This window comes from Methanoregula sp. (genome assembly GCF_041645475.1).
In the GTDB taxonomy this organism is placed as follows: Archaea; Halobacteriota; Methanomicrobia; order Methanomicrobiales; family Methanospirillaceae; genus Methanoregula.
The window spans coordinates 55703-100024 of the sequence record NZ_JBAZQA010000012.1; the positions used below are offsets into that span (position 1 = coordinate 55703).

Below are 44322 nucleotides of genomic sequence, written 5' to 3' on the forward strand. Positions count from 1 at the left end.
AAAGTAAATTCGTTTTGGAGCGGAAATACTGACGCTCCAGGGGCTTCGCCCCGCCGCTATGGCGCCCCGGCTGCGATAGTGCTGTATTACCTGAATCGGGATTTTTGGTAATACCGAGGAATCGCATGCGCCCCCGCCCCCAATGGGGGCAGGGCTGGCGCAAAGGGGGGGGCGGACTATTGTAAAGGATAGATGTCAGGGGCTGGATTGGCACTTTACCCAAAAACTATACCGGTTTTACCTGCCGAAATGTCTCACGCGGTGCATGGATGACAAACCGTGCACCTTTTCCGCAGGTTCCCGTTTCGGTGATGGTGAGGTTGGTTATAGCCAGGATCTCGCGGGTGAGAAAGAGGCCGAATCCGGTATTCTTGAAATATTCCCGGCGGAAAATTTTTTCTTTCTGGGGGTCAGGAATACCTGCTCCGTTATCCTCGAAGATGATATCCGCCCCGTCGGCTTCCTCTTCCGACCAGATGGTGATCTCCGTTACATGTTCGCCATGCCGGAGCGAATTATCGATCAGGTTGTAGAACACTTTTTCGAGAAGCGGATCAGCATAGACCTCAATGGGTGTGAGGTTTACCTGGATGAATACCTTTCTTGGGTCGATGGTTGCCGAGGCAAGGGAGATTATTTCTGCAATATTCTGCCACTGCGGTGAATGCACCCCGATATTCTGGTAATCGCGGGTGAATAGGATCTGGCTGCGGATGGCGCTTGCTGCCGCTTCTTCTTTTTCTATGTACCTGAGCATATTCGGGTCGGTCGTGTCCTGGCGGGAGAGCTCAAGGTAGCCTATCAGTGCCGTGAGCTGGTTGAGTATGTCGTGGCGGGTAACATTGTTGAGCAGGTTGAGTTTCTTGTTGGCCTGGGTTATTGCGTCCTGCCAGAGCTTGTTGTCGGTAATGTCGACTGCGGTGCAGATGACCGATGGTTCCCCGCTTTCTGCCGCAGAGACCAGCGCCCATCGCAGGCTCTTGTCCCATGCCTGGAAACGGACTTCGATATCCCCGACCCGGTGAAGATCCCGGACTTTAGCTATGAATGCGTCGCGCTCAGCAGCATCCGGTATCAGATCGGGTAAGGATTTTTTCAGGAGGTCTTCGCTATCATACCGTATGATCTGGGCAAATTTCTTGTTGGCTTCCCGGATCCTGAGGGTTTTCCGGTCATAACTGAAGACGCCAGCCTGAGAATTATAATACGTTCCGCAGGTCCGTTCCCCCTCTTTCCGGTACACCTGGGCATAGGTAGAGATGAGGACCCCGAGAGAGACAAAGATATAGAACCAGACGGTTGCAAGGGTGTACGTCCGCATGTCCGGAAGGCCGATGAGGAAGACAATCGCGAAGTATATCCACCCGATTGCAACCGTTCCGTAAATTGCCAGTCTTGGTTGGGAGAATGCGAGCAGAACAATAGGGATAAGGTAAAAATAGGGAAAGACCTCGTAGATACCCCGGTGGAGGCTGACCCAGGTGATGACCCCGGCTGCGATGACACTTACTATGATGCAGATATCGTAGATCGTCTGTTTTTTTGGGGAAAGCGGTCGCATAAGTTGATTTCACCATCAATCCGGGTGTACGGGAATCCGGTGTCCTGTAATCAAAAGAAGCGATCCACGGTAATAAATGTATAGACCGGAATTCCAGTTTTTTTTATACTCGGTGCCCTGTTGCTGCAATTGCATTAGAGAATATATGATATAAGGAGGTCAAGGGCGGCAATTTCCGCTTTTCCCCCGCACTTTCTGACAATTCCTGCGTGGTAGTCAATGAGCTTCTTAAGCTCGGGATCGCGGTTTTTGGCATATCGTGTAGCAGAGACCGTTGCATCAATGATGCTGTTGAACCCCCGGTTGACCGGGTGGATTGCCAGGTTCTCTATTATCTCTTTTTCGAGCGTGAGCGTAACGGCTACCGACTCCTTTGACCGGTGACCGATGGAAACAGAAAACGCAGCCCATGCATCGGCAGTCGCAAGCCGGAGCATAGTTTTGCCGGCAACCGGTTCCCGGATGAAAGCATCAGCAGGAAGATCCCCGAATGCTGTTTTTACGTACAGCCGGGGATCGTACACAAAATTGGCCACAATCCAGAGATCGCGTTCAATGTTTTCTGCAGTGTGACTGCCGGAAAAGAGCACCATCGTGGCTTTCCCGTCCCGGTAATGGATCCCCATGGGTGCGGCATTCGTTGCGGTCGTGGCAATCACTTCATTGATGCCGCCTTTCAAGAGTCCCATTTCCACCCCTCGCCAAGTGCAATGAAGATAGCCGCAATGGTGATGTCGGCAATGGACCCCGGGTTGATATCGTTCCTGATGCACTCCTCGTCAAAATCCTGTATGGACCTGCGGCCTTCAAGGACTTCCCGGGCAGATTCCATTGTCCGCATTGCCGTTTCCCGGCCATGCTTTTTGAGGATAAAGGTGTCCGGCTCGGTAGAGAGCAGCGTCATGAACATGTTGACAATCGACGCCCGGCCGGGTCCGAACTGTGCGAGCAGGTCAGCGCCCCGTCTCGTGAGGGGAAACCCTGCAACCCATTCTCGGGCAACCATGTCCTGTGGCGCTGAGTGCTGCATGACATCGAGAAGGTTCATGTCCCGGTCCCGGATCAGGGTTAAGGTATGAGGATCATTGACATCTAGTTCATCCGTTGCGTTCATCTTCACCGAGGTCATGGCAAACGCTTTGTAAAATGCTATTGCATCGGACGTATCGGTCTTGGAGATAGCCGCCATTGCACCCGGGATATCTTTCCCGTACACGAGCGGGATTAAGAGAATAAACGCCCCGAAATGAGTATTTCCGCCCGAGTGGCAGTTGGTATCCCGGACGGCGTGCTTGATGATCTCGCCGATCCGCCCCTTTCCGGTCTCGGCTTCTTCAAGAGCCGGGCGGGCGTAGATGACCGAGGCCAGAAAATGTTCAAGGCAGGTCTCGGGATAATCGTGACACCGGTCAACGTTACCCGGCTTGGGGTAGGCGCAGACCTCCAGCATCATCGCCAGTTGCGCCCGTTCAGCGGCTTTCGTCAGAAGGAACGTCATGGAAAACACGACCCATTATCGTATCTGAAAGATCGCGTTTCAGGCGCATATATTCTTTCTTGGAGATACCTGTCTGCTTAAGGGTCATATCCCGGAACATGCAGGGCGATGATGTCTTGCAGCACCAGGCAAGGCTCCCGAAACAGGTCTGTTGTCCCCCGTCAAGGAGTGTTCCTTTTACAGAATTCAGTTTCAGCGCTATGTAATCATCCTTGGGTATGCCCATGCGGTTAAGTGCCGGGATAAGGGGGCACTCTTTTACCGGCATGCAGCAGAAGGTCAGGGACCGGATATCCCCGCCCCGGCAGAGCTGCTTGGGTGAGTTGTACCAGCCGTCCTCATCGGCATAGCGGGTAATCGCAGCATCGAGACCGGAGAGTGTCCGCTCGTCCGCATTGCGGGCAAGCGAGACCATGTCAGCACCGTGGGAGAGCATCTCCCGCATCCGGTCAAAGGTATTGATGGCGTTGTTGGCGATAATGAGGAGCGGGACACTGTTCCGGATCTGACGGAGTTTTGCCGAGCCGGAATCCATAAGATCGATATGCAGAATATCTGCCCCGGCCGCCCAGAGGTTACGGGCGAGAACCCGGTCGTCCTCTGCAACGCCGACCCGGATTTTTACAGAAACGGTCACGCCTTTTGCCTTGAGGGCCCGGACAATTGCAGTGAGTTTTTGCTGGTTTTTAAGGTAATATTCCCCGCAGCCCGCATCAACCATTGCCGGCTGCCGGCAGTGGGCGTCGATCTCGTACACAACGCTGTCACCGAGTGCATCTGCAACGGACGCGAAGGCTTCGGGCGTTGTTCCCCGGAGGTTGATTGCGGGAATTAGCGTGCTTCCGTCAAGGATGGCGATCTGCTTTTTGAGTTCCCCGACCGGATCCTCGCAGAGGAATTCCTTCCGGTCCCCCCCGGCCGCTACTGCCTTTGCCGCCTTCATGGCTGGTTCATCGATGGAATAGCCCCCGATGAACGCGATACCTGCGTGAGGTGCGCGTTCACGTGCGAAGGCACCGTCAACGATACCGGCCATTGATGCAATCGCTATGGGTGTCCTGACAACCCGGTCATTGATGAGCAGGCCGAAGCGCTCGAAAGCATCCATCATGAGTTCATATCTGTTGAAAGTGCCGGAACAAATTTCTTTGCATATCGTATGCCGAAAAAATGTCGTTTTATTTCTCTTGTGAGGAGCCGGCATGAGAACCATTTGGTAAGAATTTTTAACGTTCCCGGTAATACTCTTTGTTATATGAGTAAGAAGGGAATGTTACTCGTAGGACACGGAAGCACGATGCCCTACAACCAGGAACTCGTCGAGAAAACCGCCGCATTCATCAAGGAAAAAAATGCGGGTTTCATTGTAAAATGCGGTTTCATGAATATGAATAAACCCTCGATCAAGGACTCGCTCGAAGCCTTCCGGCACGAGCAGATCGATTCTCTTGTCGTGGTTCCCCTGTTCCTGGCAAAAGGCGTTCATATTGAAAAAGACATTCCCGGTGAGATTGGCCTTCCGGAAGGGGTTAAGAAAGGCAGCTTTTCCCTTAATGGCAAATCCATTCCCCTGGTCTACGCCGAGCCCATTGGCAGCGACCCCCTGCTTGCAGACCTGATGGTGAAGAACGCGACAAAAGCGCTTTCCCTCATCTGAACTTTTTTATGCACATCCTGGTTCTGGACTCTATCCATGGCGGGGATGCAATCGGGCGAGCACTGTCTGCCCGTGGCGATGACGTTGATATTGTCGATGTTTACCGGGGAGCGGGTGCTGTCAGCGTAGAAACGGCCGAATCGCGTTCCTATGACCTGATCATAGCCCCGGTTCATCTCGACCCGGATCATGTCCTCCTGAAAAATGCAAAAGCCCCGGTCATCTCCCACCATGAAGCGGTACGGCAGCTGCTGGGCAAATCCACACCCCGTCCCATGATCGAGATCACCGGATCCCGGGGAAAAACTACTACTGCCCATGCCCTGGCCTCACTCATTCCCGGCCGGGGCATTCTCCATACCTCTTCCGGGACCTACCGGTTCCCGGAAAAAGCATTGATCTCGCGTACCAGTATTACGCCGGCCTCGGTCCTTCACGCGGCCCGTCTCGCCCGCGGGATTGATGGCTGGCTCATAGCCGAAGAGTCGCTCGGGGTCACCGGGGCTGGAACGCTTGCGATCATAACTTCGGATGAGGATTACTCTTTTGCAGCCGGGAAAAAACAGGCAGTGGCTGCCAAGGTGGCCTCGGCAGAGTTTTCAAACACGGTTCTTATTACCGGCAATCTCCCGCGAAGAGACCGGCCCGGCATTGTTCATACCGATGATATCGCTGCATGCAATGGCATGGAATGCCGATTATCCCATAATGGCAGGATATACCGGTTCAGCAATTCCCTCCTTCTTCTCTCCTCATACAAAACCCCGCTCGTTCTTGCCGCTGCCGCTGCCGTGCTTATGGGGTTTAACCCCTCCCCTCTTTCCTCCTTTGCCGCGGTTCCCGGCCGGATGTCATCGGTATATGAAAACGGCCGGCTTGTTGTCGATAACTCGAACAGCGGGACCAATGCAGAGACCACCCGGGATGCGGTCCGGTATGCCCGGACTCTTGCCGGAAACCCGGATGTCACCCTTGTTATCGGCAAGGCCGGGGGGGACGGGGCGGTCTGCGAAGGATTCCCTCCCGCACAGATCCTTTCGGCAATCGAATCCGTGCAGCCGGCCCGGGTGATCTGGGTTGGGGATCTTCCCGCCCGGGATAGTCCGGAATACAACCGGCTGGCGCCGTTCCTCACGGCCTGTGCCCGGAATCTTGAAGAAGGCTATTCCCTTGCAAAGGACAAACCTGATCAGGGTTCCATAGTCCTTGCAGTAAAAACCTGGAGATGAAAAAACCATGAAATCCATGCACCCCCGGCCCAGTTCGATCGTTGCTGCCCTGTACACGGCCCGCGATCTCAAGGTAGATGTATCCATCCTGCACGGCCCGTCCGGCTGTTCGTTCAAGCACGCCCGGCTTCTCGAAGAGGACGGGATGCGGGTCCTGACCACGTCCCTTGCCGACAACGAGTTCATCTTCGGCGGCCAGAACCCGCTCGAAGAAGTGCTCCGGTATGCCGAGGATCATTTCTCGCCAAAGCGTATCGCGGTCATCGGTACCTGCGTCTCCATGATCATTGGCGAGGATCTCCAGTCCGCCATTGATGGGGCAGGCATCACGACGCCGACCATTGCCGTTGATATCCATGCGGGCTACCCGGAGAATATCGCCGGCGTGCTGCGGACGCTGGAAGCCGCAGCGGAAGCCGGGTGGATCACTCCTGAAGAGATGATCCGGCAGCGGTTCATGATGGAGAAGGCAAACGAGGTGGAGCGGCTCCGGGGGGCTGCCTGCAAGGCCTACATCGAACCGTCCCGCGGCGATCTGAAACATGTTGCTGCCACGCGCCTCCTCGGACTTGCCCGCAGCGGAAAAAAAGGTGTTGCGATCCTCAACGCGAAGAAAGAGACCGCGTACATGTTCTCCGATGCGCTCATCGCGCTCCACGAGGTCTGTCCCGGGGCGGATATTGTGTACATTGCAAATCTCGACCAGCGGGGACTTCCCAAAGTGCGGGCGGATGCACAGCGGATCCTTGACGAGATGACCTCCCGGGGTGTAACTCCCCGGCTTTTTGGGGCGCTGGACGAATACGGGGCAAACGGGGAAGGCTTAGGAAAGCTGCTCGCGGAGATCAAGCCGGATTTTGCGCTCATAACCGGCGTCCCCCATTCCATTCCTTCGGAATATACTGATGGCATTGAATGCTTCTCGATCACGAACGGGCCCCGGCAGGTGGAACCGCTCCGCGATCTCGGCCATACGCACGTGATGGTGGAAGTGGATCTGCACCCGAAGACCCTTGGGGTGAGGGCCATCGTGGAGAGTGAGTTCGGCGCCGTACTGCGGAGCCTGGTATGAAACAGATCCTCATCTCGGGTGATCGTTCCGGCAGCGGCAAGACAAGCATCACGCTTGCGCTTGCGGCCCTTCTCTCAAAAACCGACCGGGTCCAGACCTTCAAGGTGGGGATGGATTACATCGACCCCTCGTACCTTTCGGCAGTTTCCGGCCGGCCCTGCCGGAACCTGGACAGTTTTGCTCTCTCTGCGTCGCAGGTCAAGGATATTTTTGCGTTCGGGTGCCGGGACGCGGATATCGCCATCATCGAAGGAGTCCGGGGTCTGTACGAAGGGGCCGAGGCGCTTGACGATACGGGCAGCACCGCAGCAGTTGCAAAATCCCTTGATGTCCCGGTGGTTCTCGTTGTTTCTGCGCAGAGCATCACCCGCAGTGCGGCAGCGGTCGTGAAAGGGTTCCAGGCTTTCGATCCCGGTGTGAGAATCGCCGGGGTTATCCTCAACAACATCAAGGGGGAGCAGCACCGGAGAAAGGCGCAGACCGCGATCGAGCATTACTGCGATGTCCCGGTAATCGGGGCAATCCCCCGGATGGAAGAGATGCAGCTTGCCATGCGCCATCTCGGCCTTGTCCCGTACCGCGAAGGTTCCCGGAGCGGGGAGTTCGAGGGCCGGATAAAGACCATCACGGACCTTATTGCCAACTATGTGGATCTCGATGCATTCCGCTCGCTCATGAAAGATGCGCCGGTATCATCCCCCCCTGCATCCGTTTTTGACCAGAAGCGCGAACAGGATGTCACCATCGGCATTGCCCTCGATGAAGCGTTCAACTTCTATTACGCGGATCTTTTCGATCTTCTTCATTCTCTTGGGGCATCATATGTTCCGTTCAGTCCGGTTCACGACCTGCTGCCGGAAGCCGATGGGTACATTTTCGGTGGGGGCTACCCGGAGCTGTTCACGGCTGAGCTGGAGAAGAACGACCGGATGCGGGAGGCCGTCCGGGAAACCTCGCGGAACGGGACACCGGTGTACGCTGAATGCGGGGGCCTGATGTACTTAACCGACCGGATCCGGTTGAAAAAAGGCTGGCACGATCTGCCGGAGGATACGGGTTATTCTATGTGCGGCGTCTTTGCGGGCGAGACCCGGATGCCGGCCCGGAGGGTTGTGAGCTATGTCGAGGGACGTTCTTCTCCGGATTCACCCTTTGGTCCTGCAACGTTCCGCGGGCACGAGTTCCACTATTCGGACGTAGTGCTTGATCCGGAAACGAAATTTGCCTACACGCTCTCGCGGGGTATCGGCATCCGGGACAATCTCGATGGGGCGGTCATAAAAAATACGCTCGGGAGTTACACGCACCTCCACCCGGTGGCAAGTGCCGGCATGTTTGCGTATTTTGTCGAATTGTGCCGCAGGACACAATCGTAAAAAATAATCAGAACATCACTGGCAGTGCGTTTTAAAAATTTCGGTTATCTCTCTTTTTGCCAACAGCGCGAATAATTCTGAATGTGCTCCCGGTCTTCCTGACCCCCGGTACGTTCATTCCCGCAGTAATTTGCCCCCCTCTTCAAAATCCACGACCCTGTCAACAAACGCCGACATCTGGGCAAGGATGAGCGGGTCCAAGCCTTTCTCCACGCAGAGGAAGATGCCGGATATGTCGGAGAGCTTGAGCTTGTTCACGACAAAATGGAGAAACCTGGACGCGGTGGCTGTCGGGATATGGATGAGCAGCATGCTGACGGAATCGAAGATGATGCATTTTTTCGTATCCGGCATCTGTTTCAAAAATTCCGTTATTGCAATGCCGAGGTCCGTGAGGTTCGACGGATTGGTCACGTACCTGACCCGTGGCCCGGGAGCCGGGGTTCCCCCGGAGTACTGGGTTACCGCATCCACGACATAGAATTTCTCCTGTCCGATCCCTTCCCGGGCATAGGTCTTTACCATCACTTTGTACGGCTGGTTGACGGTGATTATCAAGGGAGTGCACCCGGATGAGATGGTCTTTTTCAAAACCGCCAGGGTCATATCGTGGACCCTGTCCGGTTCTGCCAGCATCAGATAGAGCTGGCTTTCATTGTCATTGAGGATGAGAGAATCCGCTCGCAACTGCACTCACGTCCCCACAAAAAAATCCCGTAAATGATCCGGGATCTCTATCCCCCGCTCTTTGATGGCCTGCTCGCTCAGTTCCTCAAGGGTTTTTACCATCCGGGCAATGTTGTTGGCATGCATCTGGAGCTGCATCCGGATATCTTCAGCATCGTAGTCACCGCTCTTTGCCCGGTCTGCGAGCACCTGGAGATTCTGGCGTGTCAGTTCGAGTGGTTTATGGACCCGCATGACCGACTCGTTCATGAACGCGATTAAGGCAACTTTCCGGTCCTCGGATTTTTTCCGGTCAATGATATCGACAAAACTCTCGATTAAGTATTCCTTGCCATTGATTTTTGCTTTGGCAACCGTTTTGAGGATCGGGATTCGTTCTCCTCTGGCATTGATCAGCACCCGCTCCATATTGTGCACATCCTTGTGAAGATCGGTTATCGGGCACTCCCCGCATTTGGCCGGGCAGACAAATTCATGGCAGGTATTTCCGAGCAACTCTTCCTTTGTATGGCCGAGCAGCGCGATCGCAATCGGGTTGGCATCGATAATCTTGTGCTCTGCGGGATCAACAATGAGAATCCCGGTCTGGATCTTTTGAAAAACCGTCCTGAAAATATCATCCCCTTGGGATATCTTCGATTCCGCACTATCAGAAATAAGACCTTTTACGGGAGATGACATATCGTATACCTCTTGTGAACCCTGTCTGATTGCTGCGTTCCGTTACGATATCAATTTTTGTACGCTTCCGTGAATAAAAGAATAAACTACAAAACCCCGGGCGCCCCACACACCTCTATGATCATTTACAAGGATGGGAACTACCTTCCGGAAGAGCAGGCACGGATCTCAGTTTTCGATCACGGATTCCTGTACGGTGACGGCGTGTTTGAGGGCATCCGCTGTTACAATGGCAGGGTGTTCCGGTTAAAGGAGCATATTGACCGGCTCTATGATTCCGCAAAGACCATCGATCTCCAGTGCCCGATAACAAAAGAGGAGATGACGGAAGCCATCTGCGAGACACTAAGGAGAAACAATCTGACCGATGCCTATATCCGGCCGATCGTTACCAGGGGTGTCGGCGATCTCGGTCTCGATCCCCGTAAATGCAAAGTTGCATCGGTGATAATCGTCGCGGTCACCTGGGGCGCAATGTACGGCGACCTGTACGAGAAGGGGCTCAGGGGAGTCACGGTCTCTATCCGGCGCAACCCGGCAGAATGCCTCCCGCCCAATGTGAAGAGTCTCAATTACCTCAACAACATTCTTGCCAAGATCGAAGCGAACTACAAGGGCGGGGACGAGGCAATCTTCTTTGACACGAACGGGTACCTTTCCGAAGGATCGGGCGACAACCTGTATATTGTCAAGAACGGCGAGATCCTCACGCCGCCGACCCTCAACAACCTGCGCGGGATCTCCCGGATGGTCCTTTTAGAGATTGCGCGGGCCCATGGTATCCCGGTCAAGGAACAGAACCTCGGGTACTTCGATATCTATACTGCCGATGAACTCATCTGCACGGGCACTGCGGCAGAAGTGGCGCCGATCACCTGGGTGGACGGTCGCACTATCGGTTCGGGAAAGCCAGGACCTGTCACCATCCAGCTGATGGCCGCGTTCAAGACCGTTACTGCGAATGAAGGATATCCCATCAACAAGAAATAATTTTTTTAAAATTTGCCGGCGGGCAGACTGGAGGGAATTCCTTATCTGTAGTATCCCTGCTCATGGTTATCTCTCAAGACAATGTGGATCAGGACTGCGCAACGCAAAACCCGGTATGATGTTGTCCGGAAGGGATCCGGCCCGGAGAACTCCCAACGATCCCGGCCGGTTGCTCAACATTCAGATATGAAAGAAAGGTGAAAATCTGCCAGCGGTTATTCGAAAACCCCGGAAACGTATCGGGGACATTATCCGGTAACCCCATTTTCAGGGTTCTTTTTATTCTCCCCCGGATATATGACCTCGTTATCCGCGTCCGGCGGGCATTTACGGCTCACAGATGGGGTAACGATGGTGGCGAAAATCACCCCGATTGGAACACCATTACGGTGCCTTCTGCGAGGTCGTTTCCAGGCAGATTTTGGCAAACGGGGCGATATTTGGGCACATTTTCCACAGGAACCGGATCCGGGCCCAATCTGCTGTCCACCACAACGGCCCGAACGGGCTGGAACTCTAACAGAGCCCTGTGCGGGCTTATTTGGGCATGGGGGCGGTGCGGGGTTTCGGGGTGTTGTCGTGAGGGATAGAGCATGGGGATATTCTCTATCAGAGATATCCCACGTTCGGGAGTACCCCCCCAATCTCTGCGTATAGGGCTCCGATTGTCCGGTTTTTCGGATCCAGAGGTCATAATTCGCGAAAATGGGGGAGAGTTTCGATTATTTTTGATTGTTTTTACGTCGGAGAGTGGGAGGTCATATGTAGCCATATTACAGCGGGCGATCTCATCTCCGGACGGGCTCTTGTCCGTGAAGAATATTTCCCGTCTCCTGCCCGGAAAAATCCCCCCCATCGCGATCCCCTCCGTTTCAACGCCATTACCAGCCTTTCCGTCGGAGAGCATACCTGTCAGGCCAGATCATGGGCTGTGACCCGTAAAACCCCGTAAAATGCCCGGTTCTCCAATCCGGGCATTTCCGGAAAACGGCGTAAAACACCCGGATTCAATTGGGGTAAGAATGGGGTTCGGAATGACCCGGCGGGGTCATTCCTGGGTTTTCAGGATCTGGGTGAATTTTCGCGTTAAAAAAACCGCCACGCTTAAGGTCGAGGGTCCGGAAAAGATGCCCGCCAAAACGCAATACGGTGCCCCGGAACGTATTATATGGTCAAAAATTCTGGCGTATTCTGGCAATCGGGGCAATATCCAATGAGATTCTCGGTTAATAATCGTGGGTTGGCGCAGGATCTTCCTGCCGGGGGATTTATCGTGCAACGATCGTCCCTGCATGCGCGAGTGGGCCCGCCCCTGTTTTCCGTCACCCGCCGGGCCCTTCCTCTTCCATAACTTATTTATGACGGTACGTGAAACTAGATAGAGCAACGCGCTGCTATAGTGTAGTCCGGCCAATCATGCGGGCCTTTCACGCCCGCGACTGGGGTTCGAATCCCCATAGCAGCATCCTGTTCTCGTGGATCGATTCTCTCACTGTTTTCAGAAGAGCGAGAGCCAGTACTTACCCCAACGCACCATTTTTTCTGAATGTGCTTTTCATCAGTAAAATTTTTTCATCGATAAAAAAAAGAAAATTACGGTTTTGCCATATTCCGGCACAGCGATTGTATCTCTCCAAGTGATGCGATCACATCCGAAAAACCTGTTGCGGATTTACCGAATGCAACTGCCTGGGCAGTCCGGTCGTTTTCCAGCACGCCACGGTTATGCCACCAGACTGCTTCCCAGTAACGATCCTCGGCCGCAGCATACCTCCTGGCTATATCGGGATCCGGATTGTTTCCCAGCACTTGTAAGGTCTTCCAGAAACCGGCGTCAGCATCCGTCCGGAGTCGATATACCATAGTTTCAGGTTTTTTACTGATCGTGTAATTGATGTACGTCCCAGTCTGGCCGGCTGCTCTCGCACCCCAGTAAGGCATGCCGGGATTTCCGGTACAGACTGATACAATATTCTCCTCCGGCAGGGCAATGAGGGAATAGGTGGATGCAACATTGTCGGACCGGAAGCGGTTGATGGTATTGGTGCTCCAGGGATCATTCATGTGCCATTGCTTTCCATCCCACCAGTTCCTCAGCGAAAGAATATTCCTGGCATTCCCGAAATTGAAATTCCCGGTATTGTTCCGGATCTCTTTTTCAACGGTAATGTAGCGATAATAGGTTGACGGGTAGTAAACTTCAGCGTCCCAGATCTTCTGGGAGGGTTTCATGACCGGGTTCCGGTAATGGTTGGTTGCAATGAGGTAACTGCCATTGTCCGGGGACCGGATTGCCGACCGGACCCGGGTAGCTTCAAGCACTTCAGCGTTCCCGGACGTATCGGCCAGGAGCCGGTTTAAGGAAAATCCCCGGGTCATGGAGAGAAGCTCCTGTTCTGCTTCCGGAACCGTTGCGGCGGTCATGCCAACATACGGGATCTCGAGAAAACCGGAGATTCCCGGACCGAGATCTCCTTTGCCGTCAGAGGGGGCGGTGGAAAGGAAATAGACCAGCCCTTTTTCATTGACTACGGCGTTGGAGCCGAGTCGCCCGGCTCCGGCTGGGATCAGGGCCGGGTACCCGTTTTCCGGATACATGGCGAGCAGGACTTCATAGCTGTTTGCAGGTACCTGGAAATAATCAAAATTGACCCCGGCAATCATGCCGCGGTTCGTGACATTGCCATAGGCAGCAAATGCCGTGCAGTGCTCCTCCGGAACAGGTCCTCCCCGTCCCCCGTAATAGGACATCACGATGGGATCTACCGGGCTGAAAGATATGCCCTGGTCGTTCATGGCATCCGACATTCCCAAAAAAAATGCCGGGAAATCAAAAGCCGTGAGTTCGGAAGAGATATAGGATTGCGAGATGCTGCAGTTGTCCCGGATCTCGGCATACGAATTCTTCGAAAGAGCAGTTGCCCATGCCGCATCCCTTGTGATTGCAATATATTCAGGGGCCGCAAGGCCGTACTGGTATCCCATCTCGTACGGGCTTCCCTGCAGGACAATGACGGGCATGATACCCGGTGGCGGGACATAGGTCTTTGAGACCGGACCCTGTACCGGTGTTGTTTTTACACCCGTCCCAAGAGGGAGGCCAAGGCACGACGTGATACTGCACGTTCCGGCAGATTTGCTGACAGATCCGGTTTCTGTAACCGCTGATACGGGAGAGAGCAAAACGAGCAGGGCGATTATGATGAGGCAGGTAAAAAGAAAAAACCGGTTGCGTGATCGAACCATGATTAAACTCCATTGTAGTGGCTGATAAAATTTGTTTTTCATGGCGGAGGAAAAGTACCGTTTAAAAAAAAAGAAAAACAGAAAATCGCCGGTTTTTTGCGGGCCTGTATCCGCAATCTTAATACGCGGTTCCGGTAATATCCATGGCAGGAGAAACGTCATGAAACGGAATATCATCAGCATAGATGAAAAAAAATGCACGGGATGCGGCCAGTGTATTCCGGATTGCCCGGAAGGGGCGCTTCAGCTAATTGATGAGAAGGCCCGGCTGGTGAGTGATCTCTTCTGTGACGGACTTGGTGCCTGCATTGGAACCTGCCCGGTCGGGGCTATCTCTGTTATCGAGCGCGAGGCCGCACCCTATGATGAAAAAGCGGTTATGGAGACGATTGTAAAGCAGGGGCCGGCTGTTATCAAAGCACATCTCAGTCATCTTGCATGTCATGGTCAGATCGTTTTTTACGACCAGGCTGTCGAATACCTGACCGGAAAGAAAATTCCCATTCCCGATCATATAGCGCCGGTTCGTACTATCAAACCGATTTTATCTGCAAAGGATCATCCCGTGGATGGCAGCAGGGCCGGTGAAGGGGTATGCCATGCAAGCCCTTATGAGCCTCACCCGTTTGCCACCTGCCCGGGATCTGCTGCCCGGAGCATTCCCCGTCCCCCGGGGCCGGGGATAGGACAACCGGTTGGGAGAACGGGCGCATCAGAACTCCGGCAATGGCCGGTCCAGCTTGCGCTCCTCAATCCCGCAGCGCCGTACTTCGACAACGCAGATCTTCTCATCTCTGCGGACTGTGTTCCGTTTGCCTATGCAAATTTTCATCCGGATTTTCTCAAAGGAAAGATCCTCATCATGTTCTGTCCGAAACTTGATTCGGATATCGACGGGTACGTTGAAAAACTGGCAGCGGTTTTCACGCAGCATACGATTAAGTCGATCACGCTCGCCCACATGGAAGTTCCCTGCTGTGGCGGGGTCGGGTACGTGGTGGATAAAGCACTGACACGATCGGGTGTTACGATCCCGGTTGAAGAGAAGACGATAACGATTGATGGGAATCTGAAGTGAGCAACGGCACAATCTATTCCGTTTTTTTAAGATGTTTCGTGTGAACGGGATCTTTTTTTTGGTTTGCTTTCAATTACAAAAAGCACGGGTACGTTTTTATATGAAGCCATAGATGGACTATCTGACTATGGGGGAGCTCGCGGCCTGGAAAAACAGCGACATGCCGTATGTCACCGTATTTTTACTCCTATCTGATAGGAACGCCCCCCTTTTTCAACCTGTACAAATCCGGAGTGGGATCGTTTCATGAACAAACTCCGGGATGACGCCTTATCCGATTTACTGGGCGCCATTGTTCTTGTAGCCGTTATCTGTATGGGGATTTCCCTTATTGGAACCCACATCCTTTCCCAGCCGAACCCCCAGCAGATTCCTGTATTATCTGCTGAAATTATCCAGTCCGGAAACTCAATCCAGATCCGGCACAACGGGGGTGACCCGGTTGCAAAAAGCGATTTGAAGATCCTGGTTGACGGTGCTGATCTCACGAATATGTTCCGGATGGATGGGGGCGTCACCTGGTCGGTCTGGTCTATCGGGCATTCCCTGCAGTTTACAGGAAGTGGAATCCCAAGGAGCATCCAGATTGTCTATACAGGAGCATCAGCAAATCAGCTTATTGTGTCATGGGGTGAATCATTCTCTTCCCTATCAGGATCGGTCACGACGACTATCACTCCGACACCGACAGCTACTCTTACTCCCGTTCCGGTTGCAGATTTTATTGGCACGCCAGTCTTTGGCTCGTCAGCACCCCTGACCGTTACGTTCATGGATCTATCGTCAAACACACCGACATTCTGGGTATGGGACTTTGGGGATGGCAGCACGACAAATAATACTGCCCGGAACCCGGTGCATACCTATGCGGGCGAGGGAAGTTACACGGTTTCCCTTGCGGCAGCGAATGCCTTTGGAAGCAACACCATTATTTTTCCACGGTATATCACGGTGGGCCAGAATCCGCCCGTTGCCGGATTCACCGGAACACCGGCAACCGGTATGATGCCTCTGAATGTTACGTTCACGGATACATCCACAAATATTCCCACATCCTGGTACTGGGACTTTGGGGATGGTGACACGACAAATAATACCGTCCGTAACCCGTTGCACACGTATGCTAATTACGGAACCTATTCAGTAACGCTTACCGCCGCGAATGAATATGGCACCAGTACTCCGTATACCCGGACGAATTATATTGTTGTCAGCCAGTACCCGCCCCCCATAGCCGGCTTCACGGCAAGTCCCCTGACAGGTCAGGTTAGCCAGGTATTCACATTTACGGACACTACTACCAACAACCCAACCTCCTGGGCATGGTCCTTTGGGGATGGCGGTACTTCGACGAATCAGAACCCGACACACCAGTATACCAGTGCAGGAACCTATACGGTCGCGCTGAATGCAACGAACGCCTTTGGCTTCAATATGGTCACCAAGACAAATTACATCACGGTGAGCCTGCCCCCGCCACCGGTAGCGGACTTTACGGCAACCCCTCTTACTGGCCCGGCTACACAAATATTCGCGTTTGCGGACAGGTCGATCAATACTCCAACCTCCTGGGTATGGTCCTTCGGGGATGGTACTACGTTAACTGTACGGAACCCGGGACACCAGTACACAACGGCCGGCACCTATACCATTTCTCTCACTGCAACAAACGATGGCGGAAGCAACACGATCACAAAGACAAATTATATCACCGTCTATCCAACGGTGACGAGCATCAATCCGACCAGCAGCCAGAAAAATAAACCCGTTACTATGACAATATACGGGACCGGGTTTGCCAATACTGCAAGCGCAAAACTCATACTTACCGGCCAGGCGGATATCACCGGAACACTTGTTTCATATATTTCCCCCACCGAGATGTCATTCCGGTTCAACCTGCCAAACGTAAAAAGCTCGGGATGGAGTGTTGTTGTAACTTCCGGGGGTCAGACCGGTTCATTGTCCAGCTCCTTTGACATAACGTGATTTTCACGACAAAAATCATCAGAAGCTTAACTTTCGTAAAAGGCTTACTCCGGATTCCTACCGGGAATTATCCCGGACACAATCACTATTAAATAGACCCTTTTACCACACACTGCATCTGGATGAAGAATTCCTGTTATGATCGAGCTTTATCAGAAGTAATCGGATTTGTCCTGCTCCTTGGGATCATAGTAGCTGCGGTCTCCCTGTACTCAACCTATCTTATTCCGGCTTCAGGCAGGGAATATGAGATCGCTCAGATGGATTCTGTCGGGAACCAGTTTACTGATTATAAACTCACCGTGGACGCACTCTGGAGCTCCCGTCTTATCAATGTCAACAGTCCCAGCCCTGTCTTGAATGTCAACCCCCTTATAGCAACTACTACCTTAAAACTCGGTACCGGCGGCAATTCACCCCTGAGTCGCCTTTACTCACCGTTTTTAAATCCAGCTCCTTCCGTGGGAACTCTGGCGTTCAACACAACCGGAGATACCTTGAATATTGACAGCAGCAGTTATCACAATTCTTCAGGTAACAGAGGTGAGTTTCCTATCAGAATTGCGTCCGTTGAGTATAGTTCGAATAATTATTATTGGATCCAGCAGCGGTATTCCTACCAGCTTGGCGGGGTATTTCTTTCGCAGGACGAGGGTACGATTAACCGCGTCTCCCCACTCATTTCGATAACCAATGCGGCCAACAGATCCATTGTTGTCAATATTGTTCCTGTGCAGGTCTATGGGAACGGGAGTATCAGCAGTAATAATCCGGTCCGGCTGGATATTCTCCAGAAGACCGTTACCCCATACAATATATCCTCGAGTTCCTATTACGCCAACAGCTGGGTCAATCTCTCAGTCACCAGTGCAGATCCTAAAACGTCTGCCATGTGGCAGCAGCTCTTCAGGGAAATCGCTATCCGGGAACAGCTTGATTCCTTAGCCTACACCACTGGCACATTCTATGACCCGGGCACGAGGCGATATACCTCCTTTATCCAGATCACCGGGACAAACCCCGACTCCAATATGAATGACGTGACATTATATGTCCAGCGGGTGGAATTTGATATCCTTATGTATAGTGCCGGAACAGCAACGACATAATTGCAGTGAGCAGTGTCCCCCCGTTTTCAGGACCGGTCATTTCCTGCTATCCAATAGATCTGATTGCGTAATTTCTGCTGCTGTAAACCGGATTCAGCCTCATAATAATCCCAGAAAAAAAGCCGGTATTACCGGCAGCCCAGGTTCTCTTCCAGCCGGAATACAACCCCGTGCGGGATTGACATGGCCGATTCCCGCAAAATATGATTATGGGAGATCCAGTTCCCCGTGGTCTCATCGCCAGTGTTCCGGATATTAATACTCATCTTGTATTCGTTGATCGGAGACAACGTCATTTCTTGATCGGAACCGGTCAATAGTCCCAATAACTATTTATAAAAATTATACGTTACTACCAGCAGTAGGATGTGAATACTATCCCCAACAATGATGCACTATCTGAAGTGATAGGTGTTGTTCTGATCCTTGCAATCGTTGTTGTGGTTCTCTCGTTTTATGTAAATTATGTTGTCCCTGCCACCGGCAGGGAGAGCGAGATCGCACAGATGAATCGTATCAGTATGCAATTTACGGATTATAAATTCACGCTGGACAATATCCGGACCTCGCTTCTTGTCAATAATTTAAGTCCGGTCATGACCTCAACGGCATTCAATCTTGGTACAGGTGGTGGCAATACTCAGGCAGGCGGGTTGTTTGTCCCCATGCTCAAACCCGTCTCTTCCTATGCAACCATTTCTGTCAATAAGACAGGTGATACCTTTGATATCGACAGCAGCAGTTATCACGCGTACAAATCTGCGCTGGTGGATTTTCCGATCAACATAACTTCCCTTGAGTACAGCTCGCATAACAATTACTGGATCCAGCAGCGGTATTCCTACCAGCTCGGGGGTGTTTTTCTCCAGCAGGATGATGGTATCACGAACCGGATATCCCCCCTGATCTCGATCTCCACCGCTGCAGAAAACAGCAACAAAACCTTTGTTGTGAATATCGCCCCGGTCCAGGTTGTTGGGGGAGGAACCCTGAGCGGGAATGGTCCGACCCGCGTAGATACCCGGGAGAGGATCCTTCCCAAGTATAATATCTCGACCGACCCGTACATTTCCAACACCTGGGTCAACCTCTCGGTCACCTGTACCGATCCTGCAACAGCTGCCATGTGGGCGGATGTGTTCAATGATATTGCAGTCCGCAACCAGATTGATCCTCTGGCATATAAAACAGGGACTCTCTATAATACCAGTCAAAAAACAACAACTGCATATCTCTCCATTACCGGAACAAACCCGAACCCTGCCTGGAAAGATGTGTCGCTGTATGTCCAGCGTGCTGAATTTTATGTTGCGCTCGAAAATATCGCATCCGGGGTAGCAGGATGATCAACAGGAAACCGGAGGTTCATGATGCGGAATGAGACGAGAGTGTGCCGGGACCCTGATTCCTGTTCAGGTGTATCAGAAACTATCGGAACGATCCTGCTCATCTCGCTTGTTGTTGCTGGGGTCAGTATTATTGCCGTTGCTGTTTTTTCCCAACCGCTTCCTACACAGGTCCCCAGCCTGAAATTCATAGCCGGGATCAATAATACCGGGACTACATTATACATTTATCACAACGGTGGTGACACCCTGAATGCGGGGGATTTCAGCGTGCTGCTCGATGGAGTGCCTGCGTTGTACAATGTTTCCGGTTGCAGCGGCAGCTCGTGCCCGTGGTCCCTTGGAAAGAACCTGATTATCCCCATAACAACCGCACCCCATACGGTCAACATTGTCTACGGCAATACAAGCATGGGAGGTGGTGTCCTGATCAACCAGGCTGCTCCTGATGTTGTGAGTTCCGGCAGTGTGCTTCCGGACCTTCTCCCATATCTTGACTGTTCAGCGGTAAGGAACTGGGCCTGTGCAAACCAGATCCCGCCGGAGATTGTTGTTGCACAATACCAAAAGAACGTGACCGTGCAGCGGATCAATTTTATGAAACAGAATGCTGTGCTGAACGGCCTTCTTAAGGGAGATAGTTCCGGAGCACCCACGTATCATTTCAATTTCACGGTAAACCAACCCAATTCGTCTATTGTCTGGGGAAACAACAATTGTGATGTTGTAACCACAATTTCCCTGACAACGGGCGATAAAGTTGCCATCTGGTTTCCTACCGACCACGGTCCGAGCGATTTTATTTTCTATGGCATGGCCCCCGCGGTATGGGAAATGGCAGGAGCCCAGCCGTCTGAAATTTCCATGAGAGTTGTTTTTGCAAACGGTACTACCTATCAAAGCATCAAAACGAACCGGCTCTGCCATACCTGGATTTCCCAGTACAAAGATCTCGATTCGTCACTCGGTGTACATGCAGTCCAGAACGGGCCCAAAGCGACCGTCACATCCTTTATTGTCAATGATACAACCATTTTATCCGGACTCGATTCTGCATCGTTTGATTTTGAAAATTTCCGCCCTATCAATAATGGTATGTTCCTGATCAGTGCACCGGGAAGTTCCCAGTCACCCGTCTTCATTGTCGGCTGGTCAGGAACAATAAAAATCAATGGTGTCACTCAAACCGGTCTTGGACTCTGATTTTTTCTCATGAGGTATATTATCGTTCCACGGGTAGTTGGATCTCCTGCTTGAAAGAGAGGTACGTGTATGAGATCTTTTTTGCTCTTCGAATACCGGTATGCGTGGCTGATTGAATGGGATATCGTCCAAAACACGTTACATACGTGTCCCGTATCTTCCTTTGCCTGTCAATCCCTTCCTGAAAAAACCCATACCCCCTCTTTCCATTTTCCGTAAAAAAACCGTTTTTTTGCTCTGCAGAAATAACATTGACCAAATCCCCAACATGCATGCCGCTGAAATCGGTATACGTGTACCATTTGTCAGTCAAACCGCCAGATACCCCCGCCGGAACGGAGCCGCTCTGATCCGGGTAAAACGGTTCTTTTTCTGTATGCTGTCCCTGCCCGAAAATGCAGATATTTGACCTTGCCTGTATTGGCTCTGTCTGTCTCAAAAAAGAATAACCCACAAATAACCTGATTTGTGGGTCAAAACGTTCTGCTGAACACCTCTTTCCCACAACAACTGAATCATCCAGACTCCCATCCTGCACGCAAATAAGGATCTTTTCACCTTCGCCTATATATCCACGAACCCCCCATACACCCTGCATGAAATATACGGCACGGCATATCCAGCGATTCCTGGAATCAGGAAAGATCGATGCAATACTCTGGAACAACCATTTCCCCACGCTGCTGCCAAGCCAGGTTCCAGCCTGCGGGGATTGCGGGGAGTTTAAGGACCGGACCTGTGAAGGCGGGCAGGACCCGGTTGAGTGTTTCCTTAAAAAAACCCGGCACGCGGAACCTTCCGATAAACCCCGGCAGAAGAAGCGTGACCCGATGCTCGGCCTTGGTTCAAGCAGATCAACCGGCCACGGCTCTGTCAAGGAGTTCGATTATTCCAAAGTATAACCCGATCTCTCTCCCGTCCCTCGACACGATATTGATTATTCCGCCGCCCCGGAATGAATACCAGAGGTCCTGACCGTTCCGGCCCGGTCGCGGATCCGTAAAATTCTCGAAAAGACCCTCAACGTGGGGTCTCATCCTCCGGCCCGGATCCCGGGCACGCGAAGATACATGCGGGGATTCTGATTTCGCGATCATCCGGGAAATGACCGGAGGACCGGGTTGTATGACCGTATCTGATTTTCCGGCCAGGCTGCCGCAATTACCGTTACAACACTATTTTGAGATCTTTGGAAGTTTGTCAAGAACTCTGCTGATAACCTTCTCAAACGGATCGCTGGAACAATCGATTGTTATATCGGCATACCTCTCGTACAGCGGGATCCTCTCGTTATACATTTCAGGAAGGCTCTCGCCATCAGGAAGGACAATTCCCCGTGTTGTGATGTTGCCAAGCCGCCTTATCATCTCATCACAGGAGATCCTGAGGTACAGGACAATGCCCTCGGATTTCAGGTGCTCCATTGCCCGTTCGCTGAAGACAACACTGCCTCCCGTGGCAATGACCGTGTTATCGCAGTGAAGGGAAAGGACTATCTGCTCCTCAATCTTCTTGAACGCGTCAGTCCCGTCAGTATCGATAACCTCCTGCAGGAGCCTTCCTGTCCGTTCCTGCAGCACAAGATCCGTATCGGAAAATTTCCAGCCAAGGGTTTTTGCCAGGATCACGCCGAGCGTGCTCTTGCCGGCGCCGGGCATACCGATGATAATAATGTTCTTCATAGTGTCCGCAGCCTCAGGAAGGGATAGTGAGTTTTTATGGATAAAACCAGTTCCCTCCATTGCCTTTTAAAGTTCCCTGCTCCCACCACAAAGTTTGAAAATGAATACTACTCTATCAGAAATATTGTATGTCAGACACCATCAGGATCTCAGGAAACCTGTTCCGGCATCACACCGCAAAAACCCGGAAGCACCTCAACAAGGGCTTCCGGCTGACAGAAAAACAGTATTTCCGGCGTTTCGGCGAATTTTTGAAAAAGTGCAGGTCCCACGGCTGGAAAGCGTGGTAACGGTCCGGTTAAAACCCCGGGGCTCTCTTATTCCCGGCCGGTGCCGGTGAACCGGTATGCTCCCTTCGGGACCGCGATCTCGAACCGGGCTCCTTTTCCCGGTACACCGGTTTCCGTTATCAGGATCCCGGTAATGGCGAGGATTTCCCGGATGAGAAAGAGCCCGAAGCCGGAGTTTTTCCCATACCCGCGGGAGAAGATCAGATCCTTGTCCTCTACCGGGACACCGATGCCGTCATCTTCGCAGACAAGGACAAGACCGTCTTTTGATTCATGGGCTGAAAAGCGGATGCTCCGGGCGGCCCCGCCACTGTGGCGCCGGGCATTGTCGAGCAGGTTGAAGAACACTTTTTCGAGGAGCGGGTCTGCGAGGATCTCAACGGATTCACAGCCGGTAATTTCGAGTCGGAGACCCTTGAGATCGAGCCATGCCGCGGCAGTCTTTATACCGGTATCGGGATTCTGCCAGGCCGGGGCTTTGATGCCGAGAGTCTCATATTCCTTGGTGAAGAGGATCTGACGCCCGATGGTGGCGGAGATCTGTTCTGCCTGGGCGATATTCTCAGCAGTCGTTGCTCTATCCCCCAGACTGTCCCTGGTGAGCTCAAGGTACGCGTCCAACGAGAAGAGCTGGTTGCGTATATCGTGCCGGGTTATGCCCGAAAGCAGGTTCAGTTTCTGGTTTGCAATCCGCAGGGCATTTTCCGCCCGTTTGCGTTCAGTAATATCGATCACCTGCACCAGGTATTCCGATATCCTGCAGTCTTTATCCTTTACCGGGGTTATCAGCACGTCAAGGGAGATCCTGCCACTTCGGGTTGTTGGGTAAAGTCCCAGCCGGTTTACCAGATCGAAATCGAAATCGGATTCATAGCGTATTGTTTTTCCGTTTTTCAGCAACCCGGACTGATCAGGAGGAATGTTCGGGTCGTCAAAGAGCCGGAATCCCTTCACCGCATCGGGGGAAGTGATACCAAAGAGTGCACAGCCGGCCTCATTAATGTCAATGAGAGTCCCCTCCCGGGTGAAACTTTCTATCGCTATGGGGGACTTGCTGTAAATATTCTGGAAACGCATCCCGCTCTCGTTAAGTTTCAGCTCGATTCGCTTGCGTTCCGTGATGTCAATTACTATCAGACCAAGGCCGATAATTTCCGCTCCGTCCATCCTTATCGGATAAGAACTGGTAATCCAGAACCGCGTCTCACCCGGGTTTGCCTGGGTTCTGCATTCCAGCTCCCGATTGGTTATGGAGATGCCGGTTTCCAGGATCCTGGATAAATCGTCTTTTACCTTTGGCCAGATGTCCGGTACAACTTCTTCGACTGCCCGCCCGAGGCACTCGGATACCGTAAATCCGCTGATCTTTGCAATGTTCTCGTTGACGTGAACGAAACGGTAGCTCGTGTCCAGGTAGGCAAAACCTATGGGTGCATGGTCAAGAAGCGTTTTGAATAACAGGTACGATTCTTCAGCGGATTTCCGGGATTCCCTGAGCGCGGCTTCATTACTGATACGCTCACTGATGTCCCGGTTCACGCCGCGGAAACCGGCCAGGGTTCCGTCCGGACCAAGTATGGGGCTTGAACTGACCTCCATCCAGATGGTTCCCCCGTCTTTTTTCTTTCCCTCAATCACAAATACACGGGATTGCCCGGCAGAACCACTCATTGCTTTATCCCTGTGGGAAGTGAGTCGGTTCCTTACGTCGAGCGCAGATGCGGGCGTAAGGAGGTCAATGAGGGAATGGCCAATCATCTCATCTATCGGATAACCGGTTATCCGTTCCTGTGACGGACTGACATAGGTGATGCGGAGATCAGCAGTCGTCTCCCAGACCATATCCTGGATATTGTTTACCAGGTTCCGGTACTTCTCTTCGCTCTCTCTGAGCGCGGCTTCGGCCTCCTTCTGCCGGGTCATGTCGATATCCAGGCAGAAAAAATCCGGCTCGTGACCCGGGTGCGGCAGCATGACATGGCTGGAATAGACCGGAATACGGGTGCCGTTTTTATGAACAAGGTATTTTTCGGACGCCGGGGGCATGACTCCGGTAACGGAACTGCGCCCGATCTCCTGACGGATAATTTCCCGCATCTCCAAAGGAACAATCAGGTCGACAATGTTTTTACCAACCGCTTCCTCAGCCGTATACCCATAGAGCAGCTCATTTGCCTTGTTCCAGTAATTGACGATCCCATCCGGCCCGTATCCCTGAACCGAGATGTTCGGTATCGAGTCGAGCAGGGTCTGGAACCTCCGTTCGCTCTCCCGCAGTTCATCCTTTGCCCGGTTCCGCTCGACAGCTATGCTGATCTTATGCATCAGTTCGGTAAACTGGGCTTTCGGCCCCCCGCCTTTCTGGAGATAAAAATCCGCCCCTTCGTTGAGTGCCTGGATGATAATCTCCTCGCGTCCCTTGCCGGTGAAGAGGATGAAAGGGATCGTTCCGAACGTAAGGCGCACTTCTTTTAAGAATTCGATCCCGTCCATTTTCGGCATCTGGAAATCGGAAACAATGGCATCGAACGAACCGGCTTTGAGAATCTCGAGGCCTTCGATTGCCGATAATGCCGGAGTCACCGAAAACCCGGACGTTCGTTCAAGATATAGTTTGCCCGCGTTCAGGAGATGTTCTTCGTCATCAACATAGAGGATACGGTACATGCGGAATCCTGATATTATCCAGTTATCATCCAATATTGCTTAAAAAGAGATCGCATATGCCTGGACCCGGACAACGCGCCGGGATGCGGATTCCCCGTGAGTTAACTACGGGGTTTACTCATACCACCGGGATAATCCGGTGTGGGCTGCAGGGTGAGACAGAAAAAAAACGTATTGTTTTTAACCGGATTACCGCGTTTCATGTTCTTATCATTCAACAAATTACTCCGGACTGAGCGGGAATCCGTAGCCGGGATGCGATGGGTGAACCGCTCTTAAAACTATCAAATGAAGGAAAAACGGTATTCTGGTTTTCAGAGGAAACGTGTCAGAGTACCAGCATTATGCAGAGCATGAGCCCCGTGAGGAGCGTCAGCACAATTGCCACCGGTGCAACCTTACGGATCACGTCACCTTCAATTCCCAGTTTGTCGATTACGGCTGCAGCATTCACGATCTTGGCAACGGCCACGCCCGATGCAACCCCGCCGGCAACTGCATGAGCTGCATAGACCGGGATAAAGTTGAGATCGAGAACATCCGTGGATTTCTTCAGGATGCCATAGAACATCACGTTCGAAGAGGCTTCGCTGCCGGAGATGAATGCCCCGAGAAGACCCAGTGTCGGGCTGATGAGCGGGAAACCGATCCCAAAGAAGAGGGCAAGGGCGAGACCTATCACCGCGTTCATGTTGAAAGCATCGGCGCCGGGCAGATAGGATAAGGAGTTGTTGACAACCGATCGGCCGGACCAGTCCATGACATAGGCAATGGCAAAGAAGACCATGGCTGCAAGGGTCGGGGCCCAGGCGCGCTTTACCCATAAGGACAGAATATTTTTTGCCTCATCGCGGGTCCGTATGAGGAGCGGAGCCGCAAGGATCGTGCTGACAAGCACCCAGAAGTAAGCCTGGTTTAAAAGTTTCAGGTCAACGAATTTGTCGGCAATAACCGGAATTTTCTGAACGGGCCCGAGAAAATTGTAGAGCCCGGTCTGGAGAAACGGTATGCTGATGAGAACTGCAAAGGTCACGAGCAGGATCCACGGGAACGCCGCTTTCCAGAGGGGCATACCGATCTCTTCAGCCACCGGGGTTTCCGCAGGTCCGGCCAAAATCACCGGCTTTCCCCGCAGGGCCCGCAGGAGAAAAAGGACAACAATGGTTACAAGCCCCGAAAAAACGCCGACAAGCCCTATCGCGGAGGCGGGCAGAATATTGACAAAAACAAGAGCGGAGAGCCCAAGCGTCAGGCCGGCAATGACTGCGGTTAAAAATCCTTTTCTTACGCCCTCAAACCCGTCCGCTACCCAGAGCATCCCGAGGGCGATTCCGGTTGAGATGACCGGGAGGAAAAGCGCAACGGAACACCCAAGGGCCTTGGCATCGAAACCAAACGCCGAAGCCGGGATGGTGATGGGAACCGCAAGAAGCGAGAAGGACGTGAGCGGATCGTATCCGAGGCAGGGGAGGGCGACGGCCGCTATGGGTGAAAAACCCAGGGCAAGCATGATTGGCGGAAGCATCGTAACCGGCGTTGCGCCAATGGAGACAAGAAACGACCCGAAGCCAACGTTTAAGATCATGATCTGCTCGTAGCGCTCGGCGGCAATGGATTTGATGTACACCGTGATCCGGCTGATTGCACCGGTCATGTCCATCATCGTTACCTGAAGGATGGTAAAGAGCACCATCAGCGAGATGCCAAACGAGGACAGGACACCGGCCCAGGAGGCAGAGAGTGCAATTACGGGCGAAGTCTGGAAGAAGAGTACGGCAAGGATAACCGTTAAGAGCCAGCCAATAACGCCCATGAGCGTGCCGGACAGCCGGAAGAATACAAGCCCGGCAAAAATTACGAGAATTGGCAGGACAGCAAGAAAAAACAGAACCACGAGATCCATGGAGATACCTTCCGGAAAATGCTCAGGATGATCCGTCATTGTCCAGCAAAACGGTATCGCTTTGATATGGATATATTGTTTTTTTTATAAAATAAACCCGGGCCGGGCCTGGTTCGCCCGTTGCTTCATGCTACGGGGAGATACTGCCAATCAATTTCGATCGTGTTATATGTTAGCATGCAACAAATTAACATGGTACAATGTTTGGATTACCGGATATCACGATAATTGCGGTAGGCTTCGTTCTGGTTGTCGTTATCGCAGCACTGCTCTACTGGGGAATTTCATTCAGGGGGCATGACTGATGGAAGCCGATATTATTACCATCGGCGTAGTTGCGCTCTATTTCCTGGGAATGCTCGCAATAGGAGCGTGGGCATCAAAGAAGATCAAGAACACCGAAGACTACCTCGTGGCGGGCCGCCAGCTCGGGTTCTGGGTCTTTGTCCTCCTGATGATAGGAACGGTTGCATCGGGAATGTCGCTTCTCGGCGTTTCGGGACTCGGGTTCAAGGCCGGCTGGCCGACTATCTGGGAACAGATATTTGTCCCGCTCTCTATCGGGTTCTGTATCATCTTCTTCGGGGTCAAGCTTCACAATGTGGCAAGGACGGCCGGGTACATTACGGTACAGGACTATCTTGCCCACCGGTACGAGAGCCCGACCGCCCTGCGATCGCTCGCGGCTGTTGCGGGTATCATTGTATCGCTGATCTATCTCGTGGGACAATACTCGGCAATCGCGATAGTTCTTATGTGGCTCTTCGGGATACCGCTCTGGCTGGCATTGGTGATTGCAACCGTCATCACAACCGTCTATACCGCGATTGGCGGACTCTATGCCGTTGCCTGGGCATCGCTGATCCAGTCGATCATCCTGATTGGCGGCGTTCTCATCATGGCACCCATCATCATCTTCTATGCCGGTGGTTTTGCGCATGTCAATGATGTCATGGCCGGCATCAACCCGAACCTTGTCATGCCGTGGATGCCATCCGGGGCGTTCGGGATCCCGTACGTTGTGTCGTTTGCGGTTCTGCTGATGGTCGGCCTTGCCTGCGCCCCGCATGTCATCAATAACGTGCTCGCAATCAAGGATGTCAAATATTTCAAGTGGGCACCAATTGTTGCCTTCATCACGTACGCAATCGTCATGTTCCTGTTAAAATTCACGGGTTTTGCCGGCGCCGTCATGGTAAAAGAGGGCACATTTGTTCTCCCCAAGGTAGCCAATGCCGGAGATTTTGTCATCCTTTACGGGATCCAGTCATCCCTCCCTATCCTCGCACTCTGGGCAGTCTTTGCAGTCATCGTCCTTGCAGCCGTTATGTCCACCACCGATCGGCTTATGCTTACCATCGGGGGAATGTGCTCATGGGATCTTTACAAGAAAGTCCTCCGGCCTGATGCTCCCGACAAGACCGTTCTCCTCCTTTCAAAGATAGTTGTAGTCCTCTCAGCCATCGGCACCATGATCCTTGCCATCAACCCTCCGGAGATGCTCGCCATCCTTATCTGGATGGGTATCGGGGTCATGCTCTCCACCTTTGCCGTCCCGCTCCTTGCCGGCCTGTACTGGCGGGGGGCAACGCGGGAAGGGGCCCTTGCCGCCATGGCGCTCGGCCTTGTCTCATCGCTCACATTCGGTATGCTCAACTACATCAAGCTCGCGGCTTTCGGGGTCGACTTCGGGAAGATTCCCCTGCACTTCTCGGCATACTCGTTCATCCTCGCAATCCTCGCGATGATTATTGTCAGCCTGCTGACAAAGAAGACGGCCGACAAGGTTCTTGACGAGACCCAGACCGGCTGGTACATCTCAAAGCAATAATCTTTTTTTTCGGGTTTTAACACCCTCTTTCAACAGGATTTCCGGGTTGCGTTCCTTATTTTTTATAATGCAGGGAAATGTGCCATGCATTTGCAGGGAATTGCAGGAATTCCGCTCCATTTACTCGTGGGAATAATAATACGGGATTAAAATTTGGAAATGAGGTTCGGTCTCTCCATTTCCTCCTTCCACACCGATCGCGTGATGAGGTTGTGTAAGAAAATGCATACTCGATTGCTCGGCATATATGCCGTGCGTATGGGCTCATTTATATATCGTTACAAAGACCTTCCTATCAGAGCCGCAAAGCAGAAGATTCCGTCAGGCAGGATCTTGCACACAGCCAGAATGTAAGGACTGCGTGCAGAAATCCCGTCCATTTGCGGCATTTTAACGGAAGGATACCAGGAGAATGAATAAAAACGGCTGGTAAAACCAGCATAAGTCAATGAGAAAGACTGTGGTGAAGAAAAATGGCTGACGTACAATGTCAACAAACAACCGTATCACGTGAAATCCCTGAGCATAATTATGAAAATGCACCGTCCCCCAAGACCAGAAGGCTGCTTGGCTTTGATATTGGTGATGTTCAGTATGGCATCGACCTCTCCGAGACAATTGATGTCATTAGGGATCTCAGGATGATACAGTCATGTACGCCGGTCTCCATGACCAGGCACTTTCTCCGGTGCAACCGGAGAAACACGATCGTCTTTAATCTCGATGAGTGCCTTACCATGCAGGGCGGGCAGGAAGGGCATAAACCTGCCAGCTTTGTGATGCTGGACGAGAAGATCCAGGACTCATGTGTTGGGATCCTTGTTCCCGGCATTCCCACGGCTCTCAACAAAAGTTATACCCCAACACGGACCGGTATGAGGCACACAGCGCAGAAGAAGATCCCCGTACGGAGTCTGGTAAGGAACAGCACCCCCGGTAAGAAAAGATGTGCACGCAATACCGTTACGGTTATCGACTTAAGGAATCTTGTCGATAACTGCATTGTCCGCATGAAATTCATGCACCATGCACAGAACTAACTCCACCCCCTCTCATTTTTATTTTTTTTAGCTCTGTAGAAACACCCATGAACGGTTTTCACACCCGAACCATGAAAATCAAATACCCATACTTTGTTCTGGTGAGATCGGTTAACTCAACTTAGTTGATTTTCATGGGAAAACCCCAATGGTGAGAAACAGGAAGTACCGGTTCACATCCTTCTGGTGAATTGTAACATGGGGTACCAGGAAAAGATAAAAACTCCCCATACCCCCCCATATCCCCAACCTCACCGAAAAAATATCCGTTATGCTGGTTACTGAAATCCTTGAATAAAAAAAGAGACCGGTAACTGAGGGTGGGTGAATATTCTCTTAAAATATGTACTGGAATAAGGGTTCAGATAGGTTGATTTTACCAACGAAAGGGATGCATGGCCAGACCAGATAGTACGGCTGGCGGATATTTTATGGTTCTCCGGTTCTTTGACATCAGATCAAGAAAAAGGAGTGATTGTACCTTGAATCTTTCAACTGTCGGTTCAACCCCATTCCGGATTCGTTTTTTCTCCAGAACAAAAAAAAATCAGTTTTTTCGCCGCATGTACAGGGCGATGATGAACAGGGCGCCCAGTGCCGTTACCGGGAGCAGCGGAGACTTCTGGGTGGGACTCACCTTGAGGAGAGCTGCCGAGACCGTGCTCGTTGCACCGGCATTGACCAGGGTTGTTGTCGAATATTCCTGGTACCCGTCCAGGGTCAGGGTCAGGAGATGGTTGCCGGCAGTCACGTCATTGACCGTGAGCGGCGTGATGCCAATGAAGTTGTTGTCAAGCAGCACGTTTGCACCGGCTGGGGTTGAGGAGACCGAGAGGGATCCCCGCCCGGCAGAAGGTGAGAGCGGCTGGAGGATTTTACTCACTTCTGAAACGGTGTTCGGAGAGACGCTCGTGACAACCGAGTATGGGTGGTATCCGGAGAGTGTGAGGGCCACGGTGCGTTCGCCCACCGGGATATTATTCAGTTTGAGCGATCCGGATGCCGGGGTCTGTCCAAAGTTTACTCCGTCAATAGTAACGGTGGCGCCACCGGGGCTGGAAGAGACATAGATCCACCCGGTGCTGCTGACCGGCATGGGATTTAAGGTCCCGGAAACGGTCCGTGTCCCGCCGGCAGGTACCTCTACGGTTGATTTCCAGTCATAATAGCCCGGATAATCCAGCTGTACGATATGAGTTGTTGCAGCCAGGTTGTTGAGCGTGATTGGTGTTATCCCCCTATATACTCCATCGAGATACACCTTTGCATTGGTGGGCTGGGATATGACATAGAGGGAACCTGAGGTTACGAGCTTTGTCATCGGGCAGTACACGCTTGACCGAAGGCCCGAGGATACAGAGACGGAAGTGGTGAACGACTGGTATCCCGCAAGATCGGCTTCGATCGTATAGGTTCCGGGCCAGACATCGCTGATGGTCAGCGGGGAGAGACCGCGGTAATCCCCGTTGAAATAGATCTGTGCACCGGATGGCTGGGAGGTGACCGAGATCGAGCCATAGTTAATGGGCACGATGGTCGGGACCGGGTTCAGGGTTGCGTACACAACCCGGGTCTGCCCTGCTTCCGGCATCTCAACGGATGTTGAATACGGGTTATACCCGCTCTTTTCCACGGATACCGTCCGGATCGGGGTTCCGGTTGTATACACCGGGACCGTGAGGGAACCACCGGAAATAACTCCCTGGTACTCTCCATTGAAGCTGACACTTGCCCCATCAACATTACAGCGGACTTCAATCCAGCCCTCTCCGCCGCCAAGGGCGCTGGCTGCCGGGATACAGAGAAGGATAATCCCGATAAGGACACAGGAAATAAGCGTTTTATTCCTCATACAATCTACCAGAAGGTCATCGGCACAGATCCAAAAAAACGTTTCCGTCCGGAGTTAAGGATTTTGTTTTTTAAAAACCGCATAAATTTCCGATCGGGTATAATCCCGGCCCCGGATTCGCATTGTCCAGGTTTTTTTGTCAAGGGATTCCGTGTCGAATTGCAAGAACAGGTTGCGAACCTCTTCTTCCGTGAAATAATGGGTACTGATCCCGTTTCCCCGCACAAATGTTCCCGGTCCGGTCTCAGTACCTTTGCCGAACCGGAAATCCTCTTTCGAGAATTCGCAGAAGAAGAGGCTGCCGCCCGGACAAAGAATCCGTTCTATCCCATCGGCAACGAAGACACGGTCATCCGCAGCAAGGTGCCCGAGAACATGATAGGCGAATACACAATCAAACGAGCCGGTCCGGAACGGCAATCTTCTGGCATCCGAGAGCGTGAGTTCACAGGAAGAGCCACAAGGCAGGACCTGCCGGCAAAGGGAGACTGCGTTACGGGAGAAATCCGTGGCAGTTACCTCCCACCCTTTGTTCAGCATCCCGGCAAGCGTCTTGCCGTTTCCGCATCCCAGCTCCAGCACGCGGGAGGATACGGGCAGGAACGGGAGACCGGGCACTGCGCCGCTCCAGACCGGGCCCCGGGCTGAATAATCTTTTTCCCAGGCCTCCTTATCCCGGTTGTGCATCAGTGGATCACCTCTGATAATCTCATTTCGGATTTGCATTGTCTCCCTTCTGGCATATCAGACCGTTCGTTTCACCATAATGCGGAACCATTCAGGCAGGGCTCAGTTCATGGTACCGGGAAAGTATTCTTTTTTCCCGGGGATATACACGGCAGCAGAATATTCCTCGATAAAATCCGCATCAACAAGAAGATCAATGTACACCATCTTTTTTGCAACGGTTTCGGCATCATTGCGCCGGTTCATCGAGATGAGCAGTAAGAGAGCGCCGGAGAGAGAACCGTTCCCGAGTGTGTGATACTCAGCAGCTGGAAAATCCGGGATAATGCCAAAACGGACAATCTTTTCCTTATCGGAATACGCACCAAACGCCCCGGCCAGGTAGACATGCCGTATATCCTGAACACGAACCCGGTATTTCTTTAACAATACGCCGATAGAGCCGCACGCTGCTGCCTTGGAATCGATAAGGTACGCCATATCCTGGCGTGTTATGACAATATCCCGGCCGGTGGCTGTCTTCCCGTTTCCCACAAGCACATACTCAGGACCGTCCGGCCCCTTCCGGACACCGGGTTTTCCTTCCACGAATTTACCGGTAAAATCAAGGATACCGGCAGTGACCATTGCCGCAGCCGCATCGATGATCCCGGAACCGCATATTCCCCGCGGCAGTTCCTGATCAATCGTTGTCCAGGTGACAACGGATGTTTCGGGATCGATTGCAACATGATCAATAGCTCCCCGCATGGCCCGCATTCCCGAGGAAATCCCGGCGCCTTCAAATGCCGGCCCGGAGGCGCACGAGACCGAAGAAGACCACTCAGCATTGCCAAGAACAACTTCGCCGTTCGTGCCAAGATCGATGAGGAGCGAGAGTTCCTCCGAGCGGTACATTCCCGAGGCAACAACATCGCCAACCGCATCGCCGCCAACAAACCGGCTCACGTTCGGGAGACAGAACACCCAGGACTCCGGGTTGACCGCGAGTCCGAGCGTGCCTGCCCGGACTATAACCGGTTTACGGGAGATCTCCATGTTCGCGATCTCGAGAGGGGCGGTGTCCTGGCCGAGGAAGAGGTGGTGCATGACCGTATTGCCGGCAATACAGACATCATAGATGGAATGGCTGGAGATCCCCGCGGTTGTTGCAAGCATCCCGATCACTTCGTTGATACTCTCCACGGCAGCAGCCTGGAGTTTCTTTTTCCCGTCATGTTTTTTTGCATACGCGATACGGGTGAGGAGCTCTTCGCCAAACGTGATCTGCCGGTTCATGGCGGAAGCCTGACCGCAGGTTTTTCCGGTCGTGAGATCCACGAGGATCCCAACAACCGTGGTTGTCCCGAGATCAAGGGCAAGACCAAAGATCTCCCGGGTCGTATCGCCGGGCTCGACTGAAAGAACTTCGGGATACCGGTTTGTCCTTGTGATGGTGACCGTGACAGTATCCTTTGCTGACGTGAGCAGGTGGTTCTGGTGCCTTGTCATGTGGGGGCGGGAACCGCTGTACCCGCCAAGTTTCAGCGAGCGGTTACCATAGGAAGAGTGATGGGAATCTTCGACAACAAGCAGGTGTTTTGTCACGGCAGGGAAAAAAACATTTCCGGTTTCTGTATGATTCACGAGAATCTTCGGTGCATCGATCCGGCTCTCGACTGGAATGACAAACTCGCTGTTGCCAAGCACGTGTGTCTGGCAGGCCCGGCAGTAGTTCCGGGCGATCTCGTCAGGAGTAAGACCCTTGAGGCTCTCAACCGTACCAATATCGGATGAACCGTTCAGGAAGATGACCCGGCATTTGTTGCATTCCCCTTTTCCCCCGCAGATACTCTCGAACTGGATTCCTGCCTTCCGTATTGCTTCGAGCACGGTTGCACCGGAGGGTACGCTGACAATCCGGTTTACCGGGTGGAATACAACACTGACGTTTTCTGCCATACCGTGACTCCTGGGACTGGGGGACATTTATTCAGGCATCCCGGATTCCCGCCAGACCCTGAAAGACCGGGGTTTTGGGGTGCCGGTAATCAGGCCGGTTCCGGGGGCCAGCGTTCCCGGAGGAACTGGGGGATGCCGGACGAGTCTTTTGGCCCCACCAGGATCTGCCACCCGGTCGCTTCCTCGGCTTCACCGCTCAGCCGGGCTGCAAGGCCCGGGATGATCAGGGTTGTGTGGCTGACAAGGGCCGGGACATTGTACGTCTTTAAGGCATGTGCTATGGAATCGGCCGTGAAGTAACGGCCTGCAACCGCACTCTCAACACTCAGGCCACCGGTATCGACAACAACGAGATAACAGTCGAGATTGGCGGCCTTGATGTCCGACTCTACCGTAAAGAACGTGAGCGCGTAATTGGTGGTGATGAGCACCGGGGATTCCGGATTCGGCCTGCCGAAAGTCTTTACCCCGGATTCAACAGACACGGGCTTCCGCGGGTCGGTATAGATATTGAACCGCCAGATGAGCTGGGGCAGGAGCACCCAGCCATCCATGCTGTGCATGATGAGCAGGTCGGCATACCGCGAGAGGAGCATGGAAGCCGTGATGGCTTCCCGCCACTTGAGGACATCGTCGGAGATCTCCTCGCCGGTCCAGACCGTGAGCGGAACTCCCAGCAGAGGGTACCCGAACAGGTCATCAAAATTCCTGCAGGCCCCGGCCCGGATAGCGGTGAAACTGGTTATCGTGTCCGAGAGCCCTTCTTCGGCAAACGTGCCCGGGTCAAGCACGAGATCGGTTACGCCATATTCCCGCAGAGTTTTTACAAGCGAGCGGAGAAGACCGAGATCGCCCGGCGCAAAGACCACGAGGGGGGCATTGTAAGTGAGCGAGAGCTCGGCCATCTCTTTCCACGTGCTCTCGGTTGCGGCATAGATAAGGGGACGCCGGTCTCCTGCTTCCAGGAGTCCTGCTTCCATGACTTCGGGATCCAGGGCGCAGAGGATCAGGGGATAGTGGCTTATCCCGGCAATTTTCCGGACCGCGGACCGGAATGTCTTAGGATCGTTGGAACAGGAGCGGACGGCAATTGCATTCAGCACCAGTTTTCTGCCGATATAGTTGTAGGAGAACTCTTCGATATGGCGGACACGTTCCAGCAGCTCCTCTTCCGGCATGAGGTCGTGGACATCGAGCGCAATCGGCGTAGGGTTATGATAGGTAAACTCATGGCGCTGGAGCACATATTTCCCGCCAATCGTCATCCGGTATTCCCCGGTGCCAATCTCCACTGCCCGGACCGGTGGTGCGAGAAGGGTTGAGAGAGTATCGTATGATTTGCTGTTCCCGTCTGTGAGGATCGGGGGACAGTCGTTCAGCACCAGTTCCCCGTTGACAAGGCGGGTGGCAAAGGCCATGCAGTTGGCTTCGCCACACTCGCGGCAGTTCGTCTTCGGGAGCGACTTGTACACGTCGATGGGGCTTATCTCCCGTATACTTTTCTTGCGCTTCTGTTCCGGCATGCTTCCCGTACCGCTCATAATCTCACGCTCACCCAGTCCTGTATCCGGTCGGCCCGGGCGCTTCCGGGTTTTTCGAGCCGGTGGATGATGTCCTTGAGGGTCAGAACCGCGGCCGGGTGCATCATCAAGAAGAGATCCATACCGGCAAGGAGAAGGGTCAACGCATTGATAGTCTCCCAGACCGGTCCCCGGAGTTCCCGTGAGCCGTAAATGGAGGGCATCTTCATCCAGGCTTCCCTGGCTGCCCAGGCATTGGTTGCTGCGGATATCACCGGGTGGGCAAGTTCCGAGTCGCCCATCAGTGCGGCATATCGGGCCCGTTCGTGGATGGTGAAGGAATACTCAAGGCCATAGCCAAGGGCGACGGTGGTCAAGTCCATGACGATCTGTTCGGGCGGGATGAACTTGTAGAGCCGGCGGTTGAGTTCCTTGGCATTGTTCAGTTCAAGGCCGGTGAAGGCGAGCAGGACATGCCCGTGATCCTTTGCAGCCGTTGCAACCCGCTCAAGGGTTTTGGATTCGGCCATGTCCAGCGTGACCGAGTTCAAGAGGAGACGCTCCCCCTCGGCCATCTCGGCAACTGCGGTGAAGACCTCTGCATCTTTCCGGGGATCGCCACACCCGCCGACAATAACGGGAACATCTACGGCCTGGAGGATATCCTCGACCGTCTTCACGGCCGATGCGGGCGTTGCGTCCTTGAAGAGGGGATCGGTGCTCATTAAGTGGATGGTGATGACATCGGCCCCGAATTTCTTTACATTCATCTTCGCCCATTCGGCCGGGTCATTCATCACTTCGGAAACGTTCTCCCGGAGTACTTTCGGGAGGGAGACATTCATATCGAAGACATCGAGGGCAATGACCGGGAGATGGGGAGGGAGGTGCAGACCGTCAAAGTATGCCGGGGTTGTTGCACCGCCAATGGTGATGGTCTTTGACCTGCTCCCGCCTTCGGCCCGGGTTGCTCCCAGGGTCACTTCCCGGATCTTGCCGGGATACGAGATTTCAAGGGGTTTGTAAGATTCCCGGTATAACTCTGTTGGTTTTGGAGGAGCGAACGTTGCAATGCCGGCAGAAGAAAGTGCCGGAGCCGGCAGGCTGCCAAAGGCCGGGATGAAGAGTTCAAGGTCGCCGATCTCCATGGTGAAGTTCTCAAGCTCTACCTGATGAACGCCCCTGAGCAGTTCCAGGAGCTGGGGTGCGAGCGCAAGGAGCTTCTCGTTGTCCGTTGTGAGATCAATCCTTTTTTGCGCCATGGGAATCACCTCCCTGGGGGGATTTCGGCCGTATTGGCTGGATGATCACTTTTTCTGCCGTGATCCGGGCATTCTTCAAAATGATCTTATACCCTCCGACATTGAGGGGGATATCACCGGCAGCAAAGAGCGTCTGGCCGCCGGGGATCTCCTGCAATGCTTCGTTCTCCGCTTCCCACCGCAGGGTTACCGGGTGGTGGTGTTCCTCTAAGAATTTTTTGAGCTCGGGAATGGAAGTCGCGTCAATCTCGGTGGCAATGGCGTCGTACACGCCCGCAGGAATGAACTCTTTGAGCCGTTCCTTTGTCTCAAGCGGCATCCAGACAACCCGGTCATACCCCCCGTCGGCGTGCATGAACTTGCCGGATCGCATGTACTCGATCGAGATCCCGTGGAACCCTTCAACCTGGCGCCCGCCGGCCGTAGAGTCTGCCATGGTGGAGAAGGGAAGACCGTTCACGGTCGGGTCGCGGAAACTGCGGAGCACGATCCCAAATCCGTCAGCCTCGGGAATGTAAAACGCGATGCCCTCGAAACAGCCGCAGGAGGTATGGGGATACCCGAACGCAGAATAGAGGTAGACCCGGTTCACTTCGCCCATGGATCGCTTCTTGGCACTTTCGTTCACCCCGCTGTACTCGCCCTTCTCCGCGTCCAGGCATTCACCCTTCTCGATTGCGTAAATCGGGCCGTTCGGGTCGATACCGGCTGCTGCCCGGCCGTCGAACCAGCTGATGGCCCCGCAGTTGGCATACCGCTGAGGGGTGATCACGCAGACATGGGTTGGGGCAAAGGACTGGCAGAGGGCACAGCCATAGAATGAATCGACTTCCTCATCCAAAAGACCCCGGGCCCGGGCATCCCGCGCCTCGTAGGTCTGGAGGGCTTCTGCGTAAAGGGGGCCGATCTTCTCTATGTCGGTGATAAACGAGATCTGGATCTTTTCGATGATGGGCAGCTCGTTCCGGAAGAGCTCGATCATGACCTGGCCGATGAACCGGAACGAGGTGAGGCCTTTGCGGAACGATTTCTTTGAGAGGCGGATCCAGATGTCGTACCGCTGGTTGAGGTGCATGAAGCCCTGGATATAGTTGCAGTACTCGTGGATGTGCCGTTCAACAACGCCTTCAAGATCGGTCTCGATCCGGGCCCCGGCAATTTCCACAACAATACCCAGAGGGTAATGTTTCCCCTCCTCCATATCGCTGATATCCGGGCCCAGGATCCGTATGGCCCCGTCCTCAATCTGCCCCGGTTCGCGGACTCTCACGATCTCGAACTTTTCCGGAATGGACGGGCCGCCAAGCTCGACCTGCATGTCGTTTTTCCGGACACGCTCTCCTTCATGGACAAGGCCGACTTCAACAGGTATACTCTCGAACATGGTATCTCAGTCCCCCAGGTTTGAGACAATTCCCTTCAGGCTCTCGGCCCAGTCCTTTATGGTGCTGTTGGGAAACGACCAGCTCGCGTTGGGCTGGTACAGGCAGTCAAGGGTCATGGTCTTCACGCCCGGTGCAAAATGTTTGAGCCCCGATAAGAGGGTAGACTCCATTGCATAGGGCAGGCCGACGAAGATCGCAAGATCGTAGGGATCTTTGCCATCGAGACCTTTCCACACAGGATCCGTGAGCCGGTTCGAGATATCCACGGCAGGCATAATTGCGGCAGGCTTGAAATCCCTTGAAAGGAATTCCCGGTTGGTGCTTGCGGTAACCACGACCGGTATATTTCCTTTCCGGGCAAGGGCGATGAGACAGTCGATGAGTTTTTTCCCCTCGACATCGTACTCGAGGATGCCGTGGCCCACGATCAGGATCGGGCGTTTTGCCCGCCGGATTATAGCGTCGGCAATCTCCGGCTTGACAATGAGAGAAGCCTTCTTGGGGCCGGGTATCTCTGCGGTCTGCCAGGATTCGTTCATCGGCACGGTAATCACACCCTCTTGTGGATCATGCGGGGCAGGAGCGTTGGGTCGGGAATAGGACGCTCTGTCCAGTTCTGCCCGGCAAGGTGGCGCTCGATCTCGTCCTTCATGGTGAGGGGGATATCTGCACGGGTCCGCACAAAGAGGCTGACATCCGCAGGTATCCCGCCAACCAGCCGTTTGTGGAGATCGATATAGTGGGCCAGCTTGTTGGCCCGGCCCTTGCTTGTGTCATTGGGCCGCATGGTGAGCTTTGCAATCATCACCATTGCCTCCTCTTTTGTCTCGGCTGCAAAGAAGAGGTGTTCGGGCACCGGGCCCACGTACACCTTATCGCCGGTCCGTGCATCGTGCACGTACCAGTCTTCCTCACGGTCAGCTCTCCCGAGCAGCATCCGGCGGTACTTGGTGCCATGCGGGCCAACAACAACGGGAATGCCCAGGCGCCAGAATCCTGCGGCAATCGCCACCGCTTTCTGCGACATCGCACCCCATGCAACCCCGACTGCCCCGACACGGTTGTACACGTAATCGGCAATCTCTTCGTAATTGCCCCGCAGCGGGCGCTTTGCAAAGACGCTCGCAATCTTGATGGCTGCACCGGCAATGTGGGAGTTTGCAACGCAGGAGCCGACATTGACGATTCCCCCGGCCTCAAAGGCACCGGAGTACTGCTCGTACGCAGTCTTTCCTTCCTCATTGCGGAACATGCCGGCAGACATGGCCGAGCAGCCCGAGGTGCAGACAATGTAGCGGCGTTTTGCAAATTCCATGCACATCTCTGCTACTTCACGGGAACCCTTGGGATAGTTGGCACACCCGACAAAGGCCACAACCCCGGGGATCTCCCCAAGAACAATAGGTCCGCCCACTTTCCGGATCTCCACGTCCCGGATAGGACCCCTGCCGGTGCGGAGACAGTACGTGTCTTCCCGGGTCTTTTTGTCGGCAGCAGATACAATGAGGCTGTGGACCGGGATCTTCTGGGCGCAGGCAGGTTCGCAGCGCCCGCACCCGAGACAGTCATCGTAGATCTCGTCCAGGCCGGAGAGGTTGCCACCGGCAGCGGCTTTGATAGCCTGGGGGAGCGGGAGATCGTTGGGACATGCCCTGCGGCAGAGCATGCACTGGGTGCACTTCTTCGCAAACTCAACAAGCTGCTCTTTTGAGGGAATGGTTCCCTTCTTCTTCCGCTTCGGGGAAAGGGCCTGGGCGGTACGGACCGCAACGGCACCCACTTTTTCCGGGTCGAGAATGAGGGCTCCGGTAACGGTCCCGCTCACGAATCCTTCGACAATATCCTCAACGGAATCTTCCGTCCGGTCAACAAGGCCCAGGCAGTTCTTCTCGCTCGTTGCAATGAGCGGGGTATGGATAAGGGCCGCTTCTTCGAGCGTGTCCGTACGGACGCACTGCTCGTCGATGACGATCACATCGGGAACACCGCTCCGGATGTAGCGGAGCTGCCATGATATCGGCCCGATAATTTTTGCCTTCGACGAATACCGCGTCATGTCAATGGCGGTGCAGCAGATGCCGGTCACTTCGATAGCGGACACGAGCCCGTTATCGCGGAGGTAATCGATGATGCTTGCCGCAGGGGGCACATTATGGCCGATGACAAGAATGACCGGTTTTTCCAGGTCAACGGTGCCAAGCCCGAGATCCACGAGAGCAGCTTCCGGGTCTGCCCGGGGAAAGTTCAGGCTGGAGATCTGGGCGATATCCGCAACTTCCATACCAACGTGATCGATCATGCCGGCGTGGAAGATCTTGGACTCGAAATCCAGGTTGTTGCCCTCCTGGCCGGTATGCGTTACCGCGAGGAGCTGGGTTATCTGGCTCTCGCAATAATCCAGGACAGATTCAAGGTCCCCAAGGTTCGTGGGTTTTATCCCGCAGACCAGCCGGGTAATAGGGGCTTCGACCTCGATTCCCACGTCCCCGAAGTTGATGGGATGATCGCGGCCGAACTTTTCCGTCAGGTACGTAAGGAGTTCCCGGGAGTGGCTTGTGTGCGTTGCAGCCCCGATGCAGGCAGAGATGAGCACGGTGCGGGACTGCTGGGCCGGCATCGAGATGCCGCACGCTCCCCGTTTTTTCCCGGTGAGATCGCACTTCCCGTACGTGCAGAGGCAGCAGAGATCGCAGAAGGGCATGTAGAACGGTTTGTACCGGTTCAAAAGTCGCTTGTCCCATGATCGCAGCGTTGTCAAGGAGGGAAACGGCGTTGGTCCCTGTTTTTCTTCCCAGGTATCCCGGAGTACTGATCCGATGGTGATATTGAGATCGCGGAGGTGTGCGCCATCGGTCTTGAGATCCTGTATTCTGATATTCACACCATTCTTACTCATACCGTATACCACCCGGGAGAATTCATCTATACATTGAGGGATCGTTCAAATAAGGTTATCGTAGTTACCATCGCCTGAAAAAAGAGAGGCGCGGCTCTCTTTGCAGTTATTCCGGAAGAACAAAATCCAGCAGTGCAGAAACGGAGCGGCAGGCCACCGAGGAGTCAGGGAGATCCAGCAGGGATTTCCCGGCCAGGACGTGCGCTGCCAGGTCGTCGTCGCGTTCGATCTTACCGATATACGGGAGGCCGGTTTCGGCTGCTGCCCTCTCATGGAGATCGCCCGGGAACGCATATCCCCCGACAACGTAAAACCGCCGGAATGAGATCCCCACTTCCTGGATCACCCGGTGTGCACGCTTGACGTGGGCAAAGGACTTGCTGGACGGGCCCATGACATCGAAGATCAGGTCAACATCATGAGCGATCTTCCGGTTCAGGTGCTCAAGGCCCCCGGGAGAATCGATGAGGATATACCGGTACTGCCGTGTAATCTGGCCGAGCGCATTTTTCAAGGCTGCATCGGGAAGGCAGTAGCATCCTTCAACCCACTTGGTTCCTACCGACAGGAGATCAAAGTCATCCCCCTCATAGAGCCCGTCTTCCCAGATGCGCGTTTCAATCCGTTTGGACGGGGGGATTCCAACAGTCGTTCCCCCACGGGCAATGAAGGTATCCGAGAGCAGTTCGGCAATCGTGGACTTGCCGGCAGATTCGAGATCAACTCCAACCATCTCGGCAAGATTCTGGTCCGGGTCGGCATCAACAAGAAGAATCGGCGTCTGCTTCTTCTTAATAAGATACCGGGCCATCAGGGCAACAAAGCTCGTTTTGCCGGTTCCTCCCCGGCCCATTGTCACAATCGTTTTCATACCAGAAGTTCCTCCCGAATGATCGCACCCGGTATTGAGGGTAGTATCATTTGCGTTCTCCCAGATCCCGGGCAAGATTACAGATTGCCCGGAATGCTGTGGATGCAGTTTCATCAATCGCAGTTCCCGATATACCGGCTTCGGCTACACCGGCATCATAGGGGATCAGCGCGATTACCTCAAGGCCATGCTCCCGGGCGAACTCCCGGATGGCCGTCTCGTGGCGCTCTCCCTCAACACGGTTTCCGACAAGCCCGACGCGGGCGATATCCGACCCGCGGGCAAGCCGGCAGATCGTTGCAGCAACTTCGAGCGATTTCCGGTTCGCATCCGTGACCACGAGCAGGGAATCAACGTGTCGCGTCGTACCCCTGCCGAGATGCTCGATGCCGGCTTCCATGTCAAGGATAACCGCATCGTCCCGCTCCACCACCAGGTGGCGCATCAGGGCCTTTACTACCGAATGGGCCGGGCAGGCGCACCCGCTTCCCATTGCCCTGACCGTCCCCATAACGAGAAGATGGGCCCCCGAGGGTGTGGGGGTGGCGTGGTCCCGTATGATATCGTCCACCGTGAACGTAAGCCGGAATACGCCGGAATAATCGGTACCGGTCTTGAGCCGGATCAGGGCATCGTTTTCTGCAACGGGAGCAATACGGGCCGCCTCTTCACTGGTGAGACCAAGGGACAAGGCCAGATTGGGGGAAGAGTCGGCATCGATAGCAATGACGGGGTGTCCCGATTCAACCAGGCATCGTGCAAGCGACCCGGCAATAAAGGTCTTGCCAACGCCACCCTTCCCGCAGACCGCGATCTTCATTTCCTCTCCGCTTAGTAGACGTTATGCGTCCATGATAAAAGAGTACTGGAACGCGGCAGAAAAAACCGGCTCCCGCCACATTAACAAAAAAAACATTACGGGATTATTTTTTTCTCTTGAAACTTACAATCTTGAGAAAATCTGCAGACGGGCATTTCTTTTTTGCCGCGGTTGCTTCTTCTTGGGAATCAACCGTGCAGTACTCACCCGGTACCTGGTGTTTCGTACACTGGGGAAGCCCGGATTCCTGACCCTTTGTTGGCTGGGAACCGGCGAGGTTCTTGCAGATATAGGAAAAGTCAACCATAGGTATGCTCATCCGTTGTAGGCGGGCTGGGATGATAAAGGGGTGTGGGGGAGTTGGAGGAATCTGCCTGAAATCCTGGTGATGGATTCCTGATTTAGTTGTTTTTCTGGTATTTGCATGGTTTTCCCCCCCATCCCAGAATATTTCCCGAAAAATATGACCGTCATATCCATAGTTTTTTTAGCGATTCTCCTGCCCGGTTGGAGAAAGATAGGTCGCAAAATCCGGGTCCGCCAGAACACCGGGAATGGCCATTGTATGAGGTGGATTTCAGCCGAATTTTGACGAAAGGGGCGAGAATTGAGATTATTTTCCACAGGAAGTGAAAAAGAGGGCTATCCGGGGTTTTCCGACATTGACCGGAGTTCCAATGAGGGAAAAGGGACCCATATAGGGCTTATTTTACCTTAAGGATTTACCCATTCATACCGGGTCATTTTCAAAAACATATACCGTTGTATTTTGGTTTTTTAACGGTTACGAAAAATTGGGTAAAAAAAAGAGTGTAACAGAATATTAGGTAGTGTACACGAAGTGCTGTAAAAGTGAAGATGCCCTGTATCCAACAGTGAATTGCAAACAAAGAGGAACAGGGCATGAATCTAAGAGATATCGTACTAAATTATCTTACCGATAACGAGAAGGG

37 protein-coding genes and 1 tRNA gene are annotated in these 44322 nt (G+C 53.4%); 15 read left to right on the forward strand and 23 right to left on the reverse strand.

Annotation, left to right across the window (positions count from 1 at the left end; translation table 11 throughout):
- Positions 1 to 226: 226 nt before the first annotated feature.
- From WC598_RS10465 to WC598_RS10480, 4 genes are all read right to left on the reverse strand, one after another.
- A complete protein-coding gene (locus tag WC598_RS10465) occupies positions 227 to 1561 on the reverse strand; it encodes an ATP-binding protein (protein ID WP_372961440.1) in 1335 nt (444 codons plus the stop codon).
- A gap of 134 nt (positions 1562 to 1695) precedes the next feature.
- Positions 1696 to 2250, reverse strand: a complete 555-nt coding sequence (locus tag WC598_RS10470; RefSeq protein WP_372961441.1) for a DUF447 domain-containing protein — start codon at positions 2248 to 2250, stop codon at positions 1696 to 1698.
- Positions 2238 to 3059, reverse strand: a complete 822-nt coding sequence (locus WC598_RS10475) for a triphosphoribosyl-dephospho-CoA synthase (protein ID WP_372961442.1) — start codon at positions 3057 to 3059, stop codon at positions 2238 to 2240. Before WC598_RS10475 ends, WC598_RS10470 begins: the two co-directional genes overlap by 13 nt.
- Positions 3031 to 4170, reverse strand: a complete 1140-nt coding sequence (locus tag WC598_RS10480) for a methanogenesis marker 9 domain-containing protein (RefSeq protein WP_372961443.1) — start codon at positions 4168 to 4170, stop codon at positions 3031 to 3033. The genes WC598_RS10475 and WC598_RS10480 overlap by 29 nt, the downstream gene beginning before the upstream one ends.
- A gap of 144 nt (positions 4171 to 4314) precedes the next feature.
- Here WC598_RS10480 and cfbA point away from each other — a divergent pair, with 144 nt between their 5' ends.
- Genes cfbA through cfbB form a run of 4 tightly spaced genes read left to right on the forward strand, consistent with a single transcriptional unit; the run spans position 4315 to position 8393 of the window.
- On the forward strand, positions 4315 to 4716 hold the full coding sequence (cfbA, locus tag WC598_RS10485; RefSeq protein WP_372961444.1) for a sirohydrochlorin nickelochelatase: 402 nt from the start codon (positions 4315 to 4317) through the stop codon (positions 4714 to 4716).
- An 8-nt stretch (positions 4717 to 4724) separates the two neighbouring features.
- A complete protein-coding gene (gene cfbE / locus WC598_RS10490; RefSeq protein WP_372961445.1) occupies positions 4725 to 5945 on the forward strand; it encodes a coenzyme F430 synthase in 1221 nt (406 codons plus the stop codon).
- Between the two features lie 7 nt (positions 5946 to 5952).
- On the forward strand, positions 5953 to 7017 hold the full coding sequence (cfbD, locus tag WC598_RS10495) for a Ni-sirohydrochlorin a,c-diamide reductive cyclase catalytic subunit (RefSeq protein WP_372961446.1): 1065 nt from the start codon (positions 5953 to 5955) through the stop codon (positions 7015 to 7017).
- Positions 7014 to 8393 carry a Ni-sirohydrochlorin a,c-diamide synthase gene (gene cfbB / locus WC598_RS10500; RefSeq protein ID WP_372961447.1) on the forward strand — a complete coding sequence of 460 codons (1380 nt, stop codon included), beginning with the start codon at positions 7014 to 7016 and terminating at the stop codon, positions 8391 to 8393. Before cfbD ends, cfbB begins: the two co-directional genes overlap by 4 nt.
- A gap of 114 nt (positions 8394 to 8507) precedes the next feature.
- On the opposite strand, the gene WC598_RS10505 is transcribed toward cfbB, so the two are convergent.
- Positions 8508 to 9080, reverse strand: a complete 573-nt coding sequence (locus WC598_RS10505; RefSeq protein WP_372961448.1) for a hypothetical protein — start codon at positions 9078 to 9080, stop codon at positions 8508 to 8510.
- Between the two features lie 6 nt (positions 9081 to 9086).
- Positions 9087 to 9761, reverse strand: a complete 675-nt coding sequence (locus WC598_RS10510; RefSeq protein WP_372961449.1) for a PAS domain-containing protein — start codon at positions 9759 to 9761, stop codon at positions 9087 to 9089.
- Positions 9762 to 9878: 117 nt separating this feature from the next.
- On the opposite strand from WC598_RS10510, the gene ilvE reads away from it, so the two are divergent.
- Positions 9879 to 10751, forward strand: a complete 873-nt coding sequence (ilvE, locus tag WC598_RS10515) for a branched-chain-amino-acid transaminase (RefSeq protein WP_372961450.1) — start codon at positions 9879 to 9881, stop codon at positions 10749 to 10751.
- Between the two features lie 1390 nt (positions 10752 to 12141).
- Positions 12142 to 12216 (forward strand) — tRNA-Glu (locus tag WC598_RS10520).
- 128 nt (positions 12217 to 12344) lie between these two features.
- On the opposite strand, the gene WC598_RS10525 is transcribed toward WC598_RS10520, so the two are convergent.
- Complete coding sequence (locus WC598_RS10525) at positions 12345 to 13997, reverse strand: C45 family autoproteolytic acyltransferase/hydolase (RefSeq protein ID WP_372961451.1); 1653 nt, start codon at positions 13995 to 13997, stop codon at positions 12345 to 12347.
- Positions 13998 to 14157: 160 nt separating this feature from the next.
- Here WC598_RS10525 and WC598_RS10530 point away from each other — a divergent pair, with 160 nt between their 5' ends.
- From WC598_RS10530 to WC598_RS10540, 3 genes are all read left to right on the forward strand, one after another.
- Positions 14158 to 15075 (forward strand): ATP-binding protein, encoded by a 918-nt coding sequence (locus WC598_RS10530; protein WP_372961452.1) that lies wholly within the window; start codon positions 14158 to 14160, stop codon positions 15073 to 15075.
- A 246-nt stretch (positions 15076 to 15321) separates the two neighbouring features.
- Positions 15322 to 17064 carry a PKD domain-containing protein gene (locus WC598_RS10535; RefSeq protein ID WP_372961453.1) on the forward strand — a complete coding sequence of 581 codons (1743 nt, stop codon included), beginning with the start codon at positions 15322 to 15324 and terminating at the stop codon, positions 17062 to 17064.
- A gap of 122 nt (positions 17065 to 17186) precedes the next feature.
- The gene (locus WC598_RS10540) at positions 17187 to 18173 is read left to right on the forward strand and encodes a hypothetical protein (RefSeq protein WP_372961454.1); all 987 of its coding nucleotides are present in this window, start codon (positions 17187 to 17189) and stop codon (positions 18171 to 18173) included.
- Positions 18174 to 18301: 128 nt separating this feature from the next.
- Here the strand turns inward: WC598_RS10540 and WC598_RS10545 are convergent, their stop codons facing one another.
- Positions 18302 to 18469, reverse strand: coding sequence for a hypothetical protein (locus tag WC598_RS10545; RefSeq protein WP_372961455.1), 168 nt, complete (start codon positions 18467 to 18469; stop codon positions 18302 to 18304).
- Between the two features lie 72 nt (positions 18470 to 18541).
- Between WC598_RS10545 and WC598_RS10550 the strand changes: the two genes are divergently transcribed.
- Complete coding sequence (locus tag WC598_RS10550; protein WP_372961456.1) at positions 18542 to 19519, forward strand: hypothetical protein; 978 nt, start codon at positions 18542 to 18544, stop codon at positions 19517 to 19519.
- A 21-nt stretch (positions 19520 to 19540) separates the two neighbouring features.
- On the forward strand, positions 19541 to 20722 hold the full coding sequence (locus tag WC598_RS10555; protein ID WP_372961457.1) for a type IV pilin: 1182 nt from the start codon (positions 19541 to 19543) through the stop codon (positions 20720 to 20722).
- Between the two features lie 19 nt (positions 20723 to 20741).
- Here the strand turns inward: WC598_RS10555 and WC598_RS10560 are convergent, their stop codons facing one another.
- Positions 20742 to 21320, reverse strand: a complete 579-nt coding sequence (locus WC598_RS10560) for a hypothetical protein (RefSeq protein WP_372961458.1) — start codon at positions 21318 to 21320, stop codon at positions 20742 to 20744.
- Here WC598_RS10560 and WC598_RS10565 point away from each other — a divergent pair.
- Positions 21319 to 21624 carry a hypothetical protein gene (locus tag WC598_RS10565; protein ID WP_372961459.1) on the forward strand — a complete coding sequence of 102 codons (306 nt, stop codon included), beginning with the start codon at positions 21319 to 21321 and terminating at the stop codon, positions 21622 to 21624. The genes WC598_RS10560 and WC598_RS10565 overlap by 2 nt on opposite strands.
- Positions 21625 to 21897: 273 nt before the next feature.
- On the opposite strand, the gene WC598_RS10570 is transcribed toward WC598_RS10565, so the two are convergent.
- The gene (locus WC598_RS10570; protein WP_372961460.1) at positions 21898 to 22404 is read right to left on the reverse strand and encodes a shikimate kinase; all 507 of its coding nucleotides are present in this window, start codon (positions 22402 to 22404) and stop codon (positions 21898 to 21900) included.
- 128 nt (positions 22405 to 22532) lie between these two features.
- Between WC598_RS10570 and WC598_RS10575 the strand changes: the two genes are divergently transcribed.
- Positions 22533 to 22694 carry a hypothetical protein gene (locus tag WC598_RS10575; protein WP_372961461.1) on the forward strand — a complete coding sequence of 54 codons (162 nt, stop codon included), beginning with the start codon at positions 22533 to 22535 and terminating at the stop codon, positions 22692 to 22694.
- Positions 22695 to 22721: 27 nt separating this feature from the next.
- On the opposite strand, the gene WC598_RS10580 is transcribed toward WC598_RS10575, so the two are convergent.
- Positions 22722 to 25361 carry a PAS domain S-box protein gene (locus WC598_RS10580; protein ID WP_372961462.1) on the reverse strand — a complete coding sequence of 880 codons (2640 nt, stop codon included), beginning with the start codon at positions 25359 to 25361 and terminating at the stop codon, positions 22722 to 22724.
- A gap of 328 nt (positions 25362 to 25689) precedes the next feature.
- Entirely contained in the window at positions 25690 to 27303 is a 1614-nt protein-coding gene (locus tag WC598_RS10585; protein WP_372961463.1) for an L-lactate permease, read from the reverse strand.
- Between the two features lie 265 nt (positions 27304 to 27568).
- Between WC598_RS10585 and WC598_RS10590 the strand changes: the two genes are divergently transcribed.
- A complete protein-coding gene (locus tag WC598_RS10590; protein ID WP_372961464.1) occupies positions 27569 to 29095 on the forward strand; it encodes a sodium:solute symporter in 1527 nt (508 codons plus the stop codon).
- A gap of 473 nt (positions 29096 to 29568) precedes the next feature.
- The gene (locus tag WC598_RS10595; protein ID WP_372961465.1) at positions 29569 to 30135 is read left to right on the forward strand and encodes a hypothetical protein; all 567 of its coding nucleotides are present in this window, start codon (positions 29569 to 29571) and stop codon (positions 30133 to 30135) included.
- A gap of 547 nt (positions 30136 to 30682) precedes the next feature.
- Here the strand turns inward: WC598_RS10595 and WC598_RS10600 are convergent.
- The 11 genes from WC598_RS10600 to WC598_RS10650 all read right to left on the reverse strand — a co-directional run bounded on the left by WC598_RS10600 (position 30683) and on the right by WC598_RS10650 (position 43688).
- Positions 30683 to 31987, reverse strand: coding sequence for a PEGA domain-containing protein (locus WC598_RS10600; protein ID WP_372961466.1), 1305 nt, complete (start codon positions 31985 to 31987; stop codon positions 30683 to 30685).
- A 54-nt stretch (positions 31988 to 32041) separates the two neighbouring features.
- Entirely contained in the window at positions 32042 to 32674 is a 633-nt protein-coding gene (locus WC598_RS10605; RefSeq protein WP_372961467.1) for a class I SAM-dependent methyltransferase, read from the reverse strand.
- Positions 32675 to 32776: 102 nt separating this feature from the next.
- Positions 32777 to 34615 (reverse strand): ASKHA domain-containing protein, encoded by a 1839-nt coding sequence (locus WC598_RS10610; protein ID WP_372961468.1) that lies wholly within the window; start codon positions 34613 to 34615, stop codon positions 32777 to 32779.
- Between the two features lie 89 nt (positions 34616 to 34704).
- A complete protein-coding gene (gene acsC / locus WC598_RS10615) occupies positions 34705 to 36156 on the reverse strand; it encodes an acetyl-CoA decarbonylase/synthase complex subunit gamma (protein ID WP_372961469.1) in 1452 nt (483 codons plus the stop codon).
- Positions 36153 to 37397, reverse strand: coding sequence for a CO dehydrogenase/acetyl-CoA synthase subunit delta (cdhD, locus tag WC598_RS10620; RefSeq protein WP_372961470.1), 1245 nt, complete (start codon positions 37395 to 37397; stop codon positions 36153 to 36155). Before cdhD ends, acsC begins: the two co-directional genes overlap by 4 nt.
- A complete protein-coding gene (gene cdhC / locus WC598_RS10625; RefSeq protein ID WP_372961471.1) occupies positions 37378 to 38781 on the reverse strand; it encodes a CO dehydrogenase/CO-methylating acetyl-CoA synthase complex subunit beta in 1404 nt (467 codons plus the stop codon). The genes cdhD and cdhC overlap by 20 nt, the downstream gene beginning before the upstream one ends.
- Before the next feature lie 6 nt (positions 38782 to 38787).
- Complete coding sequence (cdhB, locus tag WC598_RS10630) at positions 38788 to 39321, reverse strand: CO dehydrogenase/acetyl-CoA synthase complex subunit epsilon (RefSeq protein ID WP_372961472.1); 534 nt, start codon at positions 39319 to 39321, stop codon at positions 38788 to 38790.
- Between the two features lie 11 nt (positions 39322 to 39332).
- Positions 39333 to 41678 carry a CO dehydrogenase/acetyl-CoA synthase complex subunit alpha gene (gene cdhA / locus WC598_RS10635; RefSeq protein WP_372961473.1) on the reverse strand — a complete coding sequence of 782 codons (2346 nt, stop codon included), beginning with the start codon at positions 41676 to 41678 and terminating at the stop codon, positions 39333 to 39335.
- A gap of 106 nt (positions 41679 to 41784) precedes the next feature.
- A complete protein-coding gene (locus WC598_RS10640; RefSeq protein WP_372961474.1) occupies positions 41785 to 42549 on the reverse strand; it encodes an AAA family ATPase in 765 nt (254 codons plus the stop codon).
- A gap of 46 nt (positions 42550 to 42595) precedes the next feature.
- Positions 42596 to 43369, reverse strand: a complete 774-nt coding sequence (locus WC598_RS10645) for an AAA family ATPase (RefSeq protein WP_372961475.1) — start codon at positions 43367 to 43369, stop codon at positions 42596 to 42598.
- A gap of 103 nt (positions 43370 to 43472) precedes the next feature.
- The gene (locus WC598_RS10650; RefSeq protein WP_372961476.1) at positions 43473 to 43688 is read right to left on the reverse strand and encodes a hypothetical protein; all 216 of its coding nucleotides are present in this window, start codon (positions 43686 to 43688) and stop codon (positions 43473 to 43475) included.
- Positions 43689 to 44322: the final 634 nt, after the last annotated feature.

Bases quoted from the DNA above. Each gene is read 5' to 3' on its own strand.
- WC598_RS10465 (WP_372961440.1), bottom strand. From the start codon at position 1,561: ATGCGACCGCTTTCCCCAAAAAAACAGACGATCTACGATATCTGCATC.
- WC598_RS10470 (WP_372961441.1), bottom strand. From the start codon at position 2,250: ATGGGACTCTTGAAAGGCGGCATCAATGAAGTGATTGCCACGACCGCA.
- WC598_RS10475 (WP_372961442.1), bottom strand. From the start codon at position 3,059: ATGACGTTCCTTCTGACGAAAGCCGCTGAACGGGCGCAACTGGCGATG.
- WC598_RS10480 (WP_372961443.1), bottom strand. From the start codon at position 4,170: ATGATGGATGCTTTCGAGCGCTTCGGCCTGCTCATCAATGACCGGGTT.
- cfbA (WP_372961444.1), top strand. From the start codon at position 4,315: ATGAGTAAGAAGGGAATGTTACTCGTAGGACACGGAAGCACGATGCCC.
- cfbE (WP_372961445.1), top strand. From the start codon at position 4,725: ATGCACATCCTGGTTCTGGACTCTATCCATGGCGGGGATGCAATCGGG.
- cfbD (WP_372961446.1), top strand. From the start codon at position 5,953: ATGAAATCCATGCACCCCCGGCCCAGTTCGATCGTTGCTGCCCTGTAC.
- cfbB (WP_372961447.1), top strand. From the start codon at position 7,014: ATGAAACAGATCCTCATCTCGGGTGATCGTTCCGGCAGCGGCAAGACA.
- WC598_RS10510 (WP_372961449.1), bottom strand. From the start codon at position 9,761: ATGTCATCTCCCGTAAAAGGTCTTATTTCTGATAGTGCGGAATCGAAG.
- ilvE (WP_372961450.1), top strand. From the start codon at position 9,879: ATGATCATTTACAAGGATGGGAACTACCTTCCGGAAGAGCAGGCACGG.
- WC598_RS10525 (WP_372961451.1), bottom strand. From the start codon at position 13,997: ATGGTTCGATCACGCAACCGGTTTTTTCTTTTTACCTGCCTCATCATA.
- WC598_RS10530 (WP_372961452.1), top strand. From the start codon at position 14,158: ATGAAACGGAATATCATCAGCATAGATGAAAAAAAATGCACGGGATGC.
- WC598_RS10535 (WP_372961453.1), top strand. From the start codon at position 15,322: ATGAACAAACTCCGGGATGACGCCTTATCCGATTTACTGGGCGCCATT.
- WC598_RS10540 (WP_372961454.1), top strand. From the start codon at position 17,187: ATGAAGAATTCCTGTTATGATCGAGCTTTATCAGAAGTAATCGGATTT.
- WC598_RS10545 (WP_372961455.1), bottom strand. From the start codon at position 18,469: ATGACGTTGTCTCCGATCAACGAATACAAGATGAGTATTAATATCCGG.
- WC598_RS10555 (WP_372961457.1), top strand. From the start codon at position 19,541: ATGATGCGGAATGAGACGAGAGTGTGCCGGGACCCTGATTCCTGTTCA.
- WC598_RS10565 (WP_372961459.1), top strand. From the start codon at position 21,319: ATGAAATATACGGCACGGCATATCCAGCGATTCCTGGAATCAGGAAAG.
- WC598_RS10560 (WP_372961458.1), bottom strand. From the start codon at position 21,320: ATGCAGGGTGTATGGGGGGTTCGTGGATATATAGGCGAAGGTGAAAAG.
- WC598_RS10570 (WP_372961460.1), bottom strand. From the start codon at position 22,404: ATGAAGAACATTATTATCATCGGTATGCCCGGCGCCGGCAAGAGCACG.
- WC598_RS10575 (WP_372961461.1), top strand. From the start codon at position 22,533: ATGTCAGACACCATCAGGATCTCAGGAAACCTGTTCCGGCATCACACC.
- WC598_RS10580 (WP_372961462.1), bottom strand. From the start codon at position 25,361: ATGTACCGTATCCTCTATGTTGATGACGAAGAACATCTCCTGAACGCG.
- WC598_RS10585 (WP_372961463.1), bottom strand. From the start codon at position 27,303: ATGACGGATCATCCTGAGCATTTTCCGGAAGGTATCTCCATGGATCTC.
- WC598_RS10590 (WP_372961464.1), top strand. From the start codon at position 27,569: ATGGAAGCCGATATTATTACCATCGGCGTAGTTGCGCTCTATTTCCTG.
- WC598_RS10595 (WP_372961465.1), top strand. From the start codon at position 29,569: ATGGCTGACGTACAATGTCAACAAACAACCGTATCACGTGAAATCCCT.
- WC598_RS10600 (WP_372961466.1), bottom strand. From the start codon at position 31,987: ATGAGGAATAAAACGCTTATTTCCTGTGTCCTTATCGGGATTATCCTT.
- WC598_RS10605 (WP_372961467.1), bottom strand. From the start codon at position 32,674: ATGCACAACCGGGATAAGGAGGCCTGGGAAAAAGATTATTCAGCCCGG.
- WC598_RS10610 (WP_372961468.1), bottom strand. From the start codon at position 34,615: ATGGCAGAAAACGTCAGTGTTGTATTCCACCCGGTAAACCGGATTGTC.
- acsC (WP_372961469.1), bottom strand. From the start codon at position 36,156: ATGAGCGGTACGGGAAGCATGCCGGAACAGAAGCGCAAGAAAAGTATA.
- cdhD (WP_372961470.1), bottom strand. From the start codon at position 37,397: ATGGCGCAAAAAAGGATTGATCTCACAACGGACAACGAGAAGCTCCTT.
- cdhC (WP_372961471.1), bottom strand. From the start codon at position 38,781: ATGTTCGAGAGTATACCTGTTGAAGTCGGCCTTGTCCATGAAGGAGAG.
- cdhB (WP_372961472.1), bottom strand. From the start codon at position 39,321: ATGAACGAATCCTGGCAGACCGCAGAGATACCCGGCCCCAAGAAGGCT.
- cdhA (WP_372961473.1), bottom strand. From the start codon at position 41,678: ATGAGTAAGAATGGTGTGAATATCAGAATACAGGATCTCAAGACCGAT.
- WC598_RS10640 (WP_372961474.1), bottom strand. From the start codon at position 42,549: ATGAAAACGATTGTGACAATGGGCCGGGGAGGAACCGGCAAAACGAGC.
- WC598_RS10645 (WP_372961475.1), bottom strand. From the start codon at position 43,369: ATGAAGATCGCGGTCTGCGGGAAGGGTGGCGTTGGCAAGACCTTTATT.
- WC598_RS10650 (WP_372961476.1), bottom strand. From the start codon at position 43,688: ATGAGCATACCTATGGTTGACTTTTCCTATATCTGCAAGAACCTCGCC.